The following is a 56,126-nucleotide window of genomic DNA, read 5'->3' as shown; positions in this document are numbered from 1 at the left end:
CATGCCCTTCTCGACGATAAACGCGGTCATGCCGCGCGCGCCCAGGTCGGGCTCGGTCTTGGCGTAAACCACCAGCACGTCGCAGTCGGGGCCGTTGGTGATCCACATCTTGGTGCCGTTGAGTACGTAGCGGTCGCCCTTTAGTTCGGCGCGCAGCTTCATGCTGACCACGTCGGAGCCGGCATTGGGCTCGCTCATCGCCAGCGCGCCGATCCACTCGCCCGAGACGAGCTTGGGCAGGTACTTCGCCTTCTGCGCCGGCGTGCCGTTGCGATGGATCTGGTTCACGCACAGGTTGGAGTGCGCGCCGTAGGACAGGCCCACCGAGGCCGAGGCGCGGCTGATTTCTTCCATGGCGATCATGTGCGCCAGGTAGCCCATGTTGGCGCCGCCGTATTCCTCGGCCACCGTGATGCCGAGCACGCCCAGGTCGCCCATCTTCTGCCAGGCGTCCATCGGGAACTGGTCAGTGCGGTCGATCTCGGCGGCGCGCGGGGCCAGTTCGGCCTGGGCCCAGGCGCGCACGGAATCGCGCAGCATTTCGATGTCTTCGCCGAGGTCGAACTTGAGGCCGGGGAGGGTGTTCATAGCGGTGTTGTCTCTGGTGTTGTCTGTGGGATCGGGGGAATGGCTGGCGCCGTGCACCGGCGCCGGCGCGTCAGGCCGTCCTGGATTCGCTGAGTTTCAGGTCCTGCGTCATGCGCTCGCGCATCACGAATTTCTGTACCTTGCCGGTGATGGTCATGGGCATCTCGTCGACAAAGCGGATGTAGCGCGGGATCTTGTAGTGCGCGATCTGGTCGCGGCAGAAATCGCGGATCTCGTCCTCCGTGGCGCTCGCGCCTGGCTTGAGCACGATCCACGCGCAGACCTCTTCGCCGTACTTTTGGTCGGGAACGCCGAACACCTGGACCGCCTGGACCTTGGGATGGCGGAACAGGAACTCCTCGATCTCGCGCGGGTAGATGTTCTCGCCGCCGCGAATCAGCATGTCCTTCACGCGGCCAACGATATTGCAGTAGCCTTCCGCGTCGATGGTGGCGAGGTCGCCGGTGTGCATCCAGCCGTCGCGGATGGCTTCGGCGGTACGTGCCTCGTCATCCCAGTAGCCCAGCATCACCGAATAGCCGCGGGTACACAGCTCGCCGGTTTCGCCTACCGGGACCGTGGCACCTGTCGCGTCCACGATCCTGACCTCGAGGTGCGGCTGGATGCGGCCCACCGTGGTGGTGCGCTTGTCCAGCGGATCGGTGGTGCTGCTCTGGAAGGAAACCGGACTGGTCTCTGTCATGCCATAGGCGATGGTCACCTCGGACATGTGCATCTGCGACACCACGCGCTTCATGGTTTCGATCGGGCAGGGTGACCCGGCCATGATGCCGGTGCGCAGGGAAGAGAAGTCGTACTGCGAGAAATTCGGGTGATCGAGCTGGGCAATGAACATGGTCGGCACGCCATGCAGTGCCGTGCAGCGTTCTTCGCTGACCGCCTGCATGGTGGCTTCCGGCTCGAAGGCCTGGCCGGGGAACACCATTGCCGCGCCGGAGGACACGCAGGCCAGCACCGCCAGGACCATGCCGAAGCAGTGATAGAAGGGCACCGGAATGCAGAGCTTGTCCTGCTCGGAGAAACGCATCGCCATGGCAATGAAGCGTGCGTTGTTGACGATATTGCGATGGGTCAGCGTGGCGCCCTTGGGCGCACCGGTAGTGCCGCTGGTGAACTGCACGTTGATCGGGTCATGGCGGTCCAGTTGTGCCGTGATGGCATTCAGCGTCGACCGCGCCACGCCCGTGCCGCGCGCAATCACATCGGCATAGCGGAGCATCCCGGGTGTATGTTCGTCGCCCATGCGGATGATGCAGCGCAGTGCCGGCAGCCGCGCCGCCTGCAGTTCGCCCGGCGCGCAGGTGGCCAGTTCGGGGGCGAGTACCTGGAGCATCTCCAGGTACCGTGAGGTCTTGAAGGCTTCCGCCGCGACGATCGCCTTGACGCCCACCTTGTTCAGCGCGTATTCCAGCTCGGACAGGCGGTAGGCGGGGTTGATGTTCACCAGCACCAGCCCCAGCCGCGCCGTGGCGAACTGGGTGACCAGCCACTCGACCCGGTTGGGGGACCAGATGCCGACGCGGTCGCCTCTGGCCAGCCCCAACGTGTGCAGGCCTGCCGCCAGTGCGTCCACGGCATCGGAGAATTCGCGCCAGTTCCAGCGCACCCCTTGCTCGCGAAAGGCAACGGCATCCCGCTCGGGGTAGCGAGCCACCGTTTGCGCCAGCAACTCCGGCACGGTCTGTTCCGACAGCGGAATGGTGGTGTCCCCCCTCACATGCGAAAGCCCGCCAATCGGCAGGATGGTGGGAGAGGACTCGGCCTGCATCGTCATACTTGTCTCCAAAGCCCGGTTGTGGTTCGTCACGTCGGATATTTGTGAGTGTTACTCAATAAACGGCGTATCGATGGATTCTGGGGGTGGCGTCTCCGGGTTTCCCCGGATATTTGCGGCGCGGTTGCCTTATTTTTAACTATTCATCCGAGGTTCGCCTGACGCCCGTTGGTGCGATGATCGAAAAATACATGGTGCCAATCGAAATGGCAACCTAAAATTGAGTAAAGCTCAAGTCAGGGTTGAGCCGGCCCTATAATCTCGCCTTCGGGCAAGCAAGGACTCAATCAAGATGGAAGACGTCACATCGCCCCGCCGTGTGCCGGCGGGCGCCAAGGCGGAACAACGCATCCGGGACATCCTGCGCGTCAGCCGCGAGGTATTCGCCGAGCTCGGCTATGAGCGGACCACGACCACCGAGATCGCCCAGCGCCTGGGCATCTCCGAGGGCACGGTGTTCACCTACTTCCATGGCAAGCGCGAGCTATGCGCACGCGTGATCGAGGACTGGTATGACGAGATCATCGGCACCGTGGAACAAGGCATGCCGCACGGGCAGAGCACAAAGGTGCAGCTGGAATTCTATGTCAGGACACACCTGAGGTTGTTCCTGATCCAGGGGACGGGCTTGTGTGCGCTGGTGTTGTCAGAGGGACGTGCCAAAGGGCCGGGGCTGGGAGAGGTGTTTGTACCGCTGCAGCGCCGGTATACGGCGCCGTTGATGGACTTGCTGGCGCGGGCGCGGGACAACGGCGAGATCCGGGATGACCTGCCGTTGAGCCTGCTGCGCTCGGCAATCCTCGGCCCGATGGAGCACATCCTGTGGGACGCAATCGCCCGGCAGCGGCAAGTGGATATCGAGAAGACGGCCAGGGATATGGTGGCGTTGTTGTGGCCCGCCTTGCTGCCTGTAGACGTCGAGGTGGAGAAATTGCGCGCATTCTATGGAGAAGTCGGCGCGGCGTTGAGAAGGGCGGGCAACGGTTGACGGGAAACCCGCGTGTCGAGCCACGCGGCGGGGTTGCTGGTCTGCCAGCAAGGCGCAGCGGCCCTGCACGTCTTCGAATAGGCCTTAATCTAGCAGGGCGAACGCCCGTCGATTTCCTTTGATGGCAGCCCCAGCAGCGCGCGCGCCTGGGCCACTGTCGCCACGGGGCGCCCATATTCCTCGCACAAGGCCGCTACCTGGCTGACCAGCGCGGCGTTGGAGGGCGCCAGTGTCTGCTTGTCAAGCCGCACATTGTCTTCCAGGCCGGTGCGGCAATGGCCGCCCAGCTCGAGCGACCAGCGCGCCATCGTCAACTGGTCCCGGCCGATGCCAGCGCCGGTCCAGGTCGCATCGGGTGCCAGGCGCCGCAGGGTGTGCACGTAGAAGGCAAGCACCTCGCGATCGACCGGCATCGCATTCTTGATCCCCATCACGAACTGGATATGCAGCGCGCCGTCGATCTTGCCGGCCTGTTGCATGGCCACTGCCTGGAAGATCATCGACAGGTCGAAGGCCTCTATCTCGGGCTTGATGGCGTAGGCCTTCATTTCCGCGGCGAGCCAGTCCACCAGGTCTGGCGGATTGTCATAGACGCGAGTGGGGAAATTGACCGAGCCGGTGGCAAGCAACGCCATGTCCGGGCGCAGCGACAGCATCCCCCCTCGCTCCCTTCCCGCGCCGGAGCGGCCGCCGGTGGAGACCTGCGTGATGATGCCCGGCGCATGCTTGCGGATGCCCTCCAGCACGCGGGCAAAGCGGTCCGGCTCGGAGGAGGGCGTCTCGTCGTCATTGCGCACGTGCAGGTGGACGAGCGTGGCGCCCGCCTCGAAGGCGGCCTGAGTGGATTCGACCTGCTCGCTGACCGTGATCGGCACGGCAGGGTTGTCACGCTTGCGCGGCAGCGAGCCGGTGATGGCGACGGAGATAATGCAGGGCTGGGTCATGTCGGCTCCGGTAAGGATGTATGGCATCACGCCTGTGACAGGAAGCGGATCACCGCGTGCGAAAACGCCTCGGGCAACTCCCAGTTGGACAAATGCGCGGCATTGAGCGCGAGGTATTCGGCGTCGGCAATGCCTTGCGCCAGCTTGCGGCCCTGTTCCGGCGTGGTGGCGGCATCCTGCACGCCCGCGATCACCAGCACGCGCGAGCGGATGCCTGGCAGCAGGCCGCGCAGGTCGGCATCGCGCACGGCGGCGCAGTTGGCGATATAGCCGTCGGGGTCCGTGGTTGCGAGCATGTCGAGGACGGGTGCCATACGCGCCGGATCGCCTGCCAGCGCGGCCGGCGTAAACCAGCGGGCCAGCACGCCCCCGGCAATCTCCGCCATGCCCTCGTTCCGGACGCGCTCGATGCGCGTGTTCCAGCCGGACGCCGGGCCAATCAGCGCCGCGGTATTCGCCAGCACGAAGCGGCCGAAGCGCGCGGGATGATGGCGTGCCAGCCAGATGCCGGTCATTCCGCCCATCGACAGGCCGCAGAAGTGGGCGTGCTCGACACCGGCATGGTCCATCACCGCCAGCACGTCGGCGCCCAGCTCGGCCATGCCGAACGGCGCTGCCGGCACGCCTGAAGCGCCATGGCCGCGCGTGTCGTAGCGCAGCACGCGGAAGCGCTCCAGCAGCGCCGGCATCTGCGGATCCCACATCGACAGGGTGGTGCCCAGCGAGTTGGACAGGACCAGCACCGGCGCGCCGGCCGGACCGTGGAGTTCATAGTGAAGGCGAAGCCCGTCGCGGGTGGCAAAGCGCATGACGTGGGCTCCCTTAGCGGATCGATGAAGGATGCGGCGCCAGCGGGGTGACGGCGATCTTCATGTACGTGAACAGCGGCAACCCCGACAGCAGTGTGTGCAGCGCCTCGTTGGACTCGACGTCGAACACGCTGTAATTGGCATACTCGCCGACCACGCGGTAGAGCTGCTGCCACTTGCCCTGGCGCTGCAGGTCCTGCGCATAGGTTTTCTCGCGCGCCTTGATGTCCTCCGCCTGCGCGGCGGGCATGTCGTGCGGCAGGTTTACGTCCATTCGTACCAGATACAGCATTGGTGTCTCCTCGCCTCGATTCTGATGGGGTCTGATTGCAGGGATTCAGGCGCGGTCGCGCCGGTAGTGGGCGAGCTTGTCCTCGTCCAGGGCCATGCCGAGGCCGGGGCCTTGCGGCAGGTGCAACGCGAAGTCGCGGTAGACGGGGCGCTCGGCCACGATGTCATCTTTCAGCAGCAGCGGGCCGAACAGTTCGGTGCCCCACGCCAGTTGCGGCAGGGTCGCAAAGCCGTGGGCGGCGGCAATGGTGCCGATGCTGCCTTCGAGCATGGTGCCGCCATACAGCGCGATGCCGGCCGCATCGCCCACCGCGGCCGTGCGCAGCATGCCGAAGATGCCGCCCGACTTGGCGATCTTCAGGGCGAACACGTCGGCGCCGCCGATGCGGGCAAGTTCCATCGCGTCCTCGGGCCCGCACACGGCTTCGTCGGCCATGATGGGCACGACGAAGCGCGCCGCCAGACGCGCCAGCGCGGCGCGTTGCTCGCGTGGCGTGGGCTGCTCGATCAGGTCGATGCCGGCGGCCTCCAGCATGGCAATGCCGGTGGCGGCATCCGCTTCGTTCCAGGCCTGGTTGACGTCCACCGTGACGCGCGCCCGCTCGCCCAGCGCGCGCTTGATCGCGGAAACGTGTGCTACGTCCTCGCGCACGCTGCGCCGGCCGATCTTGAGCTTGAAGGTGTCGTGGCGGCGCTCGGCAAGCAGGCGCTCCGCCTCGTCGATGTCCCGCGCGGTGTCGCCGCTGGCGAGCGTCCACAGCACCGGCAGGGTGTCGCGCACGGCGCCGCCCAGCAGTGTCGCCATCGGCACGCCGAGACGCTTGCCCTGCGCGTCCAGCAGCGCGGTCTCGAGCGCCGACTTGGCGAAGCGGTTACCGCGTGCGATCTTGCCGAGGCGCGCCATGGCGCCATGCACGTTGGCCGCATCCTGGCCCAGCAGCGCCGGTGCAAGGTAGCTGTCGATGGTCAGCTTGATGCCCTCGGGGCTCTCGTCGCCGTAGGAAAGACCACCGATGGTGGTCGCCTCGCCGAGGCCTTCGATGCCGTCGGCACAGCGCAGGCGGACGATCACCAGCGTCTGCCGCTGCATGGTCGCCATGGCGAGCTGGTGCGGCCGGATGGTCGGAAGATCGACCAGGATGGCCTCGATGGACTCGATGGCCGTGATGCTTTGCTGCGTCGCCACTTTCATACCTTCCTGATGCAGTTGAATGTTGCACCGGAGTATGGAAGGCTATTTTTAGGGTGTCCAAGACCGTTGGCGTCTGATTCCATACCTCCAGAGTATGAACCGCCCGTTGCGCCTTATTCCTTCGGCGGCGGCAGGTAGGCCATGCCCTCATCCTCGTAGAGCTGGTAGATCATGTCCCGCAGCGAGCGCAGGTCGGCCGACTCGTCCAGCATGCGCGTGCTCATGATAATGGGCGACACCAGCTTGGGATCGTCCAGTTCCTTGTAGGTCACGTCGCCCCGCTTGAGCCCGTAGACGCTGCTCGGGACCACCGAGATGCCTTCGCCCATCGCCACCAGCCCGAGCGCGATCTGCAGCTCGCGCACCTCGTGCAGGCGGCGCGGCTTCAGGGCGCGGTCGTGGAAGGCGGCCAGCACCTGGTCGGCAAAGCTCGGGCGCGGCGCCTTGGGGAAGATGATGAGCGGCTCGCCGACCAGGTCGTGCAGCGCGAGCTCGGGCTTGGCGTCAGCCAGCGGATGGCCGACCGGCAGCGCCACGATCATGCGCTCCTCACGCAGCACCACGCGCCGCACCGACGGGTCTTCGTGGCGAATGCGCCCGAAGCCCACATCGATGCGCCCCTCCTTGAGCGCCTTGATCTGGTCCATGGTCGACATCTCGTGCAGGCTCAGTTCGAGATCGGCGTGCATCTGCCGGAAGCGCCGGATGATCCGCGGCAGCATCCCGTACAGCGTGGAGCCGACAAAGCCGACCGACATCTTGTGCTCGATCTTGCCGACCCGCTTGGTCATCGCCTGCAGTTCCGCGGTCTGGGCCAGCAGTTGCAGCGCGTGGGTATAGAAGAAGCGCCCGGTGTCGGTCAGTTTCAGCGGGCGCGAGTGGCGCTCGAACAGTTGCACACCCAGGTCGTCCTCCAGTTGCTGGATCTGGCGCGACAGCGGCGGCTGTGCGATATGCAGCCGCTCGGCCGCCCGGGTGAAGTTGCGTTCCTCTGCCACGGCCACGAAGTAACGCAGGTGCCGCAATTCCAAGACTATACCTCCTGAGTATCGAGCGGATACTAAATCAGTGTTGGACTGCCAAAACTGCCGTTGACTATGCTCCATCCGTGCCCGGAAGACAAGCTCGATACCTGCAAAGCATGAACCGGGACCCAACCACAACTATGGAGACCCCATCATGACTCACTCGGAAATCGACGCCCTGGTCCACAGCTTTATCGTCGCCACCGGCACGCAAGGCACCCCCGACCCGCGCGTGCAGCAGGTGGTAGTCCGCCTGACCGCGGACCTGTTCAAGGCGATCGAGGACCTCGACCTGAGCGCCAGCGAAGTCTGGAAGGGCATCGAGTACTTCGCCGAGGCGGGCGCCACCCAGGAGTTGGGCCTGCTCGCCGCCGGCCTGGGGCTGGAACGCTTCCTCGACGTCCGCGCCGACGAGGCCGAAGCCCGCGCCGGCCTGACCGGCGGCACCCCGCGCACCATCGAAGGCCCGCTCTACGTGGCCGGCGCCCCGGAAAGCATCGGCTTTGCCCGGCTCGACGACGGTAGCGACGATGGCAAGGGTGAGGTCCTGTTCATGCAAGGCACGGTGTACGGCGCCGACGGCAAGCCGCTGCCCGGCGCCAGGGTCGAGGTGTGGCACGCCAACCTGATGGGCAACTACTCGTTCTTCGACAAGACCCAGTCGCACTTCAACCTGCGCCGCACCATCGTCACCGACGCCAATGGCCGCTACCAGTTCCGCAGCAACGTGCCCAACGGCTATGGCTGCCCGCCGCAAGGCACCACCCAGCGCCTGCTGGACCAGCTCGCGCGCCACGGCCGGCGCCCGGCCCACATCCACTTCTTCGTGTCGGCGGACGGCCATCGCAAGCTGACCACGCAGATCAACATCGACGGCGACGAATACCTGTGGGATGACTTCGCCTTCGCCAGCCGCGAGGGGCTGGTGCCGGCGGTGACCCGCGTCACCGAAGCCGTCGCGCTCGACAAGCACGGCGTGGACAAGCCGTTCGCCTCGATCGACTTCGACTTCCGGTTGCTGCCGGAGCAGGCCGGCGCCCCCGCCGCCGAGGTGGAGCGCCAGCGCGCCGCCGCCTGATTTTCCGTAGTGCCGCCCGCCGCGCGGGCCGGCAGATCCAGTCCGGGCGGCAGCGCCATGCGCAGCGCCGTCCAGCAGACAAGACATCGGCAGGAGACAACTCCATGATCCCCATCTATCCGGAGGGCAAGGCCCCCGTTCGCCCCAGCGCCGGGCGCCTCGACCTCGATGCCTTCCTGGTGGAAGACAAGGCAAGCGGCGACTACCGGCTGCACCGCCAGGCCTTTACCGACGAAGACCTGTTTGAACTCGAGATGAAGCATATCTTCGAGGGCAACTGGATCTACCTGGCGCACGAAAGTCAGATCCCGAACAACAACGACTACTACACCACCCATATCGGCCGCCAGCCGGTGGTAATCGCGCGCAATCGCCAGGGCGAACTGAACGCCTTCATCAACGCCTGCAGCCACCGCGGCGCCATGCTGTGCCGCCACAAGCGCGGCAACAAGGCCACCTATACCTGCCCGTTCCACGGCTGGACCTTCAACAACAGCGGAAAGCTGCTGAAGGTGAAGGATCCGGAGAACGCCGGCTACCCTGACTGTTTCAACAAGGAAGGCTCGCACGACCTGAAGAAGGTGGCGCGCTTCGAGAACTACCGCGGCTTCCTGTTCGGCAGCCTGAACGCTGACGTGCCGCCGCTGAAGGACTTCCTCGGCGAAGCGGCCCGCATCATCGACATGATCGTCGACCAGTCGGCCGACGGGCTTGAGGTGCTGCGCGGCTCGTCCACCTACACCTTTGAGGGCAACTGGAAGCTGCAGGCCGAGAACGGCGCCGATGGCTACCACGTGTCGGCGGTGCACTGGAACTACGCCGCGACCACCAGCCAGCGCAAGCAGAAGAACGCGCAGGCAGACAAGATCCGCGCCATGGACGCCGGCAAGTGGGGGCAGCAGGGCGGCGGCTTCTACGCCTTCGAGCATGGCCACATGCTGCTGTGGACGCGCTGGGCCAACCCGGAGGACCGCCCCAACTTCAGCCGCCGCGAGGAATTCGCCGAGCGCTGCGGCGCGGAGACCGCGGACTGGATGATCCAGAACTCTCGCAACCTGTGTCTCTATCCCAACGTCTACCTGATGGACCAGTTCGGCTCGCAGATCCGCCTGTTGCGTCCGCTGGCCGTCGACAAGACCGAGGTCACCATCTACTGCATCGCGCCGAAGGGCGAATCCGACGAGGCGCGCGCGCGCCGCATCCGCCAGTACGAGGACTTCTTCAACGTCAGCGGCATGGCCACCCCCGACGACCTCGAGGAGTTTCGCGCCTGCCAGCAGGGCTACGCCGGGCAGGCACTGGCCTGGAACGACATGTGCCGCGGCGCGAAGCACTGGATCGACGGTGCCGACGAGGCCGCGCAGCGCATCGGACTCAAGCCCGTGATGAGCGGCGTGCGCACCGAAGACGAGGGCCTCTACACCGTGCAGCACCGCTACTGGCTGGACGTGATGAAGAAGGCCGTGGCAGAGCAATCCGCCGAAGCTGCGAATGAAGCCACCGCCGCCGCAGGGAGCGCAGCATGAGCACCGCCGACATCACCCTCGACAAACCGGTCGACGTGGCCGCCATCCAGTCCTTCCTGTACCGCGAGGCACGGCTGCTGGATGACGAAGAGTGGGACGCATGGCTTGCGTGCTACCACCCCGACGCAAAGTTCTGGATGCCCTGCTGGGATGACGACGGCAAGCTGATCACCGACCCGCAGCGCGAGATCTCGCTGATCTATTACCCGACCCGGCAGGGCCTGGAGGATCGCGTGTTCCGGATCAAGACCGAGCGCTCCAGCGCCACCATTCCGGACACGCGCACCAGCCACAACCTGAGCAACGTGGAAGTGCTCGGGGTGGCGGGCGACACCTGCACCGTGCGCTTCAACTGGCACACGCTGAGCCATCGCTACCAGACCACCTACAGCTACTTCGGCATGTCGCGCTACACGCTCGACCTCTCCGGCGCGCAGCCACGCATCCTGGACAAGTACGTCGTGCTCAAGAACGACTACATCAACCAGGTCATCGACATCTATCACATCTGATCCAGGCTGGAGGAACGCGCCATGGAACACACCATCGCCCTGCAATTCGAGGACGGCGTCACCCGCTTCATTACCTGCGGCGAGAACGAGACCCTGTCCGATGCCGCCTACCGGCAGCAGATCAATATCCCGCTGGACTGCCGCGACGGCGCCTGTGGCACCTGCCGCGGGCTGTGCGAGTCGGGCAGCTATGACCTGCCGGCGTCAAGCTATATCGAGGATGCACTGACCGCGGAGGAAGCTGCCGAAGGCTACGTGCTGGCCTGCCAGACCCGTCCGCGTTCGGACTGCGTGATTCGCGTGCCCGCCTCTTCGGCCGCGTGCAAGACCGGCGTCACCACTTACCAGGGGACGCTGGCCGAGCTGGAACAGCTCTCCGATTCGACCATTGGCTTTGCCATCGACCTGGACGAGGCCGCCGGCCTGGACTTCCTGCCCGGCCAGTATGTCAATGTCGAGATCCCGGGCACCGGCCAGATGCGCTCATACTCCTTCAGCTCCGCGCCCGGCAGCGCGCGCACCGGCTTCGTGGTGCGCAACGTGCCGGAAGGCCGGATGAGCACGTGGCTGACCAGCCAGGCCAGATCAGGCGAGCGCGTAGCGTTTTCGGGCCCCTACGGCAGCTTCTACCTGCGCGAGGTGGCGCGGCCGGTGCTGTTCCTGGCCGGCGGCACCGGCATCGCCCCCTTCCTGTCGATGCTCGATGTGCTGGCCGCCAGCGGCTGTGCGCAGCCGGTGCGCATGGTCTACGGGGTCACCAACGACATCGACCTGGTGGCGCTGTCGCGGATCGATGCGGCCCAGGGTGCCTTGCCCGGCTTCGAATACCGTACCTGCGTCGCCGACGCTGCCAGCAACCACCCCCGCAAGGGCTATGTCACAGCCCATGTGGAGCCGGAATGGCTCAACGGCGGCGATGTCGACATCTACCTGTGTGGCCCCGTGGCGATGGTGGAGGCCGTGCGCGGCTGGCTGCAGCAGAGCGGCATCACGCCCGCCGGCTTCTACTATGAGAAGTTCTCGGCCAGCAACGCGGCATGAGCGAGGAGCACGACAACATGAGAACTGCTACACGCTTTGCCGGCAAAGCCATGATCGTGACCGGGGCCGCGCAAGGCATCGGCCGCGGCGTCGCACTGGCCGCCGCCGCCGAGGGCGCCTCGGTGGCGCTGGTCGACCGCTCGGCACTGGTCGATGAAGTCGCGGCGCAGATCGTTGCAGCAGGCGGGCAGGCCATCGCAGTGCACGCCGACCTGGAGCGCTATGCCGGCGCCACACAAATGGCGCAGGCGGCCGAAGCAGCCTTCGGCCCCATCGACATCCTCGTCAACAACGTGGGCGGCACAATCTGGGCCAAGCCCTTCCAGGCCTATGAGGAGGACCAGATCGAAGCCGAGATCCGGCGCTCGCTGTTCCCCACGCTGTGGTGCTGCCGGGCGGTGCTGCCCGGCATGGTCGCGCGCCGGCAAGGCGTCATCGTCAACGTGTCGTCGATTGCCACGCGCAGCATCCACCGCGTGCCCTACGCGGCGGCCAAGGGCGGCGTCAACGCACTGACGGCCAGCCTCGCCTTCGAGCATGCGCACGAAGGCGTGCGCGTCAACGCCGTGGCGACCGGCGGCACCGAGGCACCGCCGCGCAGGATTCCGCGCAACATGGCAGCGCAGAGCGAACAGGAGGCCATCTGGTACCAGGCCATCGTCGACCAGACCAGGGCCTCGAGCCTGATGCACCGCTATGGCACGATCGACGAGCAGGTCCATGCCATCCTGTTTCTCGCATCGGACGAGGCATCGTACATTACCGGCACGGTCTTGCCAGTTGGCGGCGGGGATCAGGGCTGATGAGCCAGCTTCTGGGTGGAATCGATTGGAGCGCAGTCCAACCGCCGAGGGGCTGCAGCGTGTTGCATTGTTCGGCTTACAGCTTTCATTGGCAGATAGGAGTCAGATCATGAACAAGCCCTCGATCATTCTGGTGCACGGTTTCTGGGGAGGTGCCGCGCATTGGGGAAAAGTCATCGTTGAACTGGCGCGAAAGGGGTATACGAACGTCCACGCCGTTGAAATGCCGCTGACATCGCTTGCTGACGATGTCGAGCGTACCCGCAAGATGATTGCCCAGCAGAATGGGCCGGTCCTCCTGGTGGGGCATTCGTACGGTGGTGCGGTGATTACCCAGGCGGGTGACCAGCCCAATGTGGTGGGGCTTGTGTATATCGCGGCGTTTGCGCCAGATGCGGGGGAGAGCCCCGGTGGCATTACGCAGCAGCATCTTCCGGTTGCGGCTCCCAATCTCGAACCCGACAGCGACGGCTACTTGTGGCTCAAGTCCGATAAGTTCCATGAGAGCTTCTGCCAGGATCTTTCGCCCGACGACGCGCTGGTGATGGCGGTGACGCAGAAGGCGCCGCTTGCAAGCACCTTCGGCGACGTCATCACGACGCCGGCCTGGAAAAAGAAGCCGTCCTGGTACCAGATTTCCAGCGAAGACAGAATGATCGCCCCCGAAAACCAGCTGAAGATGTCGGCCCGGCTCAATCCCCGGAAGGTCATTACTCTGGCGGCAAGCCATGCTTCGCTGGCTTCGAAGCCAGCCGAGGTTGCGTCGTTGATCGACGAAGCCGCGACCGACTCGTTCAAGGGATAGCGCCCTGAACGCCGGCGCCCGCCGGGCCAGGCTGCGCAGTGCGCCAAACGGCGGAAAGCTGCGCGGGAATCAAGGGGAGCCCCCCGGCTACAGCATCGCCGAATGCAAGTGATGCGGATTGTCGAGCGTTTCCGCGATGATCCGCAGCGACTCCTCGATCTCATCGCGCTCGCCCGGGCCACCCAGGCAGACACGAATCGCATCGGGCGGGTTGCCGTCGGTCGAGAAGGCGGCGGCCGATACCGCGCCGATGCCGCGCGAGCGCAGGTGCAATGCCAGTTCCGACGGGCTCCACGCTGAAGCCGCCGGGATCGGCAGCCACAGGTGAAAGCCCTCCGGGTCCGCGTCATAGGCCAGGCCCTCGAGCACATGGCGCGCAATCAACTGCCGCGCCGCGCTTTCGGCGCGGATGGCCTTGAGCATGTCGTCCACCGTTCCGTCCTTGATCCAGGATGTAGCGAGCAATGTGTTGATGGGGCTCGCCATCACCGTCGTTGCCCGCAGGGTGCCAGCCAGGCGCTGCGCCTGCCGGGCGGTGGGGGCGTGCAGGAACGCGATCCGCAGCCCGGCGCCCAGGCATTTGGACAAGCCGGTGACGTAATACGTGAGTTCCGGGGCGAGCGCGGCAAACGTCTGCGGTGCCCGCAGCGGCAGCATGCCGTAGGCATCGTCCTCGATGATCGGCACGCTGTAGCGCAGCGCGACTTCGGCGAGCTGCTCGCGGCGTGCCTGCGGCATGGTGCGCGTGCTCGGGTTCTGGATGGTCGGGTTGCAATAGAGCGCCGCTGGCTTCTGTGCCTTGCACATGGCTTCGAAGGCGTGGGCGAACGGGCCATCCTCGTCACCGGGCAGCGCCTGTAGCTGGATACTGAGCTGCGCGGCGATGGCCTTGATGCCGGGGTAGGCCAGCGTGTCGGCACAGATGGTTTGCGCCGGGCGCGCGAGCTGCGACAGCAGTGCGACCAGCGCGCTGTGGATGCCGGGCGTGACCAGCACGGTGTCCGCGCTGCACGCCGGCACCCAGCGGCGCAGCCATTTCGCGGCGACCGAGCGATCGGCCGGGGTTCCGCCGAAGTCCTGGTAGCGCAGCAGCGTGTAGGGATCGGCAGCCTCCAGCAGTTGCGCCATGGCGGCACGAAGCCGCGCTGTCATCGCCGGCGGCTCCGGCGGCATGTTCATGGTCATCTCCGCACCCGTGCCGCCGCGCAGCGGCATCGCGGGCGCACGTCCGCGCACGTAAGTGCCACTTCCTGTCTTGGTGTCGATCAATCCCCGCTTCCTCGCTTCGCTGTAGCCGCGCGCCACGGTGGTGTAGTTCAGTTGCAGCGCTTCGGCCAGGTCGCGCAGCGGCGGCAGCCGGTCGCGCGCGCGCAGCTGGCCGTCGGCCAGCGCCTCCTCGATCAGGTCCGGAATCAGCAGATAGGCAGGCTTGGCACTGCCGGCGATACGTTTTACCCAATGGCTGGTCAGGTTGGACACCGTGGTCTCCCGCTGCGCGATGCGATGGAATTCAGTGCCCTGAGGGTAGCACCCGAATGATCGCTCACCAAGCCGCGCAAGCGATTGCATATGAACTTCTCAATGATGGTGCGATATCAGCGCTCATGCACCACGCGTGCGCACCCGGGCGGCTGGTTCCCGTTCAAAAACGTGCATTGTGGCGAAGCCGTCATGGCGTGCGCTGTGCGCCTTTGGTGGCATCCATGGCCAAAGCCGTTGCGATCATTGGGCCGATCATTTGGTCGGCTTCGGCTTGATTGGAGATTGATCGCATGACTGCGGGCATTGCGTGGCACATCGGTTGCGGATGTTGGCGTGTTCGGCCTGGCGCCGAACGGTCGATCGGCAAGGGATCGATCGGCCGCACAGCCCCATCAACGCAACGGAGAGAAGCATGCCTGCTGTCAGCAAACCGGCCCACAAGAAGGGCGATTTCCTGGTCGACTATGAAGAGAAGGTATTCGAGGACGTAAAGGCCGAAGCCGACGAGAAGGCGCTGGTGACCTTCCATACCGTCGCCTTCGAAGGCTCGATCGGCTTCGTCAACATGCTGCAGGCCACGCGCCTGCTGCGCAAGGGCTTCGAGACTTCGATCCTGCTGTACGGCCCCGGCGTCAACCTTGGCGTTCAGCGCGGCTTCCCGACGCTTGGCGACGAGGCATTCCCCGGGCATATGAACTTCAACAAGCAGCTCACCAAGTTCATGGAAGAGGGCGGCAAGGTTTACGCCTGCCGCTTCGCCCTGCAGGCCCTGTACGGCCATGGGGAGGCCTCGCTGATCGAGGGCATCCGCCCGATCAATCCGCTCGATGTGCTCGACCTCAAGCTGCTGCACCGCAAGGAGAACGCGCTGATCATCGACACCTGGACGGTCTGAGCAAAAGGGCAGGTGCCACCATGTCACAGAAACGCATTGTGCGCGCGGCCGCGGTCCAGATCGCGCCCGACCTCGAGAGCGGCGCAGGCACGCTGGCCAAGGTCTGCGAGGCGATCGACGAGGCCGCCGGGAAAGGCGTGCAGCTGATCGTCTTCCCGGAGACCTTCGTGCCGTACTACCCGTACTTCTCCTTCGTACGGCCGCCGGTGCACTCCGGCAGCGACCACATGCGGCTGTACGAGCAGGCCGTGGTGGTGCCCGGCCCGGTTACCGATGCCGTCGCCGGGCGCGCACGCCGGCACGGCATGGTCGTGGTGCTCGGCGTGAACGAGCGCGACCACGGCAGCCTGTACAACACGCAGCTTATCTTCGACACCGAGGGCAATCTCGCGGTCAAGCGCCGCAAGATCACGCCCACCTTCCACGAACGGATGATCTGGGGGCAGGGCGATGCGGCCGGCCTGAAGGTCGCGGACACCGCGATCGGACGCGTCGGCGCGCTGGCGTGCTGGGAGCACTACAACCCGCTGGCCCGCTATGCGCTGATGACCCAGCACGAGGAAATCCACTGCAGCCAGTTCCCGGGCTCGCTGGTCGGGCCGATCTTTGCCGAGCAGATCGAAGTCACCATCCGGCATCACGCGCTGGAATCCGGCTGCTTCGTCGTCAACGCCACCGGCTGGCTGACCGAAGCGCAGATCGCCTCCGTGACCACCGATCCGGTGCTGCAGAAGGCGCTGCGCGGCGGCTGCAACACCGCAATCATCTCGCCGGAGGGACAGCACCTGGCGCCGCCGCTGCGCGAGGGCGAGGGCATGGTCATTGCCGACCTCGACATGTCGCTCATCACCAAGCGCAAGCGAATGATGGATTCGGTGGGCCACTACGCGCGCCCGGAACTGCTAAGCCTGGCCATTAATGAGCGGCCGGCGGCGACGGCAGTGCCGATGGCAGGCGTCTTCTCCAACTTCCATGGGAGTATCCACGATGACATCCAGCGCGAGCGTGCCGGCTTCGAGCCGGCAATTGATGACTGAGCTGCAGTCCGTCGGGCTGCGCCTGGAAGACCCGAATGCCGGCGCAGCCAGCCGGCGCGGCGGGGCGGGTCCGTCCGATCACAAGGCGGTCACCATCGACGGCGTGACCATCATGGTGCCGGTGCATACCAGTACCGCGTGGCACTCGCCGTTCGTGGCGCAGGCGCCCGACGGAGCGGGGCGCAGCGCACTGATGCGCGGCACCATCCCGATTGCCAGCATCAGCTTTCCGAAGGCGCCGCGCTTCCATGCGCTGCAGACCCTGGAGGGTATCCCGTACTCGCATATCGCCACGCTGCATGGCGCCGATGTGCTGGCCACCACGGTGCTGCAGACTTGCATCCGCTACGAGAGCCGCAAGAAGACCTGCAAGTTCTGCTCGATCGGCCAGTCGCTGGCGGCGGGCCGCACGATCGCGCGCAAGACGCCGGAGCAACTGGCCGAGGTGGCGCGCGCCGCGGTGCTACTCGACGGCGTCAGGCATATGGTGCTGACCACCGGCACGCCGCCGACGCCGGACCGGGGCGCGGCCATTCTTTGCGAGAGCGCCTTCGCCATCAAGGCCGCGGTCGACCTGCCGATCCAGGCGCAGTGCGAGCCGCCCGACGACGACCGCTGGTTTGAGCGCATGAAGGCCGCCGGCATCGACACGCTCGGCATGCACCTCGAGGTCGTCACGCCGGCGCTGCGCGAGCGCATCATGCCGGGCAAGGCGGCGGTGCCGCCGAGCCGCTACATGGAAGCCTTCAGAGCCGCTGTCGCCGTGTTCGGCAGGGGGCAGGTCAGCACCTACATCCTCGCGGGACTCGGCGATACCGCGGAAGCCATCCTGTCGATCTCGCGCGAGCTGATCGAACTCGGGGTGTATCCGTTCGTGGTGCCTTTCGTGCCGATCTCCGGCACGCCGCTGGAGGACCACCCGGCGCCCTCGCCGGCCTTCATGCAGTCGATCCTGCAGCCGCTCGGCGCCATGCTGAGCGCCGCCGGCATGCGCTCGTCCGATATCAAGGCGGGTTGCGGCAAGTGCGGCGCGTGCTCGTCGCTGGCCACCTACGAGCGCGAGGCGGCACTGGCGACCGACGGAGCGACATCATGAAAAGCGATCTCTGCGTCGAGGTGCCGGGCATCCCGATGTTCTGCATCCGCTGGGCGGAGCACGCCTGGGAGGCGGAGCAGGCCTATCGCCTGCGCCAGGCCGTGTTCTGCGGGGAGCAGGGCATCTTCGCGGGCGACGACCGGGACGCGGTGGACGACGTGGCGCAACTGCTGGTGGCGGTGCGGTTCGAGCCGGAGTTGCCGGGCCGTCCCGGCACCGTGGTCGGCACCGTTCGCATCCATGAAAGCGAGCCGGGCGTGTGGTTCGGCTCGCGCCTGGCGGTGGATGCGGCATACCGCAGCCAGGGCAAGATCGGCGCGACGCTGATCCGCCTGGCGGTGAGCAGCGCCCACGCGATCGGCTGCCGTCGCTTCCTTGCGCACGTGCAGAGCCAGAACGTGCCCTTGTTCAGGCGCTTGCATTGGCACGTCCTGGCAGAGGAGACGCTGCTCGGGCGGCCTCACCACCTGATGCAGGCAGACCTGAACCATTACCCGCCTTGCCATACCCCGCACGCGGGCCTGATCACCGAAGGCAGGGCCGTGCGATGAACCTCGACGATCTCGTACGTACCCTGCGCAGCAGCCGCGGTTTTGCGCATAAGACCGATATCCCGGCCATGCTGTCGCCACTCGGCGCCGCGGCCACCGGACGCAACGCGGCCATGGCTGTCGATGTCGGCGACGACTGCGCGGCATGGCGGGATGGCGACGGCTACCTGCTGTTCGCCATCGAAGGACTCGTCAGCGATTTCATCCGCACCATGCCGTGGTTCGCCGGCTACAGCGCGGTCATGGTCAACATCAGCGATATCTATGCGATGGGCGGCAGGCCGACGGCCGTGGTCGATGCGCTATGGAGCCATGGCGCCGCCGACGCCGCCGAAGTGCTCAAGGGCATGGCAGCGGCGTCTGCCGCTTATGGCGTGCCGATCGTCGGCGGTCACAGCAACGCGCGCAGCGAGGAAAGCCAGCTTGCCGTGGCGATCGTTGGCCGGGCGCGCAAGCTGCTGTCGAGCTTCGCCGCGCGTCCCGGCCAGCGCCTGTTGATGGCAGTGGACCTGCGCGGCGCGTTCGCGGAGCCGTACCCGTTCTGGAACGCCTCGACGGGCGCACCGGGCGAACGACTGCGCGCGGATCTAGAACTCTTGCCGGTGCTGGCCGAAGACGGCCTTTGCGCCGCGGCCAAGGACATCAGCATGGCGGGTGCGCTCGGCACCGCGCTGATGCTGCTCGAATGCTCCGGGGTGGGCGCCAGCATCGCGCTGGAGCGCATTCCGCGGCCCGATGGCGTGCCGCTGGAGCGATGGCTGACGGCATTCCCCAGCTATGGCTTCCTGCTGGCCGTCGATGACGACGATGCGCAGGCGGTCGAACGCCGCTTCCTCGATCGCGGCATTGCCTGCGCCCAGATCGGCGCCATCGACGATTCCCGTGTCGCCACGCTCACGCACGCCGGCGAACGGGCCACGTTGTGGGACTTGCGCGAGGCAGGGTTCATCCTGCCGACGCGCCTGGCCACGCCGATCGATTCCCCAACCTGAGAACTGCCATGCCGGTTACCCATTTCCGCATCCGCTGGCCTGACCAGACCGAGATGGCCTGCTATTCCCCATCCTCCGTCGTCACGGAGCACTTTGTCGAAGGCGCGGCGTATCCGCTGGACGAGTTCGTCGAGCGGGCGCGTACCGCGCTGGGCGCCGCTTCCGAGCGGGTGCGTGCCAGGTATGGCTACGCCTGCTCCTCCGCAATGGACCAGCTCCGCATCCTGGAAATCGCCGCGCAGCGGTTCCGGGGCCAGGACGGCGCCACCGTCCGGTTTCTCGGCTTTGGCAGCTAGCCGTTCTTCAAATTCCTCGCCTTAAAGGATCCAACATGTCCCACGTCATCAACACCAATCCGGGCCTGGCCGCAGAACCCAGGCACTACGGCGTCATCATTGTCGGCGGCGGCCAGGCCGGACTATCGATGAGCTACTTCCTGAAGCAGGCCGGCATCGACCATCTGCTCATCGAGAAGCACACCGTCACGCACACCTGGCGCACGCAACGCTGGGATGCGTTCTGCCTGGTGACGCCGAACTGGCAATGCGCGCTGCCGGGCTATCCCTACCAGGGTGACGATCCGCACGGCTTCATGAAGAAGGACGAGATCACGGCCTATCTCGATGGCTTTATCCGGACCGTCGGCGCGCCGGTGCTCGAGCATACCGAGGTGCGGCAAGTGAAGGCGCGCGCGCAGGGGGGATTTTTCGTGGTGACGAGCCAGGGTGCATTCACCGCGGACCAGGTGGTGGTGGCTTCGGGCGGTTATCACACGCCGATCGTGCCGCGCATGGCCGAGCGCCTGCCGGCGTCGATCCGGCAGCTGCAATCGTCCGAATACAGGAATCCCGAGTCGCTGCCCGACGGTGCGGTGCTTGTGGTCGGCTCGGGCCAGTCGGGCGCGCAGATTGCGGAAGACCTGCACCTGGCCGGCCGCAAGGTGTATCTGGCCGTCGGCGAGGCGCCGCGCTGCGCGCGCTTCTATCGCGGGCGGGACGTCGTGGACTGGCTCGCGGACATGAAGTACTACGACCTGCCGGTCACCGAGCACCCGCTGCGCGAGGGCGTGCGCGACAACACCAATCACTATGTCACCGGCCGCGACGGCGGGCGTGATATCGACCTGCGCAGGTTTGCCACTGAGGGCATGGAGCTCTACGGCGTGCTCGACGACTACCTCGACGGCCGACTGCGTTTTGCGCCGGACCTGCGTCGCAGCCTGGACGACGCCGATGCGACCTACAACCGCATCAACGCGAGCATCGACAAGTTCATCGCGGAGCGAGGCATCGAGGCGCCGCCGCCGAGCGTCTATGCGCCCGTATGGACGCCGCCGGCCGAGCGCACGGAACTCGATCCCCAGGCAGCCGGCATTGGTTCGATCATCTGGTGCATCGGCTTCCGACCGGACTTCAGCTGGCTCGAAGTGCCGGTGTTCAACGGCCGCGGTTATCCCGGCCACGAACGCGGCGTGACCGCCCACGCTGGCCTCTACTTCCTCGGACTGCCCTGGCTGCACACCTGGGGATCGGGGCGATTCTCCGGCATCGCGCGCGACGCCGAGTACCTCGCCGGTTTGATTGCCGCGGGCGAGAGCGACACCGCGCTGGCCGCCTGACATGGAAGCCCTTGTCTCGCGCCATGTCGCCGGCATGCCCCAGTTGGCATACACCGGCCTGTCAGAGAACTGGCTGCTGAAGACCTGCGGCGACCTGCACTGGCGCCTGCTGGCCGCCGGCGTCGGCCTGGCGGAGCCGGACTTCCGGGATGCCGAGGGCAATCCGGTGTATGCGGCGTTCACCGCGATCCGCGTGCGCGATGCCGCGCCGCAAGCGGTCGGCGAGCACGCCGAGTTCAGCATCGGCTCGCGCATCGTGCCAGCGGGCGGCGTGAAGCACCTCAGCGAACATGTGGTCGACATGCAGGGGGACCGCCGCGCCAGCGTGACGATGCTGTCCACCTTCATCCGCCGCACGCGTGAGCGGGACAACCGCTCGGTCGTGCGCACCATGCCAACCGTGGCCGCGCAGTGGGCGGGCGCCGGCCCGTCGGCACAGGCGGCGGAACTGTCGCTGCTGGCACGGCGGTTTCGCTGCGGGGATTGGGGCACGCATCTCGGGCTCGATCAGGCCCGGCATCGCGTCTGTTACGCGGCCGAATACCTGCCGTGCCCCTGCAACGACTTCAATGGCGCCGACCTGCTGTACTTCGCCAGCTTCCAGGCCATGGTCGATCGCGCGGAATGGCAATGGCGCCGCGACGCGGATCCGCCCACGGTGTTCGCGCGGGACCTGTTCTTCCATGGCAACGTCAATGTCGGCGAGTCGCTGGAGCTGACCTTTTCCGCGCTGCGCGAGGACGAGGAGGGATTGACGCACTGGTGTGAGATCCGGCGCAGCCGCGACGGCGAGAAGATCGCCGATGTGGTCACGCAGAAACGCTGGAGGCAACGTTGAACGCGAAACGGGACGACCCGGCAGGCGCCCTGGAGCTGAAGCCGGTTTACGGGCCCGACGACCTGACTGGCCTTGGCCACCTGGGCGGCATGCCCGGCGAGGCCCCGTTCGTTCGCGGCCCCTATCCCACCATGTACCGCGGCAGGCCTTGGACCATCCGCCAGTACGGGGGATACGGCGACGCCGCAACGTCGAACCTCGCCTATCGTGAGGCCTTGAAGCAGGGCGCGCAGGGCTTGTCGGTAGCCTTCGACCTGCCGACCCATCGCGGCTACGATTCCGACGACCGTCAGGCGCAGGCCGATGTCGGCATGGCCGGCGTGGCCATCGACACGGTCGACGATATGCGGCGCCTGTTCGATGGCATTGCGCTCGACCGCGTGTCGGTATCGATGACCATGAGTGGTGCGGTGCTGCCAGTACTGGCAGCGTTCCTGGTCGCGGCCGAGGAATCGGGCGTCCCGTTCGAACAGCTGCGCGGCACCATCCAGAACGACATCCTCAAGGAGTTCATGGTCCGGAACACCTGGATCCATGCGCCGCAGCCGTCGCTGCGCATCGCCACCGACGTGGTCGAATGGCTGGCCGCGCATGCGCCGAAGTTCAACGGCATGTCGATCTCGGGCTATCACTTCCAGGAAGCGGGCGCCGATCCGGTGCTGGAACTGGCGCTGACACTGGCCAATGCCAGGACCTATGTCGGCCGGCTGCGCGAGCGCGGCCTTGATGTCGACGCGTTCTGCGGCGGACTGAGCTTCTTCTTCGGCGTCGGCAAGCCATTCTTCGTCGAGATCGCCAAGCTGCGCGCCGCGCGGCTGCTGTGGCACGACATCGTGTGCGAGCTGGGTGGCACCAGCGCGCGCGCCACGGCGATGCGCATGCATTGCCAGACTTCGGGCTGGACGCTCGCCGCGCAGCAGCCGCTCAACAATATCGCGCGCACCACGGTCGAGGCGATGGCCGCGATCTTTGGCGGTACGCAGTCGCTGCATACCAACGGCTTTGACGAGGCATTGGCATTGCCGGGCGCGCAGGCCTCGCGGCTGGCCCGCGATACGCAGCTGATCCTGCAGCATGAGTTTGGCCTGTGCGAGGTGGCGGACCCGTGGGCGGGCTCCTACCTGATCGAGTCGCTGACCGGCCGCATGGTGACGGAGGCTCGTGTGGTGCTGGCGCAGATCGACGCCGAGGGCGGCATCCTGGCGGCCCTTGAATCCGGCTGGGTGCAGCGGCGCATCCACCAGGCCGCGCTGCGGACGCAGGCTCGGCTCGATGCGCAGGAAGAGGTCGTGGTGGGTGTCAACCGCTACCAGGAGCCCGACGACAATGGCCAGGAATGCCTGGAGATCGACGGTACCCAGGTGCGCGTGCAACAGGCACGCCGCCTGGACGCGCTGCGCAGCCGCCGCGATGACGCCGCGGCCAGGCATGCGCTGGCGGCGCTGACCGAGGCCGCCAGGCACGGCGGCCCCAACCTGCTGGCCTGTGCGATAGACGCCATGCGTTGCCGCGCCACGGTCGGGGAATGTACCCGGGCGCTGCTCCAGGTGTGGCCGCGCCATACGGTCCGGGCGTCCTACGACGCTGCGCTGTACGGCACGGCCCGCGCCGGCAACACGGAATGGCTGGCCGCCTGCGAGTGCGTCAGTGCGCTGCGCGAGCGGCTCGGCCGCGCGCCCCGGATCCTCGTGGCCAAGCTCGGCCAGGACGGCCACGACCGCGGTGCGAAAGCGGTGGCGGCCGGGCTTGCGGATGCCGGGTTCGTGGTCGAACTGACGCCGCTGTTCCAGTCCGCCGAGGCGGTTGCATCTGCCGCCTGCGATGGCGACTTCGATGCCATCGGCATCTCCACGCTTGGCGGCGCGCACCTGGAGTTGCTGCCGGCGCTGCTACACGCCTTGCGGCAGCGCGCGCTCGATGTGCCGGTCTTCGTCGGCGGCATTGTTCCGGCAGACCACAGGCGCTTGCTGCGCCAGTGCGGCGTGCAGGAGATTCTCGGACCGGGCACGCCGATGGAGATCATCGTGAGCACCATCGTGGCTGCGCTCACGTTGTCGAGGATGCCTACGGCGTAAGCGTGACGTCCTCGATCGCCACGTCGCCCACCAGCATGTAGCCGGGCGCATGCGTGATGCACAGCGGCAGCCGCGCCTGCACGGCCGCGGCCTGAGGCGTCACGCCGCAGCCCCAGAATACCGGGATCTCGCCTGGCAGGATGGCGGTGGGCTCGCCTTCGTCGGGACGGTTGACGTCTGCAATGCCGATCGCTGACGGATCGCCGGCGTGCACCGGTTTGCCATGCGCTGCCGGCAGCGCGGCGCAGATCTCGCTGGCGCGCGCGGCCTGTGCCGGCGTATAGGGGCGCATCGACACCACCATCGGTCCGCGGAATGGCCCCACCGGCGTGGTTTCGATGCTGGTGCGGTACATCGGCACCACCTTGCCTTCATCGACATGCCGCACCGCCAGCCCGGCGCGCTGGAGCGCATCTTCGAAGGACAGCGAGCAGCCCAGCACGAAGCCGACAAAGTCGTCGCGCCACAATGCGCCAATGTCGCCGCACTCTCCGGCCAGCTTGCCATCGCGCCAGACCCGGTAGCGCGGCAGGTCGGTGCGCAGGTCGATATCCTCGCCCAGCGCCGGCACCAGCGGCGAGCCTGGCTCGGTCATGCCGATCAGCGGGCAGGGCACGGGATTGGCACGGCAGTAGCCGAGGAAATCTTCGGCCCATTGGCGTGGCAGGATCATGAGGTTGCCCTGCACGCGGCCGGGCGCCATGCCGGCAGTGTGGCCACGCCAGGCACCGCTGCGGATGGCGGCGCGCGCGGTGGCGGGGCTGGCTGCCCAGCCGGGCAGCGCAACAGTAGTGTCATGCATGTCGGGTCGCTCCAGGCCGGTGTTGCATTACCGCAGCGCCTCGCGCGCGGTTTCCCTGACGCGCAGTAGCCCAAGCAATGCGATGGCCGAGCCGCCCATCAGCAGGTACGCGGGCTGCGCCATACGCCTGAACTGTTCCGCAAGGTGCGCGACGCCGTGGGTTTCGGGCCCCACCTGCTGCACGACGCCCACCATCGCCTGACGCCGATCGAGGCTGCGCGGCTCGGCAAGGAACTTGAACCCTTCAGCCTGTTCTGTCTGGAAGACGCCACGCCGGCAGAGAACCAGGAGGCGTTCCGGCTGATCCGCCAGCACACCACGACGCCGCTGGCGGTGGGGGAAGTCTTCAACTCGGTCTGGGACTGCAAGACGCTGATCAGCGAGCAACTGGTCGACTACATCCGCGCCACCATCGTGCACGCAGGCGGCATCACCCACGTGCGGCGCATCGCGGACTTCGCGGCCATGTACCAGGTGCGTACTGGGTTCCATGGGGCGACCGACCTGTCGCCGGTGTGCATGGCGGCCGCGGTCAACTTCGGGCTGTGGGCGCCCAACTTCGGCATCCAGGAGCTGATGCCGCATAGCGAACTGACTGATGCGGTCTTTCCGCACAACTACCGCTTCGAAGACGGCTATCTGGTCATGGATGAGGTGCCGGGTCTCGGGGTCGATATCGACGAAGCGCTGGCCGCAAAGTATCCCTACGAACGTGCCTATCTGCCGGTCGCACGGCTGGCGGATGGCTCGATGTGGCACTGGTAGCCGGAGTTTCCGATGCTTAGCATTGTTGTCGAAGAACCCAACAGCATGGCCGTGTGCGAGCGGCCAATGCCGGAGCCCGCTGCTGGCGAGGTGCGCGTACGCGTGCGCTATGCCGGCATCTGCGGTTCCGACCTGCATATCTTCCGCGGTCACAATCCGTTGCCAGCGCTTCGGTGATCGAGCCGTTTGCCGTGGCTGCCAATGTCACGCACCGCACCGGCGTGCTTGCGCAGGATGTGGCATTGATCTATGGCGCGGGGCCGGTCGGGCTCAACCTGATGCAGGTTCTCAAGCGCGTCCATGGCATCCGCGCCTTCATCACGGATCGCCTCGACGAGCGCCTGGCGCTCGCGCGGCAATGCGGTGCCGGTGAGGACGAAGTCATCAACACCGCGCGCGAGCCCCTCGAACAGGCGCTGGCGGCGCGAGGCGTGCAAGGCGGTCCGACACTGATCTTCGATGCCGTATGCCATCCGGCCATCCTGGAGGAGGCCGTGCGCATTGCGGCACCGGCCGGGCGTATCGGTGTATTGGGCTTTTCGGCAACGCCATCGGCGATCCCGCAGCAGGAACTCACCAAGAAGGAGCTGACTTTGTATGCCTCGCGGCTGAACTGCGCGATGTTCCCGACGGTGATTGACTGGATCGCGAAAGGCCTGGTCAATCCGGGGCAAATTGTCACGCACCACGTCGATTTTCGCGATGTTGCCGGCGCGTTTGCACTGGCCGAGGGCAATCCGGGCGAATGCTGCAAGGTGCTGCTTGATTTTGGCCATGGTGGCTGACAAGGCACAACGACACTGGTTTATAATTGTTGTAAAAAGAACACTGATAGTGCTCAAATCGGCATCGAGCTAAACCTTCCGTTGGCAGGGGTTTGTCAAGCATGTATTTTGAACACCATGAGTGATCAAAATCACGGAAAACTAAACCAGCTCCTGGCAAGGCTTGGTGATACCACCTTGGTATCCAGCCGATGGCTGCGCGCGCATGGGTATTCCAACAGCCTTGTCGCACGCTATGTGGCCAGTGGCTGGCTGGTTTCGCCAGCGCGTGGTGTCTACATGAGGCAGGGCGGGCGCCTGCAGTGGCAAGGCGTGGTCCATACCCTTCAGGCCAACGAGGCATTGGCTGTGCACGTCGGTGGGCGCTTTGCGCTGGCCATGCAGGGGCATGAGCACTACCTGCGCCTGGGCGAAGCGGGCACGATCACGCTTTACGGGCCACAACGGCTGCCAGGCTGGGTGGGCAAGCTGCCATTGAACGAACACTTCGAGTTTCACGGCAAGGGGCCTTTCGACCTGACTGCGTTGCACTTCATGCCCGAGCTGCCGGAAAAGGCGTTGCTCGATCAGGGATTGACATGGTACGAGGTCAGCCCAGGCACCGATGCCCTGGCCTGTTCCACGCCGGAGCGGGCCATGCTGGAACTGTGCGATGGCGTGGCAAATGCGGCCCTGGTCTATGAGGCCGATGCGCTGATGCAGGCGATGACGACGCTGCGGCCGCAACGGGTCGCCATGATGCTGCGCCATTGCCGCAGCATCAAGGCCAAGCGCCTGTTCCTGGCGCTGGCCGAACGCCACCGGCATGCATGGCTGGCGCATGTGCCACTCGATGGCGTCGATCTGGGCCGGGGCAAGCGCGCGCTGGTGCCCGGTGGACGCCTGCATCCGACCTACCAGATTACTTTGCCTGGAGACCTGGATGAGCATCTGGGATAAGCGCTATACCGACCGGGTGCAATTGCTGGTCGAGATCCTGCCGGTCCTGGCGAAAGAGCCGCGCTTCGCACTTAAAGGGGGCACTGCGATCAACCTGTTCGAGCATGACCTTCCGCGGTTGTCGGTGGATATCGACCTGGCCTGGTTGCCCGTGCATGACTTCGCCGAGGATGCGGCCTCGATTGCTGCGGCATTGGAGCAACTGGCCGATGCACTGCGCGCACGCCCGCTGCAACTGCAGGTGCAGTCGTCGGCGGGCGAGGGTACGCGGTCGGTGACGCGATTGGTGGCCAGCCGTGGCCGCGCGCGCGTGCAGGTCGAGACAACACCGGTCATGCGCGGCACAGTGCATCCGGTGCGCAGCATGGTGGTCAGGCCGAAGGTGGAGGAGGCTTTTGGCTTCGCCTCCGTGCAGGTGCTTGATTTCGCCGATCTTTATGCCGGCAAGCTGGCCGCAGCGTTGTCGAGGCAGCATCCGCGCGATCTGTTTGATGTCAGTCTGCTGCTGGAGGACGAACGTGCGGATGAGAGGCTTTGGCGGACTTTCCTGGTGTACCTGACTTGCAGCCCCAAACCTGCCTGGGAGATGCTGGCCCCTCGCGCGCCGGCGGATTTCGCGGCAACGTTCGACGCGCATTTCAAAGGGATGACTGCCGAGCCGGTCAGTGCGGAAGTGCTGCTGGAAAGCCGCGAGCGCCTGCTGGCGCGAGTGGCGGCGTGGCTGGATGAGCCATCCCGTGCGTTTCTTGGATCCGTGGAGGATGAGAAGCCGGATTTCGGGCTCATCGGGCTTCCTCACGCAGTTGAGTTGCCGGGCATACGGCGCAAGTTGCATAACCTGGCCCAGCGCTCGCCAGCCAAGCGGCAGGCGGATCGTCGCGAGCTGGAACAGACGTTGGCGCGGCTCACTGGGCGGGGTGCCTGAGGCAAAGGCCCCTCGTGCAATCAGCAGGTGGCGCTTGACGCGCATTCTCTCTTCGTTCACCTTATGTCCCCGGCATAGATGGCCAGGCGTCCCATTGCCGGCGCTAGGCCATTCGCGGCGATCTCGCCAGCGCAGCCCGCGAGCGAATAACAAAAGGTGACCAAAGGGAGACCATCACAATGAGCAAGCTAATGCTCGGACCCGTGCTGTCGTTTCGTGGCCTCGGAACGGATGGCTCATGGAAGGTGACGGCGCTCGTTGGCATAGAAGATCAAGCCAGGGTTCCTCAGGTCACCGTGGAAGGCCGCAAGGCCGGCAAGCCGGTGATCCTGCTGCAGCATGCGGGCCGCACCTATCTGCGCTACGACTTGTCCTGCAAGCTGCGCAAGAACGAACGGCGGGTACCGTACAGCATCGAAGGTGTCGGGGAGGCGTGGCACTTTACCGTGCCCGGCAAGGGCTACGCGCCGCGCATGGCCTATGTTTCGTGCAACGGATTCTCCGACCCGGGCGGCATGCGCAAGCTGGTCAAGGCCGAGAATGCGGTATGGGCGGACTTGCTGTGCAACCACGACAAGGAAATCCGTCCGGCAGGCTATGAGCTGGACAAGGAGCAGCTCTGGCACGAGGCGCGTACCCATGACCAGGGCAATCAGCGCTTCCATCTGATGCTGATGGGCGGCGACCAGATCTACTTCGATTCGATCTGGGAAGACATCAAGCTGCTGAAGCGCTGGATCGGGTTGACGCGGGAGGAGCAGCTGCAGTACCCGGTGGACGCTGACCTCGAGAAAGAAATCGAGGACTACTATTTCAGGCTCTACAGCGAGCGCTGGCTGCCTCATGCAAGGTCAGGGTGGGGTAGCGCAGACAAGCCGCTCGATGCTGCCCAGGCCATGGCACGGATCCCCGCGGTGATGATGTGGGATGACCATGACATCTTCGACGGCTGGGGTTCCTATAGCCCCGAGATGCAGCGCAGCCCGTTGTTCCAGCGGCTGTTCTTCCATGCGCGCCGGGCATTCTGGGTCTTCCAGATGCAGCATGCGGTCGAACAGCTTCCCGACCTGGTGCCGCGCACCGACGTCAGGGTCCGGTCTGACGATCCATTGTTCGAACCGGTCAAGTGGTCTCAGGTGCTGTCCGGCGACAAGCTTGCGCTGCCGTTGCTGGACGAGCAGCCGGGCTTCACGTTCACGCATTCGGCTGGCCCCGTCAGTCTGATCGTTGCCGACCTGAGGACCGAACGATCCCAGGAACAGGTGCTTGGACCCGGTACCTGGGGCGCACTGCAGCGGTGGCTGTCGGGGATCGAATCGGGACATGCCGCCAACCCTGGCGGCATCAATTGCCAGCATCTGCTGCTGCTGTCCTCCGTGCCGGTGGTCCATCCCAAGCTGTCGCTGGCTGAAGCCTTCCTGGACAACTTTGGCCAGGATCACGTGCTCGACAGCAGTGCCGATGACCTCAAGGACCACTGGACCCACGACGATCACGAGGGCGAGAGGAAGCGCCTGGTAGAGACCTTGCTCAAGACCGCCAGCCAGAAGCAGCTGCGGGTGACGATCATCTCAGGCGATGTCCATGTCGCGGCCTGGGGTGTCGCCTACAGGAAAGACGTGGGGCCGAAGGACAACTGGGCGCAGATACAGCAGCTGACCAGTACTGCCGTGGTGCATCCCTCGCTGGTCGGGGTCATGGAGCGTCTGTTCTTCCATGTGCTGAACAACGTCGCCCAGTCGAAGCAGGCGCTTGATGTCAACCTGTCCGCGGAAATGATGCTCTTTCCCGGATCCAACCGGTACGTGATGCCGGCCAGGAACTGGCTTGCGATCGAACTGGACCGGGGCACGAACAACCCGAACGGCTGCAAGCTTTGGGCGACGTGGCGGTGCGAGACCAAGGCGGCGTTCACCAATCACCTGCTGGCTACCGATCCGGTGAACTTATAATCTGGATCGAGTCAGAGAGTAGGGCGGGGCGGCGTGCTCAGGCATGCGTGCCCATGCCTCGCCGATTCAAACCCCATCCGCGGAGGATTCAAGCCATGCGCCATTGATGCCGCCGTCTGCATGACGGCCAGTCTCCACCGCCCCCAAGCAGGGGGAGTTCCTGGCATCCCTGGAATCCCGCATGTCAAATCCCAATCTGACGCTGGAAAGCGTTTCCTACGTCCTGCCCGACGGCCGGACGCTCTTCTCTGAACTGTCCGAGCAATTCGACGGTCGTCCCACCGGCCTGGTCGGGCGCAACGGTATCGGCAAGTCCGTGCTGGCACGCATCCTGGGCGGGGAGCTGGAGCCCTCCGCGGGGCGTTGCGTGCGGTCGGGCAGCGTGCATTACCTGTCCCAGCAGGCCGCGCATGCCGTGCAGACGTCGGTGGCCGGGCTGGCTGGCGTGCAATCGGTGCTGGATGCGCTCCAGCGCATTGAGGCCGGCAGCACCGCGGCACAAGATTTCGATGACGTCGGCGAGCACTGGAACATGCCGCAACGGCTGCAGCAGGAGCTGGAGCGCAATGGCCTGGGCTACCTGCAGGCGGACACCCCGGCGAGCACCCTGAGCGGCGGCGAAGCCATGCGCGTGGCACTGATCGGCGCGCTCCTGTCGGATGCCGATTTCCTGATCCTCGACGAACCCAGCAATCATCTGGACCGGCCGAACCGGCTGGCGCTGATCGCGCAACTGCAACGCTGGCAGCGCGGCCTGCTGGTGGTCAGCCATGACCGGCAGTTGCTGGAGGGCATGGCGCGCATGGTCGAGCTGTCGTCGCTCGGACTGCGCAGTTATGGCGGCGGCTATTCGTTCTATGCGCAATGCAAGGCGCAGGAGCGAGAGATCGCCTTGCAGCAGCTGGATCAGCGCAAGCTCGAACGCAAGCGGGAAGAACAGTCGCTGCGTGCGCAGCGTGAACGCCAGGAGCGGCGGCAGGCCCGTGGCAACCGGCAGGCGCGCGATGCCAATCAGGCCAGGATCCTGCTGGGCCGGCAGAAGGAGCGCAGCCAGGCCTCGGCGGGCAGGCTGCGCCTGCAGCAGGCCGCCACGCGCGAAGCGCTCGATGCGCGCGTGCACGACGCCGCGCAACAGGTGGAGAACGATGCCGCGATCGTATTGCTCGCGTTGCCTGTCAGCCAGGCCGCGCAACGCCGCGTGGCTGAACTGGAGGAGGTCGATCTGCCGTTCGTGCCGGCCGCCACGCGCCGCATCAGCCTGATGCTGACGGGCCAGCAGCGCGTGGGCGTCGTCGGCCCCAACGGCTGCGGCAAATCCACCTTGCTCAAGCTGCTGGCCGGCCAGTTGCAGCCGCTTGCCGGCCGCTGCGCGGTGCATGTTGAGCGCGCCTACCTCGACCAGCAACTGGCCGGCCTGCTGCCGCAGCGCTCAACTATCGAACAGATGCTGGCCGCCAACCACTCCGCCGGGGAGGCGGCATTGCGCACGCGGCTGGCGCTGCTGGATCTCGATGCGCAGAAGGTCACCGCACCCAGCGGCCTGCTCAGCGGCGGCGAGCGCCTGAAGGCCGCGCTGGCTTGTACCTTGTATGCCGATCCGCCGGCACAGCTGCTGTTGTTCGATGAACCCAGCAACCACCTGGACCTGCCGTCCGTGCAGGCGGTGGAGACGATGCTGCGCGGCTATCAGGGCGCACTGGTGGTGGTGTCCCACGACGATGTGTTCATGGCCAGCCTGGGGTTGACCCATCGTCTGGCGGCAACGCCGGATGGGTGGAGGCTGGAACCCTGGTGACCCGAAGGCGCGGTGGCTCTATTTATACCCGGATAATATTGACATCTTATTTTATCCGGGTAATATTTGGAGATCGTCTCCCAGGGGCATCCCCATGACCAACGCAACGCTTCCGAACTACACCACCTTCGACGGCCACCGGCGTATCGCCACGGGCTCGCTGCAAGCCAATGCGCTGGCGCTCAAGCGCGCGCTGGAAGCTGGCGCGGGCGGACCCGTGCTGGTTTTCGACGACAGCACCGGGCGCTCGATCGACCTGGATACGAGCGGGACGGAGGCCGCCGTACTTGAGCGGACTGCCGAGCGCGCCGCGCAGCTCGAATCCCTGCGGCAGCCAGCCGGCGACAACGACGAAGCAGCGGAGGTGGCCGAGCCCCGGGGCCGAGGGCGCCCGAAGCTTGGCGTGGTATCGCGCGAGGTGACACTGCTGCCGCACCATTGGGAATGGCTGGCGGCCCAGCCAGGCGGGGCATCGGTGGCCCTGCGCAAGCTGGTCGAGCAGGCGCGCCGGGACAACGCGGACAAGGACCGCAGCCGCCGCGCCAGCGAACGGGCCTACCACTTCATGGCGGCGATGGCGGGAGATCTGCCCGGCTTCGAGGAAGCCACGCGGGCCTTGTTCGCGGGCGATGTGTCGGGCTTTGCGCAGCGGATCGAGGCATGGCCGGTGGATATCCGCGAGCACGCGATGCGCCTTGCGGGCAGCAACGCCTGAACGGCTGTCCCGTTCAGATGCCGCCCAGCAGGTCATGCGCATCCACGATCGCATAGGCGATTTCGGGATGCACTTCCATGCTGCGGCGGATGGCGGCGGGGATCGACTGGCGGATCTTGCGGCACAGGCCGGGCTGCTCCTGCACCTGGATGCTGATGCCGCGCACCGTGCGCACGCCGCGGGCGCTGGGGGTGATGGTCAGCACGATGCCCAGCTGGGTCTGCATCAGGCTTTCCATGCGCTGCAATTCAGCCAGGCTGGTCAGGCGCTCAAGCCGTTCGACCAGCCGCTTTTCTTCGGCGCGGGTGAGCCGCAGCACGCGTAAGTCGGCGTTGGGGTCACTCAGCAAGGCTTCGCGCCCGCAGATACAGGCGCCGGGCGGGCATTCCGTGCGAAGAGGGAACGGCGCGTTCATGTGGGGCGCGGCCATAAGGCCGCAAGATAGCGAGTACGATGACCGGATATGTTAATTCAGGTTGCCGGTCGCCGGTTGCCCGCTGCGGGCGCGCCATCTTTCCCGCAGCCCCTCAGGTCTTCCCTCTGGCAATGTCTGGTTGCGCGGGCATGGTTCAGTCCAGCTGCTCGATATGGGCCGACGTAATCAGCGCCCGCCATTTGGCGGTCTCGGCATCGATCAGCCTCCGGAACTGCGCGGGCGAGCCGCCGGCGGGCTCGGCGCCCAACGCCGCCAGGCCCTTGCGCACGTCCGGCGCCTGCAGCGCAGCTTGCAGCGCGGCGTTGATCTTGTCGATCACCGGCGCCGGCGTGCCGCGCGGTGCCACCACGCCGCCCCAGGCCACGGTCTCGTAGCCCTTCAGCCCGGACTCGTCGAGCGTCGGCACCTCGGGCAGCAGCGCAAGGCGTTTCAGGCTGCTGACCGCCAGCGGCCGCACCTTGCCGCCGCGGATCAGCGGCATGGCCTCGGAGGTATTGCTGAACATGAAGTCGAGCCGGCCGCCCATCAGGTCCTGCAGCGCGGCGGGCCCGCCGTTGTACGGGATAAAGGCGACATCGGCCTTCGCCATCGACTTGAACAACTCGCCGCCCATATGGCCGGTAGTGCCGACGCCCGAGGCGCCGTACGACAGCTTGCCGGGCTGCGCATGCGCCCGCGCGATCAGGTCCTGCACGCTGTGCAGCGGCGAGTTCACCGGCACGATCAGCACGTTGTACAGGCTGAGCAGGTGGATCACCGGCACCAGGTCGCGGTCCACATCGTAGGGCAGCTTGCGGAACAGCGAGCGGTTTACCGCCAGCGTGTTGATATTGCCGAAGCCGATGGTGGTGCCGTCCGGCGCACCGCGGCGGATCGCGGCGATGCCGAGGTTGCCGGCGGCGCCGGGCCGGTTGTCGATCACGATGGTGACGCCGCTGTCGCGCGACGCCTGGTTGACCACCAGCCGCGACAGCACGTCGGGCGAGCCGCCGGCCGCCGACGGCACCACGAAGGTCACCGGCTTGTCGGTCCAGGGCGCGGGCGGCGCGGCCGCGCTGGGGAGAGTGATGGCGGCAAGGGCCAGGGCGAACCCGCTGGCGAGGGTGCGAAGCATGCTGTCTCCTGCACTGATGGGGTGCGGGCCAGACTAGCATCGGCATCCTTAAAACCCGTCATCGAATAATGTGCTGCCGCCATAATCGGGAGTTATCGGTATGAGGGGTTTTCGGAGGCCTGGCATGAGGCAGCGCGGACGGTCGGACGCATTGGCAGGCGCAGGCGAGCGCTCGGGAGCAGGGGTGGCTGCGCCATCGGGCGGGCCGCTCAACCTGCGCCAGATCGAGGTGTTCCAGACCATCATGCTGGCGGGCTCGGTCAGCGGGGCCGGACGCATGCTGCATGTGTCGCAGCCCGCGGTCAGCCGGGTGCTGGCGCTGACCGAAAGCCGGCTCGGCTACCCCTTGTTCGAGCGCGCGCGCGGCAAGCTGTTGCCGACGCCGGAAGCGCGGCGCCTGTTTGCCGAGGTCGAGCAGGTCTACAGCGGCGTACAACGCGTCAACGACCTGGCCGCGGCGTTGCGCCGCGACGGGGCCGGCACGCTGCGCGTGGTGGCCAGCGCCGCGTTCGCGCAGCAACTGGTGCCGCGCGCGCTGGCGCAGCTGCGCGCGGGCGGCGTGCCCACGCGCATCGACTACCGCAGCGTCACCTTCGACGAACTGGTCGGCATTTTCCTGAGCGGTCGGGCCGATGTCGGCGTGTCGATGGTGCCGGCGGGGCATCCGACGCTGTCGTCCACGCTGCTCGGGCGCCAGCCGATGCTGTGCGTGCTGCCGCCGGACCATCCGCTGGCAGGCCGCGAGGTGGTGACGCCGGAGGATTTCGCAGGCAGCGCGTGGATCGGCTATCCGCCCGACACGCCGCTGGGTCGTGCGCTGGCCGGCTTCTTCGGCGACAGCGACAGCGGCGCGCCCGCCATCGAGGTGCATTCCCCGGTCACGGCGTGCGCCTTTGTGCAGCAGGGCCTGGGGCTGGCGCTGGTGGATGCGTGGAGCGTGACGCCTGCCATGCGCGCGGCGCTGGCGGTGCGGCCAGTGTTGCCCGCGGTCGGCCTGGAAATCTGGGCGACCCATTCCAGCCTGGCGCCGCTGCCATTGGCGGGGCGCCGCTTCCTGGCCTCGGTCGGCAAGGTGCTGCGCGACATCCAGCCGCCTGCCGCGTGCGTGCAGGGGTAGTCCGGCAGCAAATGCCGATCCGGTCTATGCTCGCGGCAGCGGTGCGGCCCGACGGCCCCCGACAACAAAAATTTCCAACCAAGGCCTGCACAGGAGATCCCCCATGGCACTCTCGATGTACGAAGTCTCGATTCCCTTGTTCATCCGCGCGCTCGGCAACCTGGCCGCGATCCTGGACAAGGGCGCGGCCCACGCCCAGGCGCAGGGCATGGACCCGGCCGACCTGATCCAGACCCGCCTGATCGCCGACATGGACGCGCTGTCGGCACAGGTGCAGCGCGCCAGCGATGCTGCCAAGGGCTGCGCCGCGCGGCTGGCAGGCATCGAGGTGCCGTCGTTCGCCGATACCGAAACCACCTTTGCCGAACTGCAGGACCGCATCGCCCGCACCATCGTCTTCCTGGAGCAGATCTCGCCTGAGCAGCTGGAAGGCAGCGAGCAGCGCACGATCGAGCTGAAGCTGCGCCAGGGGCCGATGACGTTCGACGGCAAGTCCTACCTGCTGGGCTTTGCGCTGCCCAATTTCTACTTCCACGTGACCACGGCCTACGACATCCTGCGCCACAAGGGCGTGCAGATCGGCAAGCGCGACTACCTGGGGCTGAAGTAAGAAGCCGAGCGGAGCCAGTAGGAAAAAGCCGGACGCGAAGCCCGGCTTATTCGTTGTGGAACAGCAGCTTGGGCGGCAGCCGCCGGTCGGCGCGGTCAGCACCGGGGCGCCGATGGCGGCCTTTTGCAGAAAAACCGGGTGATCTGCAGAAGATATTTGCCGCGCGCCTGGCCGGCGGCGGGGACCGCATCCCGCCAGCCTCTAAGCGAAAACCCTGACCCCTCTGGTATACTTGCAATACGTCCGGACCGGCCGGACGCAGCCTGCGACAGGCCACAGGCGGTTCCTCCGGCAGTGCCCGGAGCCCTGCACGGAAAACCCGGTGCACACCGCCCGCGCTGCCAGCCATGCGGCGCCGATCCGGGAGCCCGAGCCCGGATCCGTGATACTTGTTATCCGGCCTTTGCCCAATACATATTGAAACCCCGGCCAGCCCAAGGGCGGCCGAATGCCCGTTAACGGTCCCAGAACGGTCCCAGAGAGACCCCCACGCATGACTTACGCCGTCAAGGAAATCTTCTATACGCTGCAGGGCGAAGGCGCCAACGCCGGCCGCGCCGCGGTGTTCTGCCGCTTTGCCGGCTGCAACCTGTGGAGCGGCCGTGAAGACGACCGCGCCAGCGCGGTATGCCAGTTCTGCGATACGGATTTCGTCGGCACCGATGGCACCCGCGGCGGCAAGTACCGCACGGCCGAAGAGCTGGCCGCGGTGGTCGCGTCAGAATGGCCGCAGGGCGCCGGCGGCCAGCCGCTGGTGGTCTGCACCGGGGGCGAGCCGCTGCTGCAGCTCGACGCGCCGCTGATCGACGCGCTGCATGCGCAGGGCTTCGAGATCGCGATCGAAACCAACGGCACCATCGCCGTGCCGCCGGGGATCGACTGGGTCTGCGTCAGCCCCAAGATGGGCTCGGAACTGGTGGTCACGCGTGGTGACGAGCTCAAAGTCGTGATCCCGCAGGAGGGCCAGGACTTTGCCGCATACGAGCAGCTTGATTTCCGCCATTTCCTGGTGCAGGCCATGGATGGCCCGCTGGCGAGGGAAAATACCGCCGCCGCGGTGGCGTTCTGCCAGCGCCATCCGCGCTGGCGGTTGTCACTGCAGACCCACAAGCTGCTGGGCATCCGCTGAGCGGCGCGGCATCCACGGTATCGACAGGTCGCCCAACCGGCGGCAAAACGTACACAATACAGGCTTCGGACGCGCGCGCAGCGTCCGTTCCAACGCAGGCGGCCGGCACCGGCGCCGGTACACATGAGCAAACAAGTTTCCATTACCCGCCGGCTGGAGTTCGACTCCGGCCACCGCATCCCGAACCACTGCGGCCAGTGCCGCAATATCCACGGCCACCGCTACCGGCTGGACCTGACGCTGTCGGGCGAGGTCCTGCACCGCGAGGGCGCGTCGGATGACGGCATGATCCTGGACTTCGGCGACATCAAGGCGCTGGCCAACGAGCACCTGGTCAACAAGTGGGACCATGCCTTCCTGATCTATCGCGGCGACACCGCGCTGCTGAACTTCCTGCAATCGATGGAAGGGCACAAGACCGTGGTGCTGGACGCGATCCCGACGGTCGAGAACCTGGCCCAGGTCGCGTTCGACATCCTGGCGCCGGTGTTCAAGGACTGCTTCGGCCATCACCTGCAGCTGACCAGGCTGGTGCTGTTCGAAACGCCCAACTGCTGGGCGGAAGTGAGCGCGCCCGCCGTGCTGCCGGCGCAGGACTGAGCGGGGACGATGACAGAGACGCCACCGCTGCCGTTGCGCGCGCTGCGCGCCCTGCCTGAAGACCCGGCCGAGGCTGCCGAGCGCGACGCGCGCTACATGCGCGCCGCCCTGGAAGAAGCCCGCCTGGCCGAAGCCGCCGGCGAAGTGCCGGTGGGCGCGGTGGTGGTCTGGAACGACACCATCATCGCGCGCGGCCACAACCTGCCGATCCGCTCGGTGGACCCGTCCGCCCATGCAGAGATGCAGGCGCTGCGCGCCGCCGCCCGGGTGATCGGCAACTACCGCATGCCCGAGTGCGAGCTGTACGTGACGCTGGAACCGTGCGTCATGTGCAGCGGCGCGATCCTGCACGCGCGGCTGCGCCACGTGGTGTTCGGTGCAGCCGACCCCAAGACCGGCGCCGCCGGCAGCGTGCTCAACCTGTTCGAGCAGGCGCAGCTCAACCACCAGACCACCATTGCCGGCGGGGTGCTGGCCGACACCTGCGGCCAGATGCTGAAGGAATTCTTCGGCGCGCGCCGCCGGGCCCAGAAAGCCGCGCAGAAGGCGGCACAGCAGGACGCCGCCGCGCCTGTCACCGATCCCGACAAGAACAACGACACCGAAGCATGAGCACGCCGAACTGCAGGCCGCCGCATACCGAAGTCCGACTGATCGCCTCGTCCGGGTATCCGCACGACGTCGCCATCGCCGCGCGCGGGTGTGCCTGGCTCAAGCATCATGGCTACCACATGACCAACCCCGATGTGCTGGCGCGGCGCTACCTGCGCTTTGGCGGCACGGATGCGGAGCGGCTGGCCGACCTGCACGCCATTGGCACTGGCGCGCCACACGAGCTGACGCTGGCGGTACGAGGCGGCTATGGCATCGCGCGGCTGCTGGCGCAAGTCGACTTTGCCTGCATCGCCGCGCAGGCCAGCGCCAGCGGCACGCCCATCGTCGGCCACAGCGACTTCACCGCGTTCCAGCTGGCCTACCTGGCGGCGACGGGTGGCGTCACCTTTGCCGGGCCGATGCTGCTGGCGGATTTTGGTGCCGAGGTGGTGGATCCCTTCATGTGGGAGCATTTCGAAGGCATCTTGCGCAACCCTGCGTACAGCGTCGACGTGGCCGCGCCGCAGCCGGGCGGCCAACCGTTCTCCGGCAGCGTGGAAGGCACGCTCTGGGGCGGCAACCTGGCCATGCTGTGCAGCCTGCTGGGCACGCCTTTCATGCCGCAGGTGGAGGGCGGGGTGCTGTTCCTGGAAGACATCAACGAGCCGCCGTACCGGGTGGAGCGCATGCTGATCCAGTTGCAACAGGCCGGCGTGCTGGGCGCGCAGCGCGCCATCGTGCTGGGCGATTTCTCCAATTACCGCGTCACCGACTACGACAACGGCTATGACATGGACGCCGTGGTGGCCTACCTGTGCGACCAGCTGCCGGTGCCGGTGCTGACCGGGCTGCCGTTCGGCCACTGCGCGCGCAAGCTGACGCTGCCGGTCGGCGCGCAGGTGCGGCTGGCCGCACGTGCGGATGGCTTCAGCATGGCGTTTTCCGGCTATCCGGTGCTGCCGCCACTGGCCTGACCGGCCGCATCGTCCGATGCCGCGCATCCGGGTGCAAGGAATGCGTCCGGATGATAGAATATGCGGTTATTTCCTGACTTCCTGCCGGGTTCTCGCATGAACCGGGCGCGGCCCGTGCCGCATCGCCAGCCATGGCCGCCGGAATACTCCGGGCCAGCGCGATGCACCTCCGGCAAGGCCCGTCCCTGAGCGGCATGGGGTGCGCCTCGTGTGCAAAACCGGCAAGCCGCGGCCAGCGCCGCGGCGCCACAATCTCCAGACAAGGTTCAAGACGTGCTTTCTACCGCAAACATCACCATGCAGTTCGGCCCCAAGCCGTTGTTCGAGAATATCTCGGTCAAGTTCGGCGAGGGCAACCGCTACGGCCTGATCGGCGCGAACGGTTGCGGCAAGTCCACCTTCATGAAGATCCTGGGCAGCGACCTGGAACCGTCGTCGGGCAACGTCATGCTTGAGCCGGGCGTGCGCCTGGGCAAGCTGCGCCAGGACCAGTTCGCCTATGAAGACATGCGCGTGCTGGACGTGGTGATGATGGGCCACACCGAGATGTGGGGCGCCGCGCAGGAGCGCGACGCGATCTACGCCAACCCGGAAGCGACCGACGAAGACTACATGAAGGCCGCCGAGCTGGAGGCCAAGTACGCCGAATACGACGGCTACACCGCCGAGGCCCGCGCTGGCGAGCTGCTGCTGGGCGTGGGCATCCCCACCAGCCAGCACCAGGGAAACATGAGCGACGTGGCCCCGGGCTGGAAGCTGCGCGTGCTGCTGGCGCAGGCGCTGTTCTCGAACCCGGACGTGCTGCTGCTGGACGAACCGACCAACAACCTGGACATCAACACGATCCGCTGGCTGGAGACCGTGCTCAACGAGCGCAACTCCACCATGATCATCATCTCCCACGATCGCCACTTCCTGAACTCGGTCTGCACCCACATGGCCGACATGGACTACGGCACGCTCAAGGTCTACCCGGGCAACTACGACGACTACATGGAAGCGTCGATGCAGGCCCGCGAGCGCCAGGTCGCCGCCAACGCGCGCGCCAAGGAGCGCATCAGCGAGCTGCAGGACTTCGTGCGCCGCTTCTCGGCCAACAAATCCAAGGCCCGCCAGGCCACCTCGCGCGCCAAGCAGATCGAGAAGATCAAGGTCGACGACATCAAGCCGTCGTCGCGCCAGAACCCGTTCATCCGCTTCGAGTTCGAGAAGAAGCTGCACAACCTGGCCGTGGAAGTGGAGAACATCACCAAGACCTACGACCGCAAGATCATCGACGGCCTGTCGCTGGCGATCCAGGCCGGCGAGCGCGTGGCGATCATCGGTGAAAACGGCGCCGGCAAGACCACGCTGCTGCGCAGCCTGCTCAACGGCGCGGTGCAGACCGGTGTGCAGCGCGGCGTGGAAGTGGACCGCGGCACGGTCAAGTGGGCCGAGAACGCCAACGTCGGCTACATGCCGCAGGATACCTACGAGGAATTCCCGGACAACCGCGACGTGATGGACTGGATGAGCCAGTGGACGCAGGCCGGCGACGACGAGACCTCGCTGCGCGGCACGCTGGGCCGCCTGCTGTTCTCGGCCGACGACATCAGGAAGTCGGTCAAGGTGCTGTCCGGTGGCGAAAAGGGCCGCATGATCTGGGGCAAGCTGATGCTGGGCCGCCACAACGTGCTGGCCATGGACGAGCCGACCAACCACATGGACATGGAGTCGATCGAATCCCTGCAGATCGCGCTGGACAAGTTCACGGGCACGCTGATCTTCGTTTCGCACGACCGCGAGCTGATCAGCGGGCTGGCGACGCGCGTGATCGAAGTGCGCACGGACGGCACGCTGACGGACTACCTGGGTACGTATGACGAGTACCTGCAGTCGCAGGGCATCGACGGCTGAGCGTCGGGACGTTGATGATGCAAGAAGGCCGCCTCCGGGCGGCCTTTTACATTGGTGCGCCGGAGGCTCAGCCGGCGGCGATGCGGTCGGTGATCTGGTCGAGCTGGCTCGTGATGGCACGCGCCGTGATGTCGCCCTTGGTCTTGAGCAGCGCCGCATGCAGCGGTTCGCGCAGCGCCAGCAGCGCGGGCAGGTCGGTGGCCTTTTCGACCTTCACCTGCAGCATGTAGCCGCGCAGGCCGAGATGCTGCCCGATCACGTCGGTATAGAAGTGATACAGGCTCTCGAAGGCCGCGATGTCTGCGGGGGAATGTGCCGCGGCATCGGCCGGTTGCGGCGCCTCCGGCACCGCAGTGGCGGGTGCGTGCCGCATTGCATACACGGAGAACATATTGGTGTCGGCAGCAGGCATGACGGCGCGCGCCGGTGCCTGCGCCACGGCAGCGGGCGGCCGTGCCGGCTCCGGGACGGCTTCGACCAGGCCTTGTGCCACCAGTGCGTCCATGGCCTCGGGGGCCACCCCCATGCCGGCTACCTGCGCCAGCAATTCCTGCCCGCGGCGCTCGCCGTTGACCATCAGCAGCAGCGCGCGCAGCTTGTGGTCAAGCTTGCGTGCACGCGTCCGGATCTCGTCCTGTCCCGCATCCGTCTTGCGGTAGATCGGATCGACCATGTCTCACCCCTTGTTATGTCCGGCCGCCTTTGGCGAGAATCCCCGTCAGGTGGTGCGGCCGATTATCGCCACCTTCTTGCCCGGAGCGGTATGCGCGGCTTTCCGCGGCGCAAAAACATAGTCCCGAATCCGCTCTACAATGTGCGTGCACCATAAAAGTAACAAAAAATTGCAATCGCCAATTCACCAAACCGAGAACTGTGGCCATGCAACAACGAGACAAACTCTTTATTAACGGCAAGTGGGTCGCTCCCCACGGCAACGGCAAGATCGACGTCATCCACTCCGCCACCGAGGCGGTGATGGGCACCATCCCCGAAGGCTCGGCGCGCGACGCCGAGGATGCCATCCAGGCGGCCCGCGCGGCCTTCGACAGCTGGTCGGCCACGCCGCCGGCGGTGCGTGCCGGCTATATCGCCAAGATCGCCGAAGGCCTGAAGGCGCGCAGCGAAGAGCTGGCCCAGCTGATCGCCGGCGAAGTCGGCATGCCGATCAAGCTGGCGCGCGCGATCCAGGTGGGCGGGCCGGTCTACAACTGGGGCCAGGCCGCCAAGCTGCTGGACGGTTTCCGCTTCGAGGAAGAGGTCGGCAACTCCCTGGTGGTGCGCGAGCCCGTGGGCGTGGTCGGTGCCATCACCCCGTGGAACTACCCGCTCAACCAGATCACGCTGAAAGTGGCGCCGGCCCTGGCTGCCGGCTGCACCGTGGTGCTCAAGCCCTCCGAGGTGGCGCCGCTCAATGCCTTCGTGCTGGCCGAGGTGATCGAGGCCGCCGGCTTGCCGCCGGGCGTGTTCAACCTGGTGACCGGCTATGGCCCGGTGGTGGGCGAGGTGCTGGCCAGCCATCCGGAAGTCGACATGGTGTCGTTCACGGGTTCGACCCGCGCCGGCAAGCGCGTGTCGGAACTGGGCTCGCAGACCGTCAAGCGCGTGGCGCTGGAGCTGGGCGGCAAGTCCGCTTCGGTGATCCTGGACGACGCCGACCTGCCGTCGGCGGTGAAGGGCACCATCAATGCCTGCTTCCTGAATTCCGGCCAGACCTGTTCGGCGCACACCCGCATGCTGGTGCCGCGGGCCCGTTACGATGAAGTGAAGGCGATCGCGCAGAAGGTGGTCGAGGGCTTTACCGTGGGCGATCCGCTGCAGGAAACCAGCAAGCTGGGACCGCTGATTTCCGCTGTGCAGAAGGACCGTGTGACCGGCTATATCCGCCGGGGCCTGGACGAGGGTGCCGAGCTGGTGGCTGGCGGTCCGGACACCCCGGAAGGGCTGGACAAGGGCTTCTACGTCAAGCCGACCGTGCTCGGCAACGTGGAGCCGCGCGCCACCGTGGCGCAGGAAGAGATCTTCGGGCCGGTGCTGTCGATCATCTGCTATGACACCGAGGAAGACGCGGTGCGCATCGCCAATGACAGCATCTATGGCCTGGGCGGCGGGGTCTGGTCCGGTGACGAGGCACGCGCGATCCGCGTGGCGCGCCGCATCCGCACCGGCCAGGTCGATATCAACGGCGGTCCGTTCAATATGCAGGCGCCGTTCGGCGGCTACAAGCAGTCCGGCAACGGGCGCGAAGCGGGCAAGTACGGCCTGGAGGAATTCCTGGAGTACAAGTCGCTGCAGCTGAAGAAGCCGGCGGCCTGATGCGGCGCTGAGCGCGTTGATGCAATATGGGAAATGCCCGGCTGGTCCGGGCATTTTTTCGTGCGGATAATGCGCGGAAAACACGTACAACATAACGACAAGAGTCATTGGGGGAGCAACGATGCGCTGGTTTGGTCGGCTGGCCAGGTTTGTGGCGGGGCTGCTGGTGCTGGCGGTGGCCGGCGCTGCCGGGGCCCTGGTCTGGTATCGCCATGCGGCGCAGCCGCCGGCTTCCGGCCAGGAAGCGCTGGCGGGTTTGCGCGGCCAGGTCACGGTCGTGCGCGACGGTCATGGCGTGCCGAATATCCGCGCCGCCAGCAAGGCGGACGCCTGGTTTGCGCTGGGCTACGTCCATGCACAGGACCGGCTGTGGCAGATGCAAATGAACAAGCGCGTCGCGGCAGGCCGGCTCGCGGAGATCCTGGGACCGTCCGCGCTCGATACCGACAAGTTCCTGCGCACGCTGGGCGTGCGCCGCAATGCCGAGGCCATTCTGGCGCAAGCCTCGCCCGAGACCCGTGCCGCGCTGCAGGCCTATGCCGACGGCGTCAATGCCTGGATCGACCATCGCAAGGGCCCGCTGCCGCCTGAATTCCTGCTGCTGCGCGCACAGCCCGAGCGCTGGGAGCCGGCCGATACGCTGGGCTGGCAGACCATGATGGCCTGGGACCTGGGCGGCAACTGGACCCAGGAAACCCTGCGCATGCGGCTGGCGCAAGTGCTGCCGGTGGCCCGCATCAACGAGTTGCTGGCGCCGTATCCGGGCGAGCAGCCGGTGCGCACCATGGATTACGGCCATCTGTACCAGCAACTGGCACCGCTGGCGAATGCCATGGCCAGCGTCGGCGACAAGGCGCCGCCGGGATATGTCGAGGGCATGGGCTCGAACAACTGGGTGGTGTCGGGCGCGCATACGCAATCGGGCAAGCCGATGCTGGCCAATGACCCGCACCTGGGGCTGCAGGCGCCCGCGCTGTGGTACTTCGCCACGATGACGGCGCCTGGCCTGGACGTGACCGGCGCCACGCTGCCCGGCATGCCGCTGGTGGTGCTGGGGCACAACGAGCGCATCGCCTGGGGGCTGACCAACACGGCGCCCGACGTGCAGGACCTGTATATCGAACGGCTGCGCCCTGGCAACGACACCCAGTACCAGACCCCGGACGGCTGGGCTGCATTCGAGACCCGCACCGAGACCATCCGCGTCAAGGACGCCCCGGACGTGGTGCTGAAGGTCCGCGCCACGCGCCACGGCCCGGTGATTTCCGATGTGGCCGAGCCGCTTTCGGCTGCCGCGGGACCGCTGGGCGCACGGTATGTGGTGGCCTTCCAGTGGACCGCGCTGCGCCCGGACGACCGCACCTTCCAGGCCGGACTACGGATGAACGAGGCGCGCGACTGGGCCAGCTTCACTGCGGCGCTGCGCGACTTCCATTCGCCGCAGCAGAACATTGTCTATGCCGATGTCGACGGCAATATCGGCTTCTATGCGCCCGGACGCGTGCCGTTGCGCCGTGCCGACAACGACCTCAAGGGGCTGGCACCGGCGCCGGGCTGGGATGCGCGCTACGACTGGACCGGCTTTATCCCGTTCGAGGCTCTGCCGCACCGCTACAACCCGGCCGACGGCGTGATCGTGACGGCCAACCAGCGCATCGTCGCGCCGGACTACCCGTACTTCATCACCAGCGAATGGACCGTGCCGTATCGCTTTGACCGGATCAAGGCGCTGCTGGCGGCCACGCCCAGGCACAGCTTCGACAGCTTTGCGGCAATCCAGAAAGACGTGGTCTCGCTGGCCGTGCGCGATGCCTTGCCGCTGCTGCTGGCCGCGCCCGTCAGCCGGGACGCAGCGCGGCCCGAGCGCGAACGCGCCTTGCTGGAAGCGCTGCGCAAGTGGGACGGAAACATGGACCCGGCGCGCGCCGAGCCGCTGGTGGTCACCGCCTGGCTGCGTGAGCTGTCGCGGCGGCTGTTCGAGGAGAAAGCGGGCGAGGCGATCTTTCTCCGCCTGTGGGACCAGCGCAACGTGCAGCAGCCCATGCTCAACATCCTGCGCGATCCGCGCACGCTGGGCGCGTTCTGGTGCGACCGGCAGCATACGCGCCCGGCCGAGACCTGCGATGACGCCATCGCAGACGCCTGGACCCAGGCCATGGCGGACCTGTCGCGCCGCTATGGCGACGACTCCGCCCGCTGGCGCTGGGGCGAGGCGCACACCGCCCGCTCCGAGCACAAGCCCTTCGGCAAGGTCGCGTACCTGTCGCCGCTGTTCAACCTGCGCGTGCCGACCGGCGGCGATACCTATACGGTCAATGTCGGCCGGCACAACCTGCGTGACGACAAGGCGCCGTTCGAGAACACCCACGCGGCCAGCGTGCGTGCGCTCTATGACCTGGCGGACCTGGAGGCATCGCGGTTCATGGACTCCACCGGGCAGTCAGGCAACGCGCTGTTGCCGCGCTACCGCGACTGGGCCGGCAAATGGGCCGCGGTCGAGTACGTGACTATCCCGCCGGTGCCATCGCTGCCGCAGCAGGTTGCGCCAGATACGCTGATCCTGGTGCCGGCTGCGGCCAAATAGCGCAGGGCAGGACATGCCGTGCTGAGAATGCTCGCAAATAGGCGAGATCCTGCCATGGTCTTCGCGCGGCGCAGCAATTGACGCTACCATGGGGACCCCTTTCGACCGGCAGGAGTCCCCGATGGCAACGCGTACCACTCATGTGATCCAGCACGTCGCATTCGAACATGCGGGCGTGATCGGCAATGCCTTGCGCGCGCGCCGGCACGCGTTGCAGGTATTCCAGGCCGGTGTCGATGACCTGGCACCCATCGCGGACAATCCGGCCGACCTGCTGCTGATCCTGGGCGGCCCCATCGGCGTCTATGAAACCGATGCCTATCCCTGGCTGGAGGCCGAGATCGCCCTGATCCGCCAACGCCTGGCGGCTGGCGGCAAGATGATCGGGGTTTGCCTGGGCGCGCAGCTGATCGCGCGTGCTGCCGGCGCGCGCGTCTACGCGGGCACGCGCGAGATCGGCTGGGCGCCGATTGCGCCTACGCCGGCAGGACAGGATTCCGCGCTGGCAGAACTGGCCGCCGCCCACTGGGAGGTGCTGCACTGGCATGGCGATACCTTCGACCTGCCGCCCGGCGCGCAACTGCTGGCGTCCACTGCCGCGGTACAGAACCAGGCCTATGCCATCGGCAAGCAGGTGCTGGCGCTGCAATTCCACCCCGAGGTCATGCCGCGCGATATCGAGGCCTGGCTGATCGGCCATACCGTCGAGCTGGCCAAGGCCGGTATCGATCCGCGCACCATCCGCGCGCGTACTGCGGAAGTCGGCGCCACGGTGGCGGCCGCGGGCGAGCGCATGTTCGCGCGCTGGCTGGAGGAAGCCGGGCTATGAGCCAGCCGGTATCGTCCGTGCGCGCGGTGATCGGCGCCGTATTGACGGGGCAGGTGCGCCCGTTCGGACCCAACGGCGTGCCCAGCGGCATCGCCAAGACCGCGGCTGGCGAGCGGATTCGCGTGACCGCGCTTGGACTCGAAGGCGACGGGCAGGGTGATCCGCGCCATCACGGTGGTCCGGAAAAGGCGCTGCACCACTACGCCTTCGATCATTACCCGGCGTGGCGCGAGGAACTGGCTGCGCAGGGTGCGCAAGGCAACGGTGTGCTCGACGGTGCGGGCGCCTTTGGCGAAAACCTGAGCACCACCGGGCTGACCGAGGCCGCCGTCTGCATCGGCGACCGCTTCCGCCTGGGCACGGCGCTGGTGGAGGTATCGCAGGCACGCCAGCCGTGCTGGAAGCTCAATCATCGATTCGGCTATGCAGGCATGTCGCGCGCCGTGCAGCAAAGCCTGCGCACCGGCTGGTACTACCGTGTACTGGAGACTGGCGACGTGGTGGCGGGCGATACGCTGGAACTGGTGGCGCGCCCCTGTCCGCGATGGTCGCTGCAGCGCCTGCTGCAGGTGCTGTATGTCGACCGGCTGGACTATGCCGCGCTCGCGGAAATGTCAGAGCTGGCACCGCTGGCCGAGAACTGGCGCAAGCTTGCGCGGCAGCGCGTGCAACAGCGCGAAATCGAAGATATGGAGCGGCGGCTGGCGGGCGGCTGAGCGCCGCAGCCTCAGCCCTGGCGGAACCGCTTCCCCGTGCCTTCGCGCGTAATGCGCTCCCAGACCACCTGCTTTTCCTCGTCGCTGAAGAACACCCAGTTGCTGACCTCGGCCGCGGTGCGGCCGCAGCCCTGGCAGATCTCGTCGAACAGCGTCGAGCAGATGCCGATGCAGGGGCTGTCCGGGCGCTCGGACAGCGTGGAATCCATGGTGCCGTGGTCCGGTTCGGGGCGGAGCGGGGCGGATTCTGAGGGCGACGGCATGATGGCGGGAGGGATTGGGGTGAAACGGGGGACATTATACGAGTTGAGACGGGTTGTGCCCGGCTCCAACCTTTACTGCGATAGGGCCGCGCCTGGGCCTAGCGTTCCTGAGCAAGGGCTGCCAGCGCTGCACGAGCAAGGAAACCGCTCCGCGTCTCATGGCGCTTTTCGACGTACACATCGATCTGTTGCAGGACGAAGCGCGGAAGGCTGACATTGATGCGCTCCGGTCGCGCATCCAGCTTGCTTACATCCACATCGGCCAGGGCCCAGATAGCGCCGGCGTATTCTTCCTTCGCGATGAGTTCTTCGATCGTCGAGCACCGGACGTTTACCGGCTCGCCAAGCTCGACCAGTGTAGCAATATGGCCTCTGATGGCTTCTCTTGCGTTGCGAACAGCGTCGTCGATGGTTTCACCCCAGGAATGGCAGCCCGGCACGTCCGGTACCGTTACGCCGTAAATGGTTCCATCTTCCTTATGGATAGCGATCGGGAACTCCATTGAACTCTTCTGCATGGCGTAGTGGGTGGCGAGAACGGTGGGCTATCGCAAGCCGGCAGCCTTGAGGATGCTCTGAAGCGTCCAAGGTCTTGCTTGGGATGCGGGACCGTAACCAAGCCTCGCTTTTCAGGATGTTTGAAGTGGTGATGGCTACCGGTAATACGGACCAGCGTCCAGCCATCTTGCTCAAGAATCCGAATCAGTTTGGAAGATCGCATCGCATGCCGTGTGTATTTATACACACTGGATCTGGGATGGTCAAATCCGATGTGTATTCGTGTGTGCAAAGATGCGTCACCCAGCAATTCATGTGAATGGTACGTCCCTTAAATGCATGGGCACGTCACAACTACGCGACGGGTAATTGAGCACGCCTTGCCAGCCGAATACGCTTCATGCACGACCTTGCACAATGCTGACCGGAGCCATCCATGCCCCAAGCTATCGCCAACTTGCCTCTCCAGCACGATCGCCAAGTCACCGTCGATCCCCGCATGCGCGCCATGGTCGACAACGTCCTGCTCGGCTCCCCGGTGGCGCGCGCCCTCGGCGTGCGGCTGGCCAGCCTGGCGCCCGATCATGTCGAGCTGGAGATGCCGTTCCTGCCCACCAACGTGACCCACGACAGCATCGTCCACGGCGGCGTCATTGCCACGCTGATCGATATTGCCGGCGCCGCGGCGGCAGCTTCTGGCGCCAGTGCCGACGATGTGAAGGGCGGTGCGACCAGTTCGCTGTCCATCCAGTACCTGGCCCCGGCACAGGGCGCGGCGCTGCGCGCGGTGGCGATGGTGGTGCGGCGCGGGCGCCGGCAGGTGGTCACCGACGTGTCGGTCTATGCGGAAGCGCCGGACGAGGGCGTACTGGTGGCCAAGGCATTGATGAGCAGCGCCATGTTCTGAATCCGGAGCGGACGCATCGTGCGTCCGTTTTTTTAAATCCATAAAACGCAATTAACCGCCGTATTTTCACCTTCACACCCAAGCGCGCCAGTACACGGGCGCGAACTGCTGCCAATGCAAAGGGGGCAGCTTCGTGGAGGAAGGCGATGCAGCATGGGCCTGAAACGGCGCAGCAGGGCGGGGTATCAACGTCCCCGGCGCCTGCCGCACCCCAGACGCTCCCGGCAAGCCCCGCGCCTTCGGGGTCGCGTATCGCTGTCTATGGCGCGATAGCCGCCAACGTGGCGATCGCTGCCACCAAATTTGTCGTCGCCGCCGTGACCGGCAGTTCGGCAATGCTGTCCGAGGCCATCCATTCCACCGTCGATACCGGCAATGAGCTGTTACTGCTGGTTGGCATGGCGCGCAGCCGCCGGCCGGCCGATGCCATGCACCCGTTCGGGTACGGCAAGGAACTGTATTTCTGGAGCCTGATGGTCGCGGTGCTGCTGTTCGGCGTCGGCGGCGGCATCTCGGCCTATGAGGGCGTGCTGCATATGCTGGACCCGTCGCCGCTCACCGATCCGCACTGGAACTACATCGTGCTGGGCTTTGCGCTGGTGTTCGAGAGCATCAGCTTCAGCATTGCGCTGCGCGCGTTCCTGCAGGAAAAGGGTGAGGTGCCGTTCTGGCGGGCAGTGCGCAACAGCAAGGATCCGACCACGGTGACCGTGCTGGCCGAGGACGCCACGGCGCTGGCCGGCCTGGTGATCGCCGCACTGGGGGTGTATGCGAGCCATCGGCTCAATATGCCGGTGCTGGATGGGGCGGCATCACTGCTGATCGGGCTGCTGCTGGCGGGCGTGGCCACGCTGCTGATCGTGCAGAGCCGCAGCCTGCTCGTGGGTGAGGGAATCGACAAGGAGATGGCGTTGGCGATGCGCCAGATCGTGCTGGACGACCCCGCGGTCCAGTCAGCCGGCATGCCGCTGACCATGCATCTTGGCCCGGCCGAGGTGCTGGTGACGCTGGACGTGCAATTCCATCCGGAAACCGTTGCCAATGGTGCCGCGGGCGCCATCGACCGGATCGAGCGCCGCATCCGGGCGCGGTTTCCTCAGGTCAGCCGGATCTTCATCGAGGCCCGGCTGATGGCCGAGGGCACGCGCGTGGCGGCCTGAAGGCTGCCACCGCGCACCCGGTTGCGGCAGGTCATGCAGCCGCGCGCAGCTTGATCTTCGGAAAATCGACCGGCACCGCGAAGGCAACGTTCACGTAGTTGGTGAACAGGTTCAGCGCCACATGCGCCAGGATCTCGACGATCTGTTCGTCGTTGAAGCCAGCCTCACGCAATTGCGCCACATCCGCATCGCTGACCTGACCGCGCTGGTTGACCAGCTTGAGCGCGAACGACAGCGCCGCGGCGGTCTGTGCATCCTGCGCCCGGCCGGCCTGCGCCTCGGACATTTCCTGGGCGGTGGCGCCGGCCTTCTGGCCGAGCGCGGTGTGGGCGGCGAGACAGTATTCACACTGGTTTCGATCGGCCACGGCCACGGCGATCTTCTCGCCCAGGGCCGCACCCAGCACACCGCCGCCGAGCGCACCGAACGCGCTCCACATGCTGCGCAAGGCAGCGGGGGAATTGGCGACGGCACGGAACATGTTCGGAGCGACGCCAAAGGCCCCGTGGATCTCGGCCAGCAGGGCCTGGCTGTCGCCCGTGGCGGTGGCGGGATTGACGAGGGGAACGCGGGACATGGTGGACTCCTTGGTACAGGTTGAGAGGACAAGGCAGTTGCGAACGCCTTGACTGCAGTATGGGCAACCATCGAGTACCATTGGGTGCGTAAAGTCCTGCATACATACCAATTCGTCCAGACTGTCATGCCTGAACCCATCGACCGGCTCTCCGCGCTGCTGGAGCGGTTTCGCGCGCGTGCGCACCTGTTCCACCAGGGACCGCTGTGCGGGCTGACCCAGTTCGCCGCGCAGCCGGGACGCGGCTTCCTGCATGTCCTGCGCCGCGGCGAACTGGAGCTGCGGCACCCGCCGGGCTCGGGCCTGCCTGGCAGCCTGCGCTTTGACGAGCCCACGCTGCTGTTCTACCCGCGCCCGATCCACCACATGTTCCACAACCCGCCGCAGGAAGGCTCGGATTTCACCTGTGCGGCGCTGGACTTCGACGGCGGTGCGCGCAACCCGGTAGTGCGCGCGCTGCCGCCGCTGATCGCCTTGCCGCTGGCGCACGTGGCTGGCCTGGAGCAGTCGCTGGCGCTGCTGTTTGCCGAGGCCGGCCAGGTGCGCTGCGGCCACCGCCTGCTGGCCGACCGGCTGTTCGAGGTAGTGCTGATCCAGCTGCTGCGCTGGCTGATCGATCACCACCAGGAGGCCGGCATCCAGGCTGGCCTGATTGCCGGCCTGTCCGACCCGCGCCTGGCACGCGCGCTGGTGGCGCTGCACGAAGCGCCGGGCGAGCCTTGGGACCTGCCGCGCATGGCGGCGCGCGCAGGCATGTCTCGCAGCGCCTTTGCCGCGACCTTCCGGCGCATCGTGGGGCAGCCGCCGGCCGACTACCTGACCGACTGGCGCCTGACGCTGGCGCAGGCGCAACTGCGGCTGGGCCGCCCGGTGAAATCCGTGGCGCTGGAGCTGGGCTATGCCAATGCGTCGGCGCTGTCGCGTGCGTTTACGGCACGGCTGGGCCAATCGCCAAGGCAATGGCTGGAACGCGAAGAAGGGGGAAACACAGGGGAGGAGGCCGGGAAACTGGTGCCAGCCGAGGCAGCCGCCGGTTTGCTCCCCTCTCCCGCGTACGGGAGAGGGGCCGGGGGAGAGGGCAGGAGCGTCTAGCGGCGATACCGCTTGCTCCACGACCCCGTCAGTACTTCCAGAAGACCTGCTGCAGCGCCTTGGAATCGTTCGTCTGCGTCAGCGCCAGCGCCATCAGGATGCGTGCCTTCTGCGGCAGCTGGTCGTCGGTGACGATCCAGTCGTACTTGTCGTCCGGCTGCTCTGCGTTGCGCACCACCACGCCGCTGCCGGTGCGCGAGGCGCGCACGATCTGCACGCCCTTGGCGCGCGCGGCCTTGAGCGACTCGACCATGTAGTCGCCGACGCTGCCGTTGCCGGTGGCGGCATAGATGATGGCCTTGGCACCGCTCTTCACCGCGGCGTCGACCGCGGCCGGATTGGCGTTGCCGTAGGCGTAGAGCACCGCCACTTCAGGCAGCTTGTCGATCTTGTCGATGTCCCACTGCGTCTGCTGCGTGTGCGGACGCGCCGGCAGGCGGTAGAACAGCGTGCGGCCTTCGACCACGTAGCCCAGCGGGCCGAACGGCGAGCGGAAGGTCTCGGTCTTGAAGGTGTTGCTCTTGGTGACGTCGCGGCCGGTGTGGATCTCGTCGTTCAGCACGGCCAGCGTGCCCTTGCCCTTGGAGGCAGGGTTGGAGGCGACCAGCACGGCGTCGTACAGGTTGAGCGCGCCGTCGGCGCCCAGCGCGGTGCCCGGGCGCATCGAGCCCACCACCACCACCGGCTTGTCGCTCTTGAGCGTCAGGTTCAGGAAGTAAGCGGTTTCCTCGATGGTATCGGTGCCGTGCGTAATGACGATGCCGTCCACGTCCGGCTGCTTGAGCAGTTCCGATACGCGCTTGGCCAGCTTCAGCAGGCGTTCGTTGTTGAAGCTCTCCGAACCGATCTGAAAGATCTGCTCGCCCTTGACGTTGGCGACCTTGGAGATCTCGGGCACCGAGGCGATGATCTTGTCGACCGGCACCACGGCGGACTGGTAGGCCGCGGTGTTGGTTGCCGAGGCGCCGGCGCCGGCAATGGTGCCGCCGGTGCCGATGATGACGATATTGGCCTTGCGGGCTTCGGCCTGGGCGGTGGCGGGTGCGGCGGCGGGTTGTGCGGCGGGTGCAAGCTGCGCGTGGGCAGTGCCGGTGATCAGGCTCGCCGACAGCAGGGCGGCGGCCAGCGTGGTGACGCGGGCGAAGTGTTTCATGTTTCTCCTCGGTATCTATACGAACGTGTGGCCCGTACTGGAATCGGCGACATACCTTATGGGCGGAATGGTGCCGTCCGTGTTTAGTCGGTGGCTGCCGGCAGCGGGGCCTGTGGTGCAGGGCCCGTTCAGGCAGCGGCAGTGACTATACGTGAGGAGAATTTGGCGCGGGAGGGGCGCTGCAAGGGTTATGCCGATTCGGCATGAAGATGCCTGGGCGATAACTCAAAGCGCATACATATCGAGGTACTCATTGACCGGGATGGCCTCCAGCCGCGCCTGGTCCAGCGACGCGGCCAGGATGGCCTGCTGCTGTTTCGGCGGGAAGCGGCGGGCGAGGTTGGTGCGGAATTTCTCCACCAGCAGCGGGATGCCCTCGGCGCGGCGGCGCTTGTGGCCGAGCGGGTATTCGACCAGCACCTCGTCCAGCACGGTGCCGTCAGCCAGCGTCACGGTCAGCGCATTGGCGATCGAGCGCTTGCCGGGGTCGTGGTAGTCGTGCGTCAGCGCTGGGTCTTCCACGCAGGTGATCTTGCCGCGCAGCGCGTCGATGCGCGGGTCGGCTGCAACCTTGTCTTCGTAGTCGCCGGCGGTCAGGCGGCCGAACAGCAGCGGCACGGCCACCATGTACTGGATGCAGTGGTCGCGATCCGCCGGATTGCTGAGCGGACCCTGCTTGTCGATGATGCGCAGGCAGGCCTCGTGGGTGCGGATGGTGATGGCGGCGATATCCGCCGCGCTGCGCCCCGCGAGCGCCAGCGCACCGTGCAGCTGCATCGCTGCCTCCACCGCGGTCTGCGCGTGGAATTCAGCCGGGTACGAGATCTTGAACAGGATGTTCTCCATCACGTACGACCCGTACTGCCGCTGGAAGCGGAACGGCTGCCCCTTGAACAGCACGTCGTAGAAGCCCCAGGTCTTTGCCGTCAGCACCGACGGGTAGCCCATCTCGCCGGTGCGGGCGATCAGCGCCAGCCGCACCGCGCGGCTGGTGGCGTCGCCGGCGGCCCAGCTCTTGCGGCTGCCGGCGTTGGGGGCGTGGCGGTAGGTGCGCAGGCTCTGGCCGTCGACCCAGGCCAGCGACACGGCATTGAGGATCTCGTCGCGCGTCAGGCCTAGCATCTGCGCGACCACGGCAGTGGAGGCCACCTTGACCAGCACCACGTGGTCCAGCCCGACCTGGTTGAACGAATTCTCCAGCGCGATGCAGCCCTGGATCTCGTGCGCCTTGATCATCGCCGCCAGCACCGTCTTCATCGTCAGCGGCTTGCGCGCGGCGGCGACGTTGTTGCGCGAGATCCAGTCGGCGGTGGCCAGGATGCCGCCGAGATTGTCCGACGGATGACCCCATTCGGCCGCGAGCCAGGTGTCGTTGAAGTCCAGCCAGCGGATCATCGTACCAATGTTGAACGCGGCCTGGACCGGATCGAGCTGGAACTGGGTGCCCGGCACGCGCGCGCCGTTGGGCACGATCGTGCCCGGAACGATGGGACCCAGCAGCTTGGTGCAGGCCGGGTAGGAGAGGGCTTCGAGCCCGCAACCGAGCGTGTCGATCAGGCAGTTGCGGGCGGTGTCGTAGGCGAGGCCGCTCTTGATCTCGTACCGGGTGACATAGTCGACGATGTCGACCAGCACCTGGTCCGGATCGGGGCGTTGCGCGGACGGCGTGTCGGTGGACATGAACGGCCTCGCGGGTGCGGCTCAGCTCAGAATGCGTCGCCGGGAACGCGCACCCAGCCTTCCATCAGCACGCGCGCGCTGCGGCTCATGATGGCCTTTTTGACCGCCCATTCGCCATCGACCTGCTGCGCCTCGGCGCCCACGCGCAGCGTGCCGGACGGATGCCCGAAACGCACCGCGTTGCGCTCGCCGCCGCCGGCGGCCAGGTTGACCAGCGTGCCGGGAATGGCGGCGGCGGTGCCGATCGCCACCGCCGCCGTGCCCATCATGGCGTGGTGCAGTTTGCCCATCGACAGCGCGCGCACCAGTAGGTCCACATCGGCCGCGGCCACCTTCTTGCCGCTGGAGGCGACGTAGTCGACCGGCTTGGCGACAAAGGCCACCTTGGGCGTGTGCTGGCGCTTGGCGGCCTCGTCCACGTTCTTGATCAGGCCCATGCGCAGCGCGCCGTAGGCACGGATGGTCTCGAACATCGCCAGCGCCTTGGTGTCGCTGTTGATGGCGTCCTGCAGCTCGGTACCGGTGTAGCCGATGCTCTCGGCGTTGACGAAGATGGTCGGGATGCCGGCGTTGATCATGGTGGCCTTGAGCGTGCCCACGCCCGGCACTTCGAGGTCGTCGACCACGTTGCCGGTGGGGAACATCGCGCCGCCGGCCCCTTCTTCCTCGGCGGCCGGGTCCATGAACTCAAGCTGCACTTCGGCGGCCGGGAAGGTCACGCCGTCCAGCTCGAAATCGCCGGTTTCCTGCACTTCACCGTTGGTGACGGGCACATGGCCGATGATGGTCTTGCCGATATTGGCCTGCCAGATGCGCACCACGGCGACGCCGTTCTGCGGGATGCGGCTGGCATCGACCAGGCCGGCGCTGATGGCAAAGGGACCGACCGCTGCCGACAGGTTGCCGCAGTTGCCGCTCCAGTCGACAAAAGGCTGGTCGATCGAGACCTGGCCGAACAGGTAGTCGACATCGTGGTCGGGACGCGTGCTCTTGGACAGGATGACGGTCTTGCTGGTGCTGGAGGTGGCGGCACCCATGCCGTCGATCTGCTTGCCATAGGGGTCGGGGCTGCCGATCACGCGCATCAGCAGCGCGTCGCGGGCCGGGCCGGGCACTTGAGCCGTTTCGGGCAAATCCTGCAGGCGGAAGAACACGCCTTTGCTGGTGCCGCCACGGATATAGGTGGCGGGAATCTTGATCTGGGGTACGTGAGCCATGGAAATCT

Annotated in this window: 53 protein-coding genes and 3 pseudogenes (1 of these 56 only partly in view); 37 read left to right on the top strand and 19 right to left on the bottom strand. The window is 66.4% G+C overall.

Annotated features, from left to right (window positions below; genetic code table 11):
• Positions 1-588, bottom strand: partial view of an isovaleryl-CoA dehydrogenase gene (locus CF68_RS06795; RefSeq protein WP_035816928.1) — the 5' end (the start) only. The gene continues 594 nt to the left of window position 1, outside the view; 588 of the gene's 1,182 nt are visible here — the first part of the coding sequence; it begins with the start codon at positions 586-588; its stop codon lies beyond the left edge, outside the window.
• A 70-nt stretch (positions 589-658) separates the two neighbouring features.
• Complete coding sequence (locus CF68_RS06790) at positions 659-2,383, bottom strand: AMP-binding protein (RefSeq protein WP_035816926.1); 1,725 nt, start codon at positions 2,381-2,383, stop codon at positions 659-661.
• Positions 2,384-2,675: 292 nt separating this feature from the next.
• Between CF68_RS06790 and CF68_RS06785 the strand changes: the two genes are divergently transcribed.
• Positions 2,676-3,371: a TetR/AcrR family transcriptional regulator gene (locus tag CF68_RS06785; RefSeq protein WP_013956909.1), complete on the top strand. Its 696-nt coding sequence runs from the start codon at positions 2,676-2,678 to the stop codon at positions 3,369-3,371.
• Between the two features lie 89 nt (positions 3,372-3,460).
• Here the strand turns inward: CF68_RS06785 and CF68_RS06780 are convergent, their stop codons facing one another.
• From CF68_RS06780 to CF68_RS06760, 5 genes are all read right to left on the bottom strand, one after another.
• A complete protein-coding gene (locus CF68_RS06780) occupies positions 3,461-4,315 on the bottom strand; it encodes a 3-keto-5-aminohexanoate cleavage protein (RefSeq protein WP_035816924.1) in 855 nt (284 codons plus the stop codon).
• A gap of 26 nt (positions 4,316-4,341) precedes the next feature.
• Positions 4,342-5,124 (bottom strand): 3-oxoadipate enol-lactonase, encoded by a 783-nt coding sequence (pcaD, locus tag CF68_RS06775; RefSeq protein ID WP_035816923.1) that lies wholly within the window; start codon positions 5,122-5,124, stop codon positions 4,342-4,344.
• A 13-nt stretch (positions 5,125-5,137) separates the two neighbouring features.
• A complete protein-coding gene (gene catC, locus CF68_RS06770) occupies positions 5,138-5,416 on the bottom strand; it encodes a muconolactone Delta-isomerase (RefSeq protein WP_035816922.1) in 279 nt (92 codons plus the stop codon).
• A 45-nt stretch (positions 5,417-5,461) separates the two neighbouring features.
• On the bottom strand, positions 5,462-6,607 hold the full coding sequence (locus CF68_RS06765) for a muconate/chloromuconate family cycloisomerase (protein ID WP_035816921.1): 1,146 nt from the start codon (positions 6,605-6,607) through the stop codon (positions 5,462-5,464).
• Between the two features lie 113 nt (positions 6,608-6,720).
• Positions 6,721-7,638 (bottom strand): LysR family transcriptional regulator, encoded by a 918-nt coding sequence (locus tag CF68_RS06760; RefSeq protein ID WP_010811734.1) that lies wholly within the window; start codon positions 7,636-7,638, stop codon positions 6,721-6,723.
• Between the two features lie 148 nt (positions 7,639-7,786).
• On the opposite strand from CF68_RS06760, the gene catA reads away from it, so the two are divergent.
• The 6 genes from catA to CF68_RS06730 all read left to right on the top strand — a co-directional run bounded on the left by catA (position 7,787) and on the right by CF68_RS06730 (position 13,397).
• Entirely contained in the window at positions 7,787-8,710 is a 924-nt protein-coding gene (gene catA / locus CF68_RS06755; protein ID WP_035816919.1) for a catechol 1,2-dioxygenase, read from the top strand.
• Between the two features lie 104 nt (positions 8,711-8,814).
• Positions 8,815-10,236, top strand: coding sequence for a benzoate 1,2-dioxygenase large subunit (gene benA, locus CF68_RS06750; RefSeq protein WP_035816917.1), 1,422 nt, complete (start codon positions 8,815-8,817; stop codon positions 10,234-10,236).
• The gene (benB, locus tag CF68_RS06745; protein WP_035816915.1) at positions 10,233-10,748 is read left to right on the top strand and encodes a benzoate 1,2-dioxygenase small subunit; all 516 of its coding nucleotides are present in this window, start codon (positions 10,233-10,235) and stop codon (positions 10,746-10,748) included. Before benA ends, benB begins: the two co-directional genes overlap by 4 nt.
• Positions 10,749-10,769: 21 nt before the next feature.
• Positions 10,770-11,789, top strand: a complete 1,020-nt coding sequence (gene benC / locus CF68_RS06740) for a benzoate 1,2-dioxygenase electron transfer component BenC (protein ID WP_035816914.1) — start codon at positions 10,770-10,772, stop codon at positions 11,787-11,789.
• 17 nt (positions 11,790-11,806) lie between these two features.
• Positions 11,807-12,592 carry a 1,6-dihydroxycyclohexa-2,4-diene-1-carboxylate dehydrogenase gene (locus CF68_RS06735; RefSeq protein WP_035816941.1) on the top strand — a complete coding sequence of 262 codons (786 nt, stop codon included), beginning with the start codon at positions 11,807-11,809 and terminating at the stop codon, positions 12,590-12,592.
• A gap of 109 nt (positions 12,593-12,701) precedes the next feature.
• Positions 12,702-13,397 (top strand): alpha/beta hydrolase, encoded by a 696-nt coding sequence (locus CF68_RS06730; protein WP_200872530.1) that lies wholly within the window; start codon positions 12,702-12,704, stop codon positions 13,395-13,397.
• 87 nt (positions 13,398-13,484) lie between these two features.
• On the opposite strand, the gene CF68_RS06725 is transcribed toward CF68_RS06730, so the two are convergent.
• Positions 13,485-14,876 (bottom strand): PLP-dependent aminotransferase family protein, encoded by a 1,392-nt coding sequence (locus tag CF68_RS06725; protein WP_035816938.1) that lies wholly within the window; start codon positions 14,874-14,876, stop codon positions 13,485-13,487.
• 415 nt (positions 14,877-15,291) lie between these two features.
• Here CF68_RS06725 and CF68_RS06720 point away from each other — a divergent pair, with 415 nt between their 5' ends.
• From CF68_RS06720 to scpA, 9 genes are read left to right on the top strand one after another with little or no spacing between them, the layout of a single operon-like run.
• Entirely contained in the window at positions 15,292-15,774 is a 483-nt protein-coding gene (locus tag CF68_RS06720) for an MSMEG_0572/Sll0783 family nitrogen starvation response protein (protein WP_035816913.1), read from the top strand.
• 20 nt (positions 15,775-15,794) lie between these two features.
• Positions 15,795-16,811 carry a Nit6803 family nitrilase gene (locus tag CF68_RS06715; RefSeq protein WP_035816912.1) on the top strand — a complete coding sequence of 339 codons (1,017 nt, stop codon included), beginning with the start codon at positions 15,795-15,797 and terminating at the stop codon, positions 16,809-16,811.
• Complete coding sequence (locus CF68_RS06710) at positions 16,804-17,907, top strand: MSMEG_0568 family radical SAM protein (protein WP_369798854.1); 1,104 nt, start codon at positions 16,804-16,806, stop codon at positions 17,905-17,907. The genes CF68_RS06715 and CF68_RS06710 overlap by 8 nt, the downstream gene beginning before the upstream one ends.
• Positions 17,904-18,458, top strand: a complete 555-nt coding sequence (locus tag CF68_RS06705; protein WP_035816910.1) for an MSMEG_0567/Sll0786 family nitrogen starvation N-acetyltransferase — start codon at positions 17,904-17,906, stop codon at positions 18,456-18,458. Before CF68_RS06710 ends, CF68_RS06705 begins: the two co-directional genes overlap by 4 nt.
• Positions 18,455-19,450, top strand: a complete 996-nt coding sequence (locus tag CF68_RS06700) for a sll0787 family AIR synthase-like protein (RefSeq protein WP_035816909.1) — start codon at positions 18,455-18,457, stop codon at positions 19,448-19,450. The genes CF68_RS06705 and CF68_RS06700 overlap by 4 nt, the downstream gene beginning before the upstream one ends.
• Positions 19,451-19,458: 8 nt before the next feature.
• Positions 19,459-19,746 (top strand): MSMEG_0570 family nitrogen starvation response protein, encoded by a 288-nt coding sequence (locus CF68_RS06695; protein ID WP_035816908.1) that lies wholly within the window; start codon positions 19,459-19,461, stop codon positions 19,744-19,746.
• Positions 19,747-19,781: 35 nt separating this feature from the next.
• Positions 19,782-21,068 (top strand): MSMEG_0569 family flavin-dependent oxidoreductase, encoded by a 1,287-nt coding sequence (locus CF68_RS06690; protein WP_035816906.1) that lies wholly within the window; start codon positions 19,782-19,784, stop codon positions 21,066-21,068.
• 1 nt (position 21,069) lies between these two features.
• Positions 21,070-21,906 (top strand): Pnap_2097 family protein, encoded by an 837-nt coding sequence (locus tag CF68_RS06685; RefSeq protein WP_035816904.1) that lies wholly within the window; start codon positions 21,070-21,072, stop codon positions 21,904-21,906.
• Positions 21,903-23,981, top strand: a complete 2,079-nt coding sequence (gene scpA / locus CF68_RS06680) for a methylmalonyl-CoA mutase (RefSeq protein ID WP_051591432.1) — start codon at positions 21,903-21,905, stop codon at positions 23,979-23,981. Before CF68_RS06685 ends, scpA begins: the two co-directional genes overlap by 4 nt.
• Here scpA and CF68_RS06675 read toward each other — a convergent pair.
• Positions 23,971-24,783, bottom strand: coding sequence for a putative hydro-lyase (locus CF68_RS06675; RefSeq protein ID WP_035816900.1), 813 nt, complete (start codon positions 24,781-24,783; stop codon positions 23,971-23,973). The genes scpA and CF68_RS06675 overlap by 11 nt on opposite strands.
• A gap of 114 nt (positions 24,784-24,897) precedes the next feature.
• Between CF68_RS06675 and CF68_RS06670 the strand changes: the two are divergent.
• The 7 genes and pseudogenes from CF68_RS06670 to CF68_RS06640 all read left to right on the top strand — a co-directional run.
• Positions 24,898-25,548: pseudogene (locus CF68_RS06670) on the top strand (enolase C-terminal domain-like protein); the annotation flags it as partial.
• A 12-nt stretch (positions 25,549-25,560) separates the two neighbouring features.
• Positions 25,561-26,333 (top strand): annotated as a pseudogene (locus CF68_RS06665) (zinc-binding dehydrogenase).
• Positions 26,334-26,450: 117 nt separating this feature from the next.
• Positions 26,451-27,272, top strand: coding sequence for a type IV toxin-antitoxin system AbiEi family antitoxin domain-containing protein (locus CF68_RS06660; protein ID WP_035816898.1), 822 nt, complete (start codon positions 26,451-26,453; stop codon positions 27,270-27,272).
• Positions 27,256-28,197 carry a nucleotidyl transferase AbiEii/AbiGii toxin family protein gene (locus tag CF68_RS06655; protein WP_235205686.1) on the top strand — a complete coding sequence of 314 codons (942 nt, stop codon included), beginning with the start codon at positions 27,256-27,258 and terminating at the stop codon, positions 28,195-28,197. The genes CF68_RS06660 and CF68_RS06655 overlap by 17 nt, the downstream gene beginning before the upstream one ends.
• Positions 28,198-28,376: 179 nt before the next feature.
• A complete protein-coding gene (locus CF68_RS06650) occupies positions 28,377-30,149 on the top strand; it encodes an alkaline phosphatase family protein (RefSeq protein WP_035816896.1) in 1,773 nt (590 codons plus the stop codon).
• A 181-nt stretch (positions 30,150-30,330) separates the two neighbouring features.
• On the top strand, positions 30,331-31,944 hold the full coding sequence (locus CF68_RS06645) for an ABC-F family ATP-binding cassette domain-containing protein (RefSeq protein WP_035816894.1): 1,614 nt from the start codon (positions 30,331-30,333) through the stop codon (positions 31,942-31,944).
• Positions 31,945-32,038: 94 nt separating this feature from the next.
• Positions 32,039-32,659 (top strand): DUF2239 family protein, encoded by a 621-nt coding sequence (locus CF68_RS06640; protein WP_035816893.1) that lies wholly within the window; start codon positions 32,039-32,041, stop codon positions 32,657-32,659.
• Positions 32,660-32,672: 13 nt separating this feature from the next.
• Here CF68_RS06640 and CF68_RS06635 read toward each other — a convergent pair whose 3' ends face one another.
• Together CF68_RS06635 and CF68_RS06630 are read right to left on the bottom strand one after the other, a co-directional pair.
• Positions 32,673-33,074 carry a hypothetical protein gene (locus tag CF68_RS06635; RefSeq protein WP_035816932.1) on the bottom strand — a complete coding sequence of 134 codons (402 nt, stop codon included), beginning with the start codon at positions 33,072-33,074 and terminating at the stop codon, positions 32,673-32,675.
• Positions 33,075-33,228: 154 nt separating this feature from the next.
• A complete protein-coding gene (locus tag CF68_RS06630; RefSeq protein ID WP_035816892.1) occupies positions 33,229-34,209 on the bottom strand; it encodes a tripartite tricarboxylate transporter substrate binding protein in 981 nt (326 codons plus the stop codon).
• A gap of 124 nt (positions 34,210-34,333) precedes the next feature.
• Between CF68_RS06630 and CF68_RS06625 the strand changes: the two genes are divergently transcribed.
• The 7 genes from CF68_RS06625 to CF68_RS06595 all read left to right on the top strand — a co-directional run bounded on the left by CF68_RS06625 (position 34,334) and on the right by CF68_RS06595 (position 41,129).
• Complete coding sequence (locus CF68_RS06625) at positions 34,334-35,326, top strand: LysR substrate-binding domain-containing protein (RefSeq protein WP_235205685.1); 993 nt, start codon at positions 34,334-34,336, stop codon at positions 35,324-35,326.
• Between the two features lie 103 nt (positions 35,327-35,429).
• Complete coding sequence (locus tag CF68_RS06620; RefSeq protein WP_035816889.1) at positions 35,430-35,936, top strand: DUF1993 family protein; 507 nt, start codon at positions 35,430-35,432, stop codon at positions 35,934-35,936.
• 493 nt (positions 35,937-36,429) lie between these two features.
• Positions 36,430-37,065: a 7-carboxy-7-deazaguanine synthase gene (gene queE, locus CF68_RS06615; RefSeq protein WP_035816887.1), complete on the top strand. Its 636-nt coding sequence runs from the start codon at positions 36,430-36,432 to the stop codon at positions 37,063-37,065.
• A 123-nt stretch (positions 37,066-37,188) separates the two neighbouring features.
• On the top strand, positions 37,189-37,665 hold the full coding sequence (locus CF68_RS06610; RefSeq protein ID WP_010809539.1) for a 6-carboxytetrahydropterin synthase: 477 nt from the start codon (positions 37,189-37,191) through the stop codon (positions 37,663-37,665).
• A 9-nt stretch (positions 37,666-37,674) separates the two neighbouring features.
• Complete coding sequence (gene tadA / locus CF68_RS06605; RefSeq protein WP_051591430.1) at positions 37,675-38,277, top strand: tRNA adenosine(34) deaminase TadA; 603 nt, start codon at positions 37,675-37,677, stop codon at positions 38,275-38,277.
• Positions 38,274-39,233 (top strand): muramoyltetrapeptide carboxypeptidase, encoded by a 960-nt coding sequence (gene ldcA / locus CF68_RS06600; protein WP_035816885.1) that lies wholly within the window; start codon positions 38,274-38,276, stop codon positions 39,231-39,233. Before tadA ends, ldcA begins: the two co-directional genes overlap by 4 nt.
• Positions 39,234-39,506: 273 nt before the next feature.
• On the top strand, positions 39,507-41,129 hold the full coding sequence (locus CF68_RS06595) for an ABC-F family ATPase (protein ID WP_035816883.1): 1,623 nt from the start codon (positions 39,507-39,509) through the stop codon (positions 41,127-41,129).
• Between the two features lie 67 nt (positions 41,130-41,196).
• On the opposite strand, the gene CF68_RS06590 is transcribed toward CF68_RS06595, so the two are convergent.
• Positions 41,197-41,802 carry a hypothetical protein gene (locus tag CF68_RS06590; RefSeq protein ID WP_035816882.1) on the bottom strand — a complete coding sequence of 202 codons (606 nt, stop codon included), beginning with the start codon at positions 41,800-41,802 and terminating at the stop codon, positions 41,197-41,199.
• Between the two features lie 206 nt (positions 41,803-42,008).
• On the opposite strand from CF68_RS06590, the gene CF68_RS06585 reads away from it, so the two are divergent.
• The 4 genes from CF68_RS06585 (at position 42,009) to CF68_RS06570 (ending at position 47,571) form a co-directional block, all read left to right on the top strand.
• On the top strand, positions 42,009-43,442 hold the full coding sequence (locus CF68_RS06585) for an aldehyde dehydrogenase family protein (RefSeq protein WP_035816881.1): 1,434 nt from the start codon (positions 42,009-42,011) through the stop codon (positions 43,440-43,442).
• Positions 43,443-43,563: 121 nt separating this feature from the next.
• Positions 43,564-46,026: a penicillin acylase family protein gene (locus tag CF68_RS06580; protein ID WP_035816880.1), complete on the top strand. Its 2,463-nt coding sequence runs from the start codon at positions 43,564-43,566 to the stop codon at positions 46,024-46,026.
• 121 nt (positions 46,027-46,147) lie between these two features.
• On the top strand, positions 46,148-46,855 hold the full coding sequence (locus CF68_RS06575; RefSeq protein WP_035816878.1) for a glutamine amidotransferase: 708 nt from the start codon (positions 46,148-46,150) through the stop codon (positions 46,853-46,855).
• Positions 46,852-47,571, top strand: coding sequence for an MOSC domain-containing protein (locus CF68_RS06570; protein WP_035816877.1), 720 nt, complete (start codon positions 46,852-46,854; stop codon positions 47,569-47,571). The genes CF68_RS06575 and CF68_RS06570 overlap by 4 nt, the downstream gene beginning before the upstream one ends.
• Before the next feature lie 11 nt (positions 47,572-47,582).
• On the opposite strand, the gene CF68_RS06565 is transcribed toward CF68_RS06570, so the two are convergent.
• The 3 genes and pseudogenes from CF68_RS06565 to CF68_RS36025 all read right to left on the bottom strand — a co-directional run bounded on the left by CF68_RS06565 (position 47,583) and on the right by CF68_RS36025 (position 48,555).
• Entirely contained in the window at positions 47,583-47,834 is a 252-nt protein-coding gene (locus tag CF68_RS06565; protein WP_035816876.1) for a DUF1289 domain-containing protein, read from the bottom strand.
• A 98-nt stretch (positions 47,835-47,932) separates the two neighbouring features.
• Positions 47,933-48,337, bottom strand: coding sequence for a type II toxin-antitoxin system HicB family antitoxin (locus tag CF68_RS36030; RefSeq protein WP_084187105.1), 405 nt, complete (start codon positions 48,335-48,337; stop codon positions 47,933-47,935).
• Positions 48,338-48,379: 42 nt separating this feature from the next.
• A pseudogene (locus CF68_RS36025) lies at positions 48,380-48,555 on the bottom strand (type II toxin-antitoxin system HicA family toxin).
• A 213-nt stretch (positions 48,556-48,768) separates the two neighbouring features.
• On the opposite strand from CF68_RS36025, the gene CF68_RS06555 reads away from it, so the two are divergent.
• Both CF68_RS06555 and CF68_RS06550 read left to right on the top strand, forming a co-directional pair.
• Complete coding sequence (locus tag CF68_RS06555) at positions 48,769-49,239, top strand: PaaI family thioesterase (RefSeq protein ID WP_035816873.1); 471 nt, start codon at positions 48,769-48,771, stop codon at positions 49,237-49,239.
• A 281-nt stretch (positions 49,240-49,520) separates the two neighbouring features.
• On the top strand, positions 49,521-50,399 hold the full coding sequence (locus CF68_RS06550; protein WP_369798853.1) for a cation diffusion facilitator family transporter: 879 nt from the start codon (positions 49,521-49,523) through the stop codon (positions 50,397-50,399).
• A 31-nt stretch (positions 50,400-50,430) separates the two neighbouring features.
• Here CF68_RS06550 and CF68_RS06545 read toward each other — a convergent pair whose 3' ends face one another.
• Entirely contained in the window at positions 50,431-50,976 is a 546-nt protein-coding gene (locus tag CF68_RS06545) for a carboxymuconolactone decarboxylase family protein (protein ID WP_035816872.1), read from the bottom strand.
• A gap of 126 nt (positions 50,977-51,102) precedes the next feature.
• On the opposite strand from CF68_RS06545, the gene CF68_RS06540 reads away from it, so the two are divergent.
• A complete protein-coding gene (locus tag CF68_RS06540) occupies positions 51,103-52,068 on the top strand; it encodes an AraC family transcriptional regulator (protein ID WP_051591429.1) in 966 nt (321 codons plus the stop codon).
• Between the two features lie 28 nt (positions 52,069-52,096).
• Here CF68_RS06540 and CF68_RS06535 read toward each other — a convergent pair whose 3' ends face one another.
• The 3 genes from CF68_RS06535 to prpF all read right to left on the bottom strand — a co-directional run bounded on the left by CF68_RS06535 (position 52,097) and on the right by prpF (position 56,118).
• A complete protein-coding gene (locus tag CF68_RS06535) occupies positions 52,097-53,221 on the bottom strand; it encodes an asparaginase (protein WP_035816871.1) in 1,125 nt (374 codons plus the stop codon).
• Between the two features lie 225 nt (positions 53,222-53,446).
• Positions 53,447-54,901, bottom strand: coding sequence for a bifunctional 2-methylcitrate dehydratase/aconitate hydratase (locus CF68_RS06530; protein WP_035816870.1), 1,455 nt, complete (start codon positions 54,899-54,901; stop codon positions 53,447-53,449).
• A gap of 26 nt (positions 54,902-54,927) precedes the next feature.
• Positions 54,928-56,118, bottom strand: a complete 1,191-nt coding sequence (prpF, locus tag CF68_RS06525; protein ID WP_035816868.1) for a 2-methylaconitate cis-trans isomerase PrpF — start codon at positions 56,116-56,118, stop codon at positions 54,928-54,930.
• Positions 56,119-56,126 lie beyond the last annotated feature (8 nt).

The sequence above is a fragment of the Cupriavidus sp. SK-4 genome, from assembly GCF_000611125.1.
In the GTDB taxonomy this organism is placed as follows: Bacteria; Pseudomonadota; Gammaproteobacteria; order Burkholderiales; family Burkholderiaceae; genus Cupriavidus; species Cupriavidus necator.
This window is presented reverse-complemented; position numbering and strand designations above follow the sequence as displayed.

Bases quoted from the DNA above. Each gene is read 5' to 3' on its own strand.
- CF68_RS06730 (WP_200872530.1), top strand. From the start codon at position 12,702: ATGAACAAGCCCTCGATCATTCTGGTGCACGGTTTCTGGGGAGGTGCC.
- CF68_RS06610 (WP_010809539.1), top strand. From the start codon at position 37,189: ATGAGCAAACAAGTTTCCATTACCCGCCGGCTGGAGTTCGACTCCGGC.
- CF68_RS06575 (WP_035816878.1), top strand. From the start codon at position 46,148: ATGGCAACGCGTACCACTCATGTGATCCAGCACGTCGCATTCGAACAT.
- CF68_RS06530 (WP_035816870.1), bottom strand. From the start codon at position 54,901: ATGTCCACCGACACGCCGTCCGCGCAACGCCCCGATCCGGACCAGGTG.
- CF68_RS06685 (WP_035816904.1), top strand. From the start codon at position 21,070: ATGGAAGCCCTTGTCTCGCGCCATGTCGCCGGCATGCCCCAGTTGGCA.
- CF68_RS06590 (WP_035816882.1), bottom strand. From the start codon at position 41,802: ATGGTCGATCCGATCTACCGCAAGACGGATGCGGGACAGGACGAGATC.
- CF68_RS06545 (WP_035816872.1), bottom strand. From the start codon at position 50,976: ATGTCCCGCGTTCCCCTCGTCAATCCCGCCACCGCCACGGGCGACAGC.
- CF68_RS06720 (WP_035816913.1), top strand. From the start codon at position 15,292: ATGCCTGCTGTCAGCAAACCGGCCCACAAGAAGGGCGATTTCCTGGTC.
- CF68_RS06715 (WP_035816912.1), top strand. From the start codon at position 15,795: ATGTCACAGAAACGCATTGTGCGCGCGGCCGCGGTCCAGATCGCGCCC.
- CF68_RS06710 (WP_369798854.1), top strand. From the start codon at position 16,804: ATGACTGAGCTGCAGTCCGTCGGGCTGCGCCTGGAAGACCCGAATGCC.
- CF68_RS06585 (WP_035816881.1), top strand. From the start codon at position 42,009: ATGCAACAACGAGACAAACTCTTTATTAACGGCAAGTGGGTCGCTCCC.
- tadA (WP_051591430.1), top strand. From the start codon at position 37,675: ATGACAGAGACGCCACCGCTGCCGTTGCGCGCGCTGCGCGCCCTGCCT.
- CF68_RS06565 (WP_035816876.1), bottom strand. From the start codon at position 47,834: ATGCCGTCGCCCTCAGAATCCGCCCCGCTCCGCCCCGAACCGGACCAC.
- CF68_RS06655 (WP_235205686.1), top strand. From the start codon at position 27,256: ATGAGCATCTGGGATAAGCGCTATACCGACCGGGTGCAATTGCTGGTC.
- CF68_RS06645 (WP_035816894.1), top strand. From the start codon at position 30,331: ATGTCAAATCCCAATCTGACGCTGGAAAGCGTTTCCTACGTCCTGCCC.
- catC (WP_035816922.1), bottom strand. From the start codon at position 5,416: ATGCTGTATCTGGTACGAATGGACGTAAACCTGCCGCACGACATGCCC.
- CF68_RS06695 (WP_035816908.1), top strand. From the start codon at position 19,459: ATGCCGGTTACCCATTTCCGCATCCGCTGGCCTGACCAGACCGAGATG.
- CF68_RS06555 (WP_035816873.1), top strand. From the start codon at position 48,769: ATGCCCCAAGCTATCGCCAACTTGCCTCTCCAGCACGATCGCCAAGTC.
- pcaD (WP_035816923.1), bottom strand. From the start codon at position 5,124: ATGCGCTTTGCCACCCGCGACGGGCTTCGCCTTCACTATGAACTCCAC.
- CF68_RS06790 (WP_035816926.1), bottom strand. From the start codon at position 2,383: ATGACGATGCAGGCCGAGTCCTCTCCCACCATCCTGCCGATTGGCGGG.
- prpF (WP_035816868.1), bottom strand. From the start codon at position 56,118: ATGGCTCACGTACCCCAGATCAAGATTCCCGCCACCTATATCCGTGGC.
- CF68_RS06700 (WP_035816909.1), top strand. From the start codon at position 18,455: ATGAACCTCGACGATCTCGTACGTACCCTGCGCAGCAGCCGCGGTTTT.
- CF68_RS06780 (WP_035816924.1), bottom strand. From the start codon at position 4,315: ATGACCCAGCCCTGCATTATCTCCGTCGCCATCACCGGCTCGCTGCCG.
- CF68_RS06675 (WP_035816900.1), bottom strand. From the start codon at position 24,783: ATGCATGACACTACTGTTGCGCTGCCCGGCTGGGCAGCCAGCCCCGCC.
- CF68_RS06540 (WP_051591429.1), top strand. From the start codon at position 51,103: ATGCCTGAACCCATCGACCGGCTCTCCGCGCTGCTGGAGCGGTTTCGC.
- CF68_RS06580 (WP_035816880.1), top strand. From the start codon at position 43,564: ATGCGCTGGTTTGGTCGGCTGGCCAGGTTTGTGGCGGGGCTGCTGGTG.
- CF68_RS06690 (WP_035816906.1), top strand. From the start codon at position 19,782: ATGTCCCACGTCATCAACACCAATCCGGGCCTGGCCGCAGAACCCAGG.
- CF68_RS06535 (WP_035816871.1), bottom strand. From the start codon at position 53,221: ATGAAACACTTCGCCCGCGTCACCACGCTGGCCGCCGCCCTGCTGTCG.
- CF68_RS06765 (WP_035816921.1), bottom strand. From the start codon at position 6,607: ATGAAAGTGGCGACGCAGCAAAGCATCACGGCCATCGAGTCCATCGAG.
- CF68_RS06660 (WP_035816898.1), top strand. From the start codon at position 26,451: ATGAGTGATCAAAATCACGGAAAACTAAACCAGCTCCTGGCAAGGCTT.
- benB (WP_035816915.1), top strand. From the start codon at position 10,233: ATGAGCACCGCCGACATCACCCTCGACAAACCGGTCGACGTGGCCGCC.
- CF68_RS06735 (WP_035816941.1), top strand. From the start codon at position 11,807: ATGAGAACTGCTACACGCTTTGCCGGCAAAGCCATGATCGTGACCGGG.
- CF68_RS36030 (WP_084187105.1), bottom strand. From the start codon at position 48,337: ATGGAGTTCCCGATCGCTATCCATAAGGAAGATGGAACCATTTACGGC.
- CF68_RS06620 (WP_035816889.1), top strand. From the start codon at position 35,430: ATGGCACTCTCGATGTACGAAGTCTCGATTCCCTTGTTCATCCGCGCG.
- ldcA (WP_035816885.1), top strand. From the start codon at position 38,274: ATGAGCACGCCGAACTGCAGGCCGCCGCATACCGAAGTCCGACTGATC.
- CF68_RS06630 (WP_035816892.1), bottom strand. From the start codon at position 34,209: ATGCTTCGCACCCTCGCCAGCGGGTTCGCCCTGGCCCTTGCCGCCATC.
- CF68_RS06705 (WP_035816910.1), top strand. From the start codon at position 17,904: ATGAAAAGCGATCTCTGCGTCGAGGTGCCGGGCATCCCGATGTTCTGC.
- queE (WP_035816887.1), top strand. From the start codon at position 36,430: ATGACTTACGCCGTCAAGGAAATCTTCTATACGCTGCAGGGCGAAGGC.
- CF68_RS06625 (WP_235205685.1), top strand. From the start codon at position 34,334: ATGAGGCAGCGCGGACGGTCGGACGCATTGGCAGGCGCAGGCGAGCGC.
- CF68_RS06640 (WP_035816893.1), top strand. From the start codon at position 32,039: ATGACCAACGCAACGCTTCCGAACTACACCACCTTCGACGGCCACCGG.
- CF68_RS06650 (WP_035816896.1), top strand. From the start codon at position 28,377: ATGAGCAAGCTAATGCTCGGACCCGTGCTGTCGTTTCGTGGCCTCGGA.
- CF68_RS06635 (WP_035816932.1), bottom strand. From the start codon at position 33,074: ATGAACGCGCCGTTCCCTCTTCGCACGGAATGCCCGCCCGGCGCCTGT.
- CF68_RS06570 (WP_035816877.1), top strand. From the start codon at position 46,852: ATGAGCCAGCCGGTATCGTCCGTGCGCGCGGTGATCGGCGCCGTATTG.
- benA (WP_035816917.1), top strand. From the start codon at position 8,815: ATGATCCCCATCTATCCGGAGGGCAAGGCCCCCGTTCGCCCCAGCGCC.
- benC (WP_035816914.1), top strand. From the start codon at position 10,770: ATGGAACACACCATCGCCCTGCAATTCGAGGACGGCGTCACCCGCTTC.
- catA (WP_035816919.1), top strand. From the start codon at position 7,787: ATGACTCACTCGGAAATCGACGCCCTGGTCCACAGCTTTATCGTCGCC.
- CF68_RS06785 (WP_013956909.1), top strand. From the start codon at position 2,676: ATGGAAGACGTCACATCGCCCCGCCGTGTGCCGGCGGGCGCCAAGGCG.